Origin of the sequence: Pseudomonas sp. GL-R-26 (assembly GCF_019947365.1) — a bacterium.
GTDB lineage: Bacteria > Pseudomonadota > Gammaproteobacteria > Pseudomonadales > Pseudomonadaceae > Aquipseudomonas.
On sequence record NZ_JAGYGI010000009.1, the window covers coordinates 1 to 55,441 of the forward strand.

General features: G+C 60.3%; 54 protein-coding genes, 1 tRNA gene and 1 pseudogene (1 of these 56 cut by a window edge). 22 read left to right on the forward strand and 34 right to left on the reverse strand.

The genetic code is table 11. From position 1 onward, the window contains the following. Positions 1 to 395: 395 nt before the first annotated feature. The 6 genes and pseudogenes from chrA to KGA96_RS11235 all read right to left on the reverse strand — a co-directional run bounded on the left by chrA (position 396) and on the right by KGA96_RS11235 (position 4,338). Positions 396 to 1,754, reverse strand: coding sequence for a chromate efflux transporter (gene chrA, locus KGA96_RS11210; RefSeq protein ID WP_223466710.1), 1,359 nt, complete (start codon positions 1,752 to 1,754; stop codon positions 396 to 398). Positions 1,755 to 1,798: 44 nt separating this feature from the next. Beyond that, positions 1,799 to 2,287, reverse strand: coding sequence for a molybdopterin synthase catalytic subunit MoaE (gene moaE, locus KGA96_RS11215; protein ID WP_046044029.1), 489 nt, complete (start codon positions 2,285 to 2,287; stop codon positions 1,799 to 1,801). Between the two features lie 3 nt (positions 2,288 to 2,290). After that, positions 2,291 to 2,542, reverse strand: coding sequence for a molybdopterin converting factor subunit 1 (gene moaD, locus KGA96_RS11220; protein ID WP_046044028.1), 252 nt, complete (start codon positions 2,540 to 2,542; stop codon positions 2,291 to 2,293). Then, positions 2,539 to 3,045 carry a cyclic pyranopterin monophosphate synthase MoaC gene (moaC, locus tag KGA96_RS11225; protein ID WP_046044027.1) on the reverse strand — a complete coding sequence of 169 codons (507 nt, stop codon included), beginning with the start codon at positions 3,043 to 3,045 and terminating at the stop codon, positions 2,539 to 2,541. The genes moaD and moaC overlap by 4 nt, the downstream gene beginning before the upstream one ends. 43 nt (positions 3,046 to 3,088) lie before the next feature. Next, positions 3,089 to 3,199 (reverse strand): annotated as a pseudogene (locus KGA96_RS11230) (sulfurtransferase FdhD); the annotation flags it as partial. A 248-nt stretch (positions 3,200 to 3,447) separates the two neighbouring features. Continuing rightward, entirely contained in the window at positions 3,448 to 4,338 is an 891-nt protein-coding gene (locus tag KGA96_RS11235; RefSeq protein ID WP_046044025.1) for a LysR family transcriptional regulator, read from the reverse strand. Between the two features lie 286 nt (positions 4,339 to 4,624). On the opposite strand from KGA96_RS11235, the gene moaB reads away from it, so the two are divergent. Next, positions 4,625 to 5,164 carry a molybdenum cofactor biosynthesis protein B gene (gene moaB, locus KGA96_RS11240; protein ID WP_007976036.1) on the forward strand — a complete coding sequence of 180 codons (540 nt, stop codon included), beginning with the start codon at positions 4,625 to 4,627 and terminating at the stop codon, positions 5,162 to 5,164. Continuing rightward, the gene (gene glp, locus KGA96_RS11245; protein ID WP_223512821.1) at positions 5,161 to 6,366 is read left to right on the forward strand and encodes a gephyrin-like molybdotransferase Glp; all 1,206 of its coding nucleotides are present in this window, start codon (positions 5,161 to 5,163) and stop codon (positions 6,364 to 6,366) included. Before moaB ends, glp begins: the two co-directional genes overlap by 4 nt. 120 nt (positions 6,367 to 6,486) lie before the next feature. On the opposite strand, the gene KGA96_RS11250 is transcribed toward glp, so the two are convergent. Both KGA96_RS11250 and moaA read right to left on the reverse strand, forming a co-directional pair. Next, positions 6,487 to 7,386 (reverse strand): bestrophin family protein, encoded by a 900-nt coding sequence (locus KGA96_RS11250; protein ID WP_223512824.1) that lies wholly within the window; start codon positions 7,384 to 7,386, stop codon positions 6,487 to 6,489. 5 nt (positions 7,387 to 7,391) lie between these two features. Then, positions 7,392 to 8,390 (reverse strand): GTP 3',8-cyclase MoaA, encoded by a 999-nt coding sequence (gene moaA / locus KGA96_RS11255; protein ID WP_046037404.1) that lies wholly within the window; start codon positions 8,388 to 8,390, stop codon positions 7,392 to 7,394. A gap of 333 nt (positions 8,391 to 8,723) precedes the next feature. On the opposite strand from moaA, the gene KGA96_RS11260 reads away from it, so the two are divergent. The 4 genes from KGA96_RS11260 to KGA96_RS11275 all read left to right on the forward strand — a co-directional run bounded on the left by KGA96_RS11260 (position 8,724) and on the right by KGA96_RS11275 (position 13,767). Beyond that, positions 8,724 to 11,048 (forward strand): FdhF/YdeP family oxidoreductase, encoded by a 2,325-nt coding sequence (locus tag KGA96_RS11260; RefSeq protein ID WP_046037403.1) that lies wholly within the window; start codon positions 8,724 to 8,726, stop codon positions 11,046 to 11,048. A 121-nt stretch (positions 11,049 to 11,169) separates the two neighbouring features. Beyond that, entirely contained in the window at positions 11,170 to 12,591 is a 1,422-nt protein-coding gene (locus KGA96_RS11265; protein WP_223466702.1) for a cytochrome ubiquinol oxidase subunit I, read from the forward strand. 17 nt (positions 12,592 to 12,608) lie between these two features. Further along, positions 12,609 to 13,625 (forward strand): cytochrome d ubiquinol oxidase subunit II, encoded by a 1,017-nt coding sequence (cydB, locus tag KGA96_RS11270; RefSeq protein WP_046037400.1) that lies wholly within the window; start codon positions 12,609 to 12,611, stop codon positions 13,623 to 13,625. Then, positions 13,612 to 13,767 (forward strand): DUF2474 domain-containing protein, encoded by a 156-nt coding sequence (locus KGA96_RS11275; protein WP_223512827.1) that lies wholly within the window; start codon positions 13,612 to 13,614, stop codon positions 13,765 to 13,767. The genes cydB and KGA96_RS11275 overlap by 14 nt, the downstream gene beginning before the upstream one ends. A gap of 106 nt (positions 13,768 to 13,873) precedes the next feature. Here the strand turns inward: KGA96_RS11275 and KGA96_RS11280 are convergent, their stop codons facing one another. The 5 genes from KGA96_RS11280 to KGA96_RS11300 form a co-directional block, all read right to left on the reverse strand. Continuing rightward, complete coding sequence (locus KGA96_RS11280) at positions 13,874 to 14,254, reverse strand: hypothetical protein (RefSeq protein ID WP_046037398.1); 381 nt, start codon at positions 14,252 to 14,254, stop codon at positions 13,874 to 13,876. Then, positions 14,251 to 15,225, reverse strand: a complete 975-nt coding sequence (locus KGA96_RS11285; protein WP_046037396.1) for a hypothetical protein — start codon at positions 15,223 to 15,225, stop codon at positions 14,251 to 14,253. Before KGA96_RS11285 ends, KGA96_RS11280 begins: the two co-directional genes overlap by 4 nt. A gap of 9 nt (positions 15,226 to 15,234) precedes the next feature. After that, positions 15,235 to 15,723: an Hcp family type VI secretion system effector gene (locus KGA96_RS11290; RefSeq protein ID WP_046037395.1), complete on the reverse strand. Its 489-nt coding sequence runs from the start codon at positions 15,721 to 15,723 to the stop codon at positions 15,235 to 15,237. A gap of 255 nt (positions 15,724 to 15,978) precedes the next feature. Beyond that, a complete protein-coding gene (gene proS, locus KGA96_RS11295; protein WP_223512829.1) occupies positions 15,979 to 17,469 on the reverse strand; it encodes a proline--tRNA ligase in 1,491 nt (496 codons plus the stop codon). 218 nt (positions 17,470 to 17,687) lie between these two features. Further along, a complete protein-coding gene (locus KGA96_RS11300; protein ID WP_046037393.1) occupies positions 17,688 to 18,539 on the reverse strand; it encodes a CAP domain-containing protein in 852 nt (283 codons plus the stop codon). Between the two features lie 142 nt (positions 18,540 to 18,681). Between KGA96_RS11300 and KGA96_RS11305 the strand changes: the two genes are divergently transcribed. The 5 genes from KGA96_RS11305 (at position 18,682) to KGA96_RS11325 (ending at position 23,096) form a co-directional block, all read left to right on the forward strand. After that, entirely contained in the window at positions 18,682 to 19,302 is a 621-nt protein-coding gene (locus KGA96_RS11305) for a cell wall hydrolase (protein WP_046037392.1), read from the forward strand. A gap of 199 nt (positions 19,303 to 19,501) precedes the next feature. Further along, complete coding sequence (locus KGA96_RS11310) at positions 19,502 to 20,479, forward strand: NAD-dependent epimerase (RefSeq protein WP_223512838.1); 978 nt, start codon at positions 19,502 to 19,504, stop codon at positions 20,477 to 20,479. A 47-nt stretch (positions 20,480 to 20,526) separates the two neighbouring features. Next, a complete protein-coding gene (locus tag KGA96_RS11315; RefSeq protein ID WP_046037390.1) occupies positions 20,527 to 21,267 on the forward strand; it encodes a glycosyltransferase family 2 protein in 741 nt (246 codons plus the stop codon). Continuing rightward, positions 21,264 to 21,542, forward strand: coding sequence for a lipid-A-disaccharide synthase N-terminal domain-containing protein (locus KGA96_RS11320; RefSeq protein WP_008001918.1), 279 nt, complete (start codon positions 21,264 to 21,266; stop codon positions 21,540 to 21,542). The genes KGA96_RS11315 and KGA96_RS11320 overlap by 4 nt, the downstream gene beginning before the upstream one ends. A 3-nt stretch (positions 21,543 to 21,545) precedes the next feature. Next, positions 21,546 to 23,096 (forward strand): ArnT family glycosyltransferase, encoded by a 1,551-nt coding sequence (locus tag KGA96_RS11325; RefSeq protein ID WP_223512840.1) that lies wholly within the window; start codon positions 21,546 to 21,548, stop codon positions 23,094 to 23,096. A gap of 54 nt (positions 23,097 to 23,150) precedes the next feature. Here the strand turns inward: KGA96_RS11325 and ahr are convergent, their stop codons facing one another. The 8 genes from ahr to KGA96_RS11365 all read right to left on the reverse strand — a co-directional run bounded on the left by ahr (position 23,151) and on the right by KGA96_RS11365 (position 31,419). Next, positions 23,151 to 24,182, reverse strand: coding sequence for an NADPH-dependent aldehyde reductase Ahr (ahr, locus tag KGA96_RS11330; RefSeq protein WP_046037386.1), 1,032 nt, complete (start codon positions 24,180 to 24,182; stop codon positions 23,151 to 23,153). Positions 24,183 to 24,309: 127 nt separating this feature from the next. Then, positions 24,310 to 25,077, reverse strand: coding sequence for a metallophosphoesterase (locus KGA96_RS11335; protein WP_223467362.1), 768 nt, complete (start codon positions 25,075 to 25,077; stop codon positions 24,310 to 24,312). A gap of 449 nt (positions 25,078 to 25,526) precedes the next feature. Further along, a complete protein-coding gene (locus tag KGA96_RS11340; RefSeq protein WP_223512843.1) occupies positions 25,527 to 26,999 on the reverse strand; it encodes an aldehyde dehydrogenase family protein in 1,473 nt (490 codons plus the stop codon). Further along, positions 26,992 to 27,819, reverse strand: a complete 828-nt coding sequence (locus KGA96_RS11345) for an ABC transporter permease (RefSeq protein WP_046037380.1) — start codon at positions 27,817 to 27,819, stop codon at positions 26,992 to 26,994. The genes KGA96_RS11340 and KGA96_RS11345 overlap by 8 nt, the downstream gene beginning before the upstream one ends. Before the next feature lies 1 nt (position 27,820). Further along, the gene (locus KGA96_RS11350; protein ID WP_223512846.1) at positions 27,821 to 28,738 is read right to left on the reverse strand and encodes an ABC transporter permease; all 918 of its coding nucleotides are present in this window, start codon (positions 28,736 to 28,738) and stop codon (positions 27,821 to 27,823) included. A gap of 31 nt (positions 28,739 to 28,769) precedes the next feature. Then, the gene (locus KGA96_RS11355; protein WP_223512849.1) at positions 28,770 to 29,912 is read right to left on the reverse strand and encodes a PotD/PotF family extracellular solute-binding protein; all 1,143 of its coding nucleotides are present in this window, start codon (positions 29,910 to 29,912) and stop codon (positions 28,770 to 28,772) included. Between the two features lie 39 nt (positions 29,913 to 29,951). After that, positions 29,952 to 31,067, reverse strand: a complete 1,116-nt coding sequence (locus KGA96_RS11360; protein ID WP_223512851.1) for an ABC transporter ATP-binding protein — start codon at positions 31,065 to 31,067, stop codon at positions 29,952 to 29,954. 133 nt (positions 31,068 to 31,200) lie between these two features. Further along, positions 31,201 to 31,419, reverse strand: a complete 219-nt coding sequence (locus tag KGA96_RS11365) for an MbcA/ParS/Xre antitoxin family protein (RefSeq protein ID WP_223467356.1) — start codon at positions 31,417 to 31,419, stop codon at positions 31,201 to 31,203. Between the two features lie 508 nt (positions 31,420 to 31,927). On the opposite strand from KGA96_RS11365, the gene KGA96_RS11370 reads away from it, so the two are divergent. After that, entirely contained in the window at positions 31,928 to 32,287 is a 360-nt protein-coding gene (locus KGA96_RS11370) for a DUF6124 family protein (protein WP_046037373.1), read from the forward strand. A gap of 140 nt (positions 32,288 to 32,427) precedes the next feature. Here KGA96_RS11370 and KGA96_RS11375 read toward each other — a convergent pair whose 3' ends face one another. Together KGA96_RS11375 and KGA96_RS11380 are read right to left on the reverse strand one after the other, a co-directional pair. Continuing rightward, positions 32,428 to 33,252 (reverse strand): response regulator transcription factor, encoded by an 825-nt coding sequence (locus tag KGA96_RS11375; protein WP_223512854.1) that lies wholly within the window; start codon positions 33,250 to 33,252, stop codon positions 32,428 to 32,430. Positions 33,253 to 33,423: 171 nt separating this feature from the next. Continuing rightward, positions 33,424 to 34,644 carry an MFS transporter gene (locus KGA96_RS11380; protein ID WP_046037369.1) on the reverse strand — a complete coding sequence of 407 codons (1,221 nt, stop codon included), beginning with the start codon at positions 34,642 to 34,644 and terminating at the stop codon, positions 33,424 to 33,426. Positions 34,645 to 34,778: 134 nt separating this feature from the next. Between KGA96_RS11380 and KGA96_RS11385 the strand changes: the two genes are divergently transcribed. Next, the gene (locus tag KGA96_RS11385; RefSeq protein ID WP_223467354.1) at positions 34,779 to 35,552 is read left to right on the forward strand and encodes an AraC family transcriptional regulator; all 774 of its coding nucleotides are present in this window, start codon (positions 34,779 to 34,781) and stop codon (positions 35,550 to 35,552) included. 41 nt (positions 35,553 to 35,593) lie between these two features. On the opposite strand, the gene phnX is transcribed toward KGA96_RS11385, so the two are convergent. The 4 genes from phnX to psrA all read right to left on the reverse strand — a co-directional run bounded on the left by phnX (position 35,594) and on the right by psrA (position 39,952). Continuing rightward, positions 35,594 to 36,421, reverse strand: coding sequence for a phosphonoacetaldehyde hydrolase (phnX, locus tag KGA96_RS11390; RefSeq protein WP_223512857.1), 828 nt, complete (start codon positions 36,419 to 36,421; stop codon positions 35,594 to 35,596). Between the two features lie 86 nt (positions 36,422 to 36,507). Then, entirely contained in the window at positions 36,508 to 37,380 is an 873-nt protein-coding gene (locus tag KGA96_RS11395) for a LysR substrate-binding domain-containing protein (protein WP_046037368.1), read from the reverse strand. Positions 37,381 to 37,434: 54 nt separating this feature from the next. Then, positions 37,435 to 38,730, reverse strand: a complete 1,296-nt coding sequence (locus KGA96_RS11400) for an MFS transporter (RefSeq protein WP_046037367.1) — start codon at positions 38,728 to 38,730, stop codon at positions 37,435 to 37,437. A 130-nt stretch (positions 38,731 to 38,860) separates the two neighbouring features. After that, entirely contained in the window at positions 38,861 to 39,952 is a 1,092-nt protein-coding gene (gene psrA, locus KGA96_RS11405) for an iron-containing alcohol dehydrogenase PsrA (protein ID WP_046037366.1), read from the reverse strand. Between the two features lie 267 nt (positions 39,953 to 40,219). On the opposite strand from psrA, the gene KGA96_RS11410 reads away from it, so the two are divergent. After that, positions 40,220 to 40,843 (forward strand): NIPSNAP family protein, encoded by a 624-nt coding sequence (locus KGA96_RS11410; protein WP_046037365.1) that lies wholly within the window; start codon positions 40,220 to 40,222, stop codon positions 40,841 to 40,843. A gap of 54 nt (positions 40,844 to 40,897) precedes the next feature. Here KGA96_RS11410 and KGA96_RS11415 read toward each other — a convergent pair whose 3' ends face one another. Beyond that, on the reverse strand, positions 40,898 to 41,812 hold the full coding sequence (locus KGA96_RS11415; RefSeq protein WP_223467344.1) for a LysR family transcriptional regulator: 915 nt from the start codon (positions 41,810 to 41,812) through the stop codon (positions 40,898 to 40,900). Positions 41,813 to 41,919: 107 nt separating this feature from the next. Here KGA96_RS11415 and KGA96_RS11420 point away from each other — a divergent pair, with 107 nt between their 5' ends. From KGA96_RS11420 to KGA96_RS11435, 4 genes are all read left to right on the forward strand, one after another. Further along, entirely contained in the window at positions 41,920 to 43,659 is a 1,740-nt protein-coding gene (locus KGA96_RS11420; protein WP_046037363.1) for an amidohydrolase, read from the forward strand. 85 nt (positions 43,660 to 43,744) lie between these two features. Then, complete coding sequence (locus KGA96_RS11425; RefSeq protein ID WP_046037361.1) at positions 43,745 to 44,485, forward strand: TorF family putative porin; 741 nt, start codon at positions 43,745 to 43,747, stop codon at positions 44,483 to 44,485. 123 nt (positions 44,486 to 44,608) lie between these two features. After that, entirely contained in the window at positions 44,609 to 44,989 is a 381-nt protein-coding gene (locus KGA96_RS11430) for a RidA family protein (RefSeq protein WP_008021538.1), read from the forward strand. A gap of 254 nt (positions 44,990 to 45,243) precedes the next feature. Then, positions 45,244 to 47,232, forward strand: coding sequence for a peptidase U32 family protein (locus KGA96_RS11435; RefSeq protein ID WP_046037356.1), 1,989 nt, complete (start codon positions 45,244 to 45,246; stop codon positions 47,230 to 47,232). 104 nt (positions 47,233 to 47,336) lie between these two features. On the opposite strand, the gene KGA96_RS11440 is transcribed toward KGA96_RS11435, so the two are convergent. After that, positions 47,337 to 47,765, reverse strand: coding sequence for a hypothetical protein (locus tag KGA96_RS11440; protein WP_046037354.1), 429 nt, complete (start codon positions 47,763 to 47,765; stop codon positions 47,337 to 47,339). 321 nt (positions 47,766 to 48,086) lie between these two features. On the opposite strand from KGA96_RS11440, the gene KGA96_RS11445 reads away from it, so the two are divergent. Then, positions 48,087 to 48,161: transfer RNA gene (locus KGA96_RS11445), tRNA-Gln, on the forward strand. Between the two features lie 91 nt (positions 48,162 to 48,252). On the opposite strand, the gene KGA96_RS11450 is transcribed toward KGA96_RS11445, so the two are convergent. Continuing rightward, complete coding sequence (locus KGA96_RS11450; protein WP_046037353.1) at positions 48,253 to 48,915, reverse strand: glutathione S-transferase family protein; 663 nt, start codon at positions 48,913 to 48,915, stop codon at positions 48,253 to 48,255. Between the two features lie 157 nt (positions 48,916 to 49,072). On the opposite strand from KGA96_RS11450, the gene KGA96_RS11455 reads away from it, so the two are divergent. Beyond that, positions 49,073 to 50,005 carry a GlxA family transcriptional regulator gene (locus tag KGA96_RS11455; protein ID WP_046037351.1) on the forward strand — a complete coding sequence of 311 codons (933 nt, stop codon included), beginning with the start codon at positions 49,073 to 49,075 and terminating at the stop codon, positions 50,003 to 50,005. 101 nt (positions 50,006 to 50,106) lie between these two features. Then, on the forward strand, positions 50,107 to 51,081 hold the full coding sequence (locus KGA96_RS11460; protein WP_046037349.1) for a nitrilase-related carbon-nitrogen hydrolase: 975 nt from the start codon (positions 50,107 to 50,109) through the stop codon (positions 51,079 to 51,081). Between the two features lie 68 nt (positions 51,082 to 51,149). On the opposite strand, the gene KGA96_RS11465 is transcribed toward KGA96_RS11460, so the two are convergent. After that, entirely contained in the window at positions 51,150 to 51,656 is a 507-nt protein-coding gene (locus tag KGA96_RS11465) for a DoxX family protein (RefSeq protein WP_046037347.1), read from the reverse strand. A 351-nt stretch (positions 51,657 to 52,007) separates the two neighbouring features. Here KGA96_RS11465 and KGA96_RS11470 point away from each other — a divergent pair, with 351 nt between their 5' ends. Then, positions 52,008 to 53,510, forward strand: coding sequence for an aldehyde dehydrogenase family protein (locus tag KGA96_RS11470; protein WP_046037346.1), 1,503 nt, complete (start codon positions 52,008 to 52,010; stop codon positions 53,508 to 53,510). Positions 53,511 to 53,625: 115 nt separating this feature from the next. Here KGA96_RS11470 and KGA96_RS11475 read toward each other — a convergent pair whose 3' ends face one another. The 3 genes from KGA96_RS11475 to KGA96_RS11485 all read right to left on the reverse strand — a co-directional run. Beyond that, positions 53,626 to 53,955 carry a hypothetical protein gene (locus KGA96_RS11475; RefSeq protein ID WP_032829393.1) on the reverse strand — a complete coding sequence of 110 codons (330 nt, stop codon included), beginning with the start codon at positions 53,953 to 53,955 and terminating at the stop codon, positions 53,626 to 53,628. 522 nt (positions 53,956 to 54,477) lie between these two features. Then, a complete protein-coding gene (locus KGA96_RS11480) occupies positions 54,478 to 54,981 on the reverse strand; it encodes a GNAT family N-acetyltransferase (RefSeq protein ID WP_046037340.1) in 504 nt (167 codons plus the stop codon). 182 nt (positions 54,982 to 55,163) lie between these two features. Continuing rightward, on the reverse strand, positions 55,164 to 55,441 hold the 3' portion of the coding sequence (locus KGA96_RS11485) for a DNA topoisomerase III (RefSeq protein WP_263286960.1). The gene runs 1,669 nt beyond the window's last position; only the last 278 of its 1,947 coding nucleotides appear in the window; the start codon falls outside the window, past its right edge; it ends in the stop codon at positions 55,164 to 55,166.

The window sequence follows — 55,441 nt, forward strand, 5'->3', positions numbered from 1 at the left end:
CGATAGCGGAGTGTCATTCACCGTTGATGTCGAATGACACTCCGCTATCGCGAGCAAGCTCGCTCCCACAGGGATTGCATACGCTGAGCAAACGCTGGGATAGCGAAGGAGGGGGCTCGCCGATCAGGCGGGCAGGGCGCTATCCGGCGGACGTGCGGAGTGACGCAATTTGGAGCGGCGCAGGGCCATGGGCAGGTTGACGATGCGCTTCATGCAATGCCGTCCACGGCCAGCAGCGAGGTGGCCTGGATCGAAATGTTCAGCAGGTGCTGTTCTGACGGCAAAGTACGCATGGCGCAGGTTTCCAGCGGCGGAAATCGTCGGTGGCGAGTAGAACAAGCCATCCGGGGATGGCTGGATACTAGGGAGGATTGCGGCGCGTGTAAATGTTTGATTCAGAACATCAGGTGCACACCGAGGCCGATCAACCCGCAGCCGATCAAAACCTCGATCACTCCGCGTTTGAAACGAAGCAATGCAACGCCCGCCACCATCGCGATCAGCAGCGAAGGCCAGTCCAGTTGTCCTTCGAAGCCTTTGGGCCAAAGCACGTGGTAGCCAAAGAAACACGCCAGATTGAGAATCACGCCCACCACGGCGGCGGTAATGGCCGTCAGCGGCGCGGTGAACTTGAGTTCGTTGTGCGTCGATTCCACCAATGGCCCGCCAGCGAGGATGAACAGGAACGAAGGCAGGAAAGTGAACCAGGTCACCAGCGTGGCGGCCACGGCACCGGCGACAAACGCTTGATCCGGCCCGAAGATCTGTAGCACGTAGCCGCCGATGAACCCGACGAAGGCGACGACCATGATCAACGGGCCGGGCGTGGTTTCACCGAGCGCCAGGCCGTCGATCATCTGCGTCGGCGTCAGCCATGCGTAGTGACCGACCGCGCCCTGGTAGACATACGGCAGCACCGCGTAAGCGCCGCCAAAGGTCAGCAGCGCGGCCTTGGTGAAGAACCAGGCCATCTGCGTCAGCGTGCCTTCCCAGCCGAACAGTGCGGTGAGCATGGCCATGGGCAGCGTCCACAAGATCGCACCGATAATGGCCAGGCGCGCCAGTTTCCAGCCACTGAACCGGGCGTGTTCGGGGGTTGGGGTGTCATCGTCGATCACGGCCGGGCCGAAGGACTTTTTCGCCGCGCTGTGGCCACCGGCCCTGAATTTTTCCGGTGCCAGGCGTCCGCCGAAAAAGCCGATGACCGCTGCGCCGAGCACGATCAGCGGAAACGGCATATTGAGCACGAAGATGGCCACGAAGGACGCGGCGGCGATGCCCCATAACCAGCCGTTCTTCAACGCCCGCGAGCCGATCCGGTGAGCCGCCTGCACCACGATTGCCGTGACTGCGGGCTTGATCCCGTAGAACAATCCGGCGACCACGGGCACTTCGCCAAAGGCGATGTACACCCAGGACAGTGCAATCAGGATGAACAGCGACGGCAACACAAACAGCACGCCAGCGATCACACCGCCCCAGGTCCGGTGCATCAGCCAGCCGATGTAGGTTGCCAACTGCTGAGCCTCAGGCCCGGGCAGCAACATGCAATAGTTGAGGGCATGCAGAAAGCGCCGCTCGGAGATCCAGCGCCGGCGCTCGACCAGCTCCTGATGCATGATCGAAATCTGCCCCGCCGGCCCGCCGAAACTGATGAAGCCAAGCTTGAGCCAGAACAGGAAGGCTTCGTGCAGGCTGATGGACCGGGGCTGTGGCACATCCTGTTGGGTGATCGGGGAGGGTGTGGGGCTCAAGCGAAAGTTCCTTGTGCAGAAAAGCGTTGAGCCAATGACTGTAGCTACGCCGGTGCGCGTTGCATAGCCACCTGATGCTGCGTTTCTGCCCAGCGCTCGACGGCTGAGCGGTCGCTGTCACGGGCATCGACCCAGCGTGCGCCACTCGCCACGTCTTCGCGTTTCCAGAACGGCGCGTCGGTTTTCAGGTAATCCATGATGAACGCACAGGCCTCGAAAGCGGCTTGACGATGGGGGCTGCTGACGCCGACAAACACGATCGGCTCGCTGATCGACAAGGGGCCGATCCGGTGCACGATCTCCACGGCCCGGAGTGGCCATCGAGCCCTGGCGTTGTCGATGATTGTTTGCAGCGAACGTTCGGTCATGCCCGGGTAATGCTCCAGAAACATCCCGGTGACCGCCTCTCCCTGATTGATGTCGCGCACATAGCCGACGAAGTTGACCACGGCACCCACCCCCGGATTGTTCGCCTGCAGGCTGTCGATCAGCCGGCCGATGTCGAACAATTCACGCTGGACCCGAACTGTCATGCCTCAACCCCCAGTGACCGGTGGAAAAAAGGCGATCTCGTCATAGTCCTCGATCACCCGGTCCGGATGGCACAGCTCCTGGTTCAGTGCACACATCAGGTTGTTTTCACCGAGCACATGGCTCCACAGTTCACCGCGAGCCATCAGCAATCGACGCACGTCCTCGATGGTCTTGAGGCTGTCGGTCAGGGGCAGTTTTTCACCGCCCAGGTTGAGCTGTTCGCGGTAACGGGCGAAGTAATTGATCAGGATCATTGTGCGTCCTCGAACTTGAAATGACCGGAGCGGCCACCTTGTTTACTGAGCAGCCGGATGTCGTCGATGATCATGCCGCGGTCCACTGCCTTGCACATGTCGTAGAGGGTCAACGCCGCCACGCTGACGGCGGTCAGGGCCTCAAGTTCGACCCCGGTCTGGCCCTCTACGCGGCAGGTGCCGACGATTTTCACGCTGTCCGGCGTGCAGGCCTTGAGTTCGACGTGGATCGAACTGAGCAGAAGGGTGTGGCACAGCGGGATCAGCTCATGGGTTTTCTTCGCCGCCATGATTCCGGCGATCCGCGCCACGGCAAATACATCGCCCTTGGGGTGGCCGTCGCTTTGAATCAGTTTCAGGGTTTCCGGGCGCATCCGCACCCAGGCCTGGGCCTGTGCTTCGCGCTGCGTCGGGGCTTTTTCGCTGACATCGACCATGTTGGCGCGACCCTGGTTGTCCAGGTGGGTCAGGCCATCGGGGGATGCATCTGCAATGTCTGTCATGGGAGGTTCCTGCGCTTGCCAGCGCGGTGATCGGGTGAAGGCATCATGCCGGGCTGTAAATGCGTGGTGCGTTGCGGTGGGGGACGTGAATCAGGTTGAGGCGATGTTTGATTGCCCACAGCACGGTCAGGGCGGTGGGCGTCGCCTGACAAACTGACGCGGCATTGTCGTACTCGCGAAAGTTCACACTCAGCGGTTTTTGCGCAGGGGCGTTAGTGTCGCTTCGAACATTGGCTTGTTCAACTTGGCACAACATGAAAAGAACCTCGAAGCGCTGAATTAAGTTCAGGCTACGGGTAACTTTTCAGAACGTCCAATCGCTTGTTCCGATGTGCCGATTGGTGATGTCTATCAAGCCGGGCAAACATGTCCGGTTCGGTTTTATATAAAGCCGAAACTTGATCAGTGGGTCCGGCTGAGTAACGTTCGTGCTTCGGCGAAACACTTCTCGGCAATCGCCGAACGTGGCTCGGTCTTGCGCATCACCAGGCCCAGGGGCGCGAGCACGCTGGCATCCGGCAATTCGATGAACGACAGGTGTTCGATGGGCTCTTCCAGGCCACTGTCCAGCGGCATGATCGCGCAGCAGAAACCTTCGTGAATCGCCTGCAGCAACTGGTAGGTCGAATCGCTTTCGAGGATCGGCTGCGGGTCCAGTCCGCGGCTGCGAAAGCTCAGGTCGATGGATTTGCGGTAGTGCATGCCGTTGCTGAGCATCCCCAGCGGCAGTTCGGCGGCGTCCTCCCAGCTCATTTGCGTGCCGTCGAAATGGAAGTGACGGTTGTCGTACAGTAGGCCGACGCGGGTCTCGCCGATCTCGAAACACTCGAAATAGCTCGGGTTGACGTGATCGAGGTAGCACACGCCCAGGTCCAGCTGATTGTTGCCAAGGCCCTCGATGATCTGGTCGGAACTCAAGGACGACAGGCTGTACTTGAGCTCGGGAAAGCTGCGGGACAGGCCCTGGATGCAGGTGACCGGGTTGAAGCTGCTCAGCGGCACCAGCCCCAGGCGCAAGTTACCGACGAGCTGGCCCCGGCACGCGGCGGCCTCGGCGAAGAGCCCGTCGTGGGCGGCCAGCAGGGTCCTGGCCCACGCCAGTACTCGTTCGCCGGCCTCGGTAAAACCCTCGAAGCGCTGGCCCCTGGTGACCAGCACCAGGTCCAGTTCATCCTCCAGGTTGCGCAGGCGCATCGACAGCGTGGGCTGGGTGATGTGGCAGCGCGCGGCCGCCTGGCCGAAGTGGCGGGTCTGCTCCAGGGCGATCAGGAACTTGAGTTGTTTGATGTCCATGACGGCACCTGCTGGCGGGGGAGTGAAGGGGTAAGTATTGACTCAGGTGCGCAAGACACAAGGCGAGGCAGGAATCGTGAGGTGCGGACGATCTCATTGTCTTTGATGTGCGTCCAATCACTGCTATCTAAGGGGTTATCGACGGGCTCTATCATTGATGGTGTTTCTGCTATTTTTATATTGATAGATCGGCTCGATAGTCTGGTTGGTTAGAGTGATTAGACACGGCTTTATTTATCGAATTAGTCTTCGGAAGTCATTTAAATTATATCTGCCGGAGAACTCCATGAGCGTCAAACCGGATGCATTGTTTATACCCCTGAATATTGCCGTGCTGACCGTTAGCGATACCCGTGAATATGCCAATGACACCTCCGGCCAATTACTCGTCAGCCGTTTGCTGGAAGCCGGCCACACCCTCAGCGAGCGCAACCTGCTCAAGGACGACCTGTACAAGATCCGCGCGCAGGTGGCGAACTGGATTGCCGACGACGGCATCCAGGTGGTGCTGATCACCGGCGGCACCGGCTTCACCGGCCGCGACAGCACACCCGAGGCAGTGGCCTGTTTGCTGGATAAGCAGATCGATGGCTTCGGTGAGCTGTTCCGGGCGATTTCGATCCTCGACATCGGCACCTCCACGGTGCAGAGCCGGGCACTGGCCGGGCTGGCCAATGGCACGCTGGTCTGCTGCCTGCCGGGCTCCACGGGTGCCTGCCGCACCGCCTGGGAAGGCATCCTTGCCGAGCAACTCGACGCGCGCCACCGGCCGTGCAATTTCGTACCGCACCTCAAGCCGGTGCAAGCCTGCGGGACGCGGGGATGAGCACTTCACCGCTGATGTCGGTAGAGCAAGCCATCGACCGGCTGCTGACCATGGCCGAGGCGCAGTGGATTGAAGACAGTGAAGCGGTGCCTCTGAGTGCCGCCAGGCAACGGGTGATGGCCACTGACCTGGTGGCGAGCCTCGATCTGCCGCCGTGGCCGAACAGCGCCATGGACGGCTATGCCCTGAATGTCGACGGTTGGGTCGGGGTACCGCTGAGCGTGTCGCAGCAGGTATTTGCCGGTCACGCCCCCGAAGCCCTGGCACCCGGAACCTGCGCGCGGATTTTCACCGGCGCACCGGTTCCGCAGGGTGCCAACTGCGTGGAGATGCAGGAGAACACCGAGGTGCTGGATGACGGACGTATCCGCTTCATACAGCCCCTGAGCGCGGGCAGCAACATCCGCCCGCAAGGCCAGGAGAACCGCGTCGGCGATGTGCTGCTGCGCGCCGGCAAGCGCCTCGGCCCGTTCGAATTGGCGGTCGCGGCGGCGCAGGGCTGCACCCATGTGCAGGTCGTGCGGCGACCACGGGTGGCGTTGTTGTCCACCGGCGATGAACTGGTCGAGCCGGGCACGCCACTCAAGCCCGGCAGCATCTACAACAGCAACCGAACCTTGTTGAGCCATTGGTTGAGTGCGTTGGGTTGCGAGGTCATCGATGCCGGCATTCTCCCCGATGAGCCACGGCAGACTCGGCTCAAGCTCGAACAGCTGCAACACACGGCGGACCTGATGCTCAGCACGGGCGGCGTGTCCGCCGGTGACGCCGACTGCCTCGGCCAGGTGCTGCGCGAGTGCGGCAAGCCGTTGCTGTGGAAACTCTCGATCAAACCCGGCAAGCCATTGACCGTGGGCCACTTCGGCCGCGTGCCGGTGATTGGCCTGCCGGGCAATCCGACATCGGCGCTGGTCACTTTCGGCCTGTTGGCGCGGGTTTACCTGTTGCGGATTCAGGGTGTCGAAGACGTCGAGCCTTTGAGCTTTCCGGTGAGTGTCGGTTTTGCCTGGCCCAAACCCGGAAGCCGCCGCGAGTACCTGCGGGTGAAACTCGAAGCCGGTCACGCGGTGCTCTATCCGAACCAGAGCTCAGGCGTTTTGTTGGGGGCATCCTGGGCCGATGGGCTGGTTGAGGTGCCGGAAGGCTGCACCCTGGAAATGGGCGACATGGCGCGGTTCATACCCTTCAGCGAGCTGTTCTGACACCGCCCCTGTGGGAGCGAGCCTGCTCGCGAAAAGCCGGCACATTCAACAGAGATGTTGGCAGACAGACCGCTATCGCGAGCAGGCTCGCTCCTACAGGTTTTGCGTTTGTCCTGAAAATCAGTTCAACACAAAATCCACCGGCTCCAGCTGTGGCGGCAACTCCGTCACGCCCAGCGCCGCCAGCACATCGCGCTCGATGTTGCGCACGATGGCGTCGGTGGGCAGGTCGTTTTCGTCGCGGCCGAAGGGGTCTTCCAGTTCGTCGGCAATCGCATCCAGGCCGAAAAAGGTGTAGCTGACAATCGCAGTGAAAATCGGTGTCAGCCAGCCCAGGGGTTCGGCCATGGCAAACGGCAAGAGGATGCAGAACAGGTAGATGGTGCGGTGCAGCAACAGGGTGTAGGGGAAGGGGAGCGGGGTGTTCTTGATTCGTTCACAGACGGCCTGGGCATGGGTCAGGCTGGCCAGATGGTTGGCCATGAGCGTGTAGCGCCAGTCGTTGATCGCCCCGGACTCGTTGAGTGTCGAGCACTGCTGACCGACCTGCATCAGGATCTGCCCGCTGATGTCCGTGGAGTTGCCCTTGGGCATCGGGTGCAGCCAGTCGCCACTGGCGGCCATTTCGTTTTCCTGGCGCAGGCGCGCGTTGAGGGCATGGGCGAAGCCGCAGAGGTTGCTGAGGATCGTGTGGCGTTCAGCCGTGTCCTTGATCACCAGGGTTTCACGAATCATCGAGCGGACTTCCATAATCACATCGCCCCAGGCCTTGCGCGCTTCATACCAGCGGTCGTAGCAGGCGTTGTTGCGAAAGCTCATGAAGATCGACAACGACAAACCCAGCAGCGTGAAGGGCGTGGCACTGACCTTGGAAAAGTAACTGGGGTGCAGGGTTTCGATGAGTACGATGGCCGAGGCGAGCAGCGTCACCATCAGGCTGCGCCAGGCGATGCGTTTGGCAATCGAACCCTTGAGGGACGTCAGCACGCCGATCAGGTTGGGTTTGGGTCTCACGATCATGGGTTTCAGCCGCCCGTCATGTTCATGAAGCGAACAACCTGAACATCGTCGTTCACTTCGAAGTTGTGTCGATAAGGCTTGAGTTTCATCGCCTCGATAATGGCTTTTTCCAGGCGTTCGGGCTGTCCGGGATGGCTGCGCAAGACAGCCTTGAGATCCACTGAGTGCTCATTGCCCAGGCACAGCAGCAGACGTCCTTCCACGGTCAGCCGCACCCGATTACAGGTGCCGCAAAAGTTGTGGCTGTGGGGCGAGATGAACCCCAGGCGAATCTGCGGCGCCTCGGCCAGGCGCCAGTAGCGCGACGGACCCTGGGTCGACTCGGCGGAATCAATCAAAGTGTAGCGTTCGGCGATGCGTTCGCGGACCTGGCTGCTTGCGAAAAACGATTCGGCGCGGCTGTGTTCATCGATGGTGCCCAACGGCATTTCTTCGATGAAGGAGATGTCGAGGTTACGGTCGATGGCGAAGCTCACCAGATCATTGATCTCATGGTCGTTGCGGCCTTTCATCACCACGCAATTGAGCTTGGTGTTGCGAAATCCGGCCTGGTTGGCGGCGTCGATGCCCTTGATCACCTGCGCCAGGTCACCGGTGCGGGTCAGTTCGCGAAAACGTTGCGGGTCCAGGCAGTCGAGGCTGATGTTGAGGCGCTTGACCCCGGCATCGAACAACGGCTCGGCCAGTCTGGCCAGCTGCGAACCGTTGGTGGTCATGCACAGTTCACGCAGGCCGGGCAGGGCGGCGATCTTCTCGCACAGTTGCACCACGCCCGGACGGATCAACGGCTCGCCCCCGGTCAGGCGGATCTTGCGGGTGCCCAGCGCCACGAAGCTTTCGGCAATCTGGTAAATCTCTTCCAGAGTCAGCACCCGTTGGCGCGGCAGAAACTGCATGTCCTCGGCCATGCAATATACGCAACGGAAATCGCAGCGGTCGGTGACCGACATCCGCAGATAGTCCACGCGCCGGGAGAAGCCATCGATCAAGACTCGTTCTGACATGACACCCTCGCTTGGCGCTTTTTTGTATGAAGTTTCCGTCACTGACGGACTTGTTGAGCGCAGGCTAAGAGCAACTTCAACGGGCGTCCAATCACTATTGATGACCGGCTGATCGAGCGGATCTATGATGAACTTTTTTTCGTGATTAAAAGAACTTTGATTGATTTTAAGTCATTGAAAATAAAGGTAAAAAAGCCGTGATAGAGCGTTTCGATAATGTGGTCATAAATAGCGATTAGACAATAATTAAACGACATTCATATGCTTTCTCCGCAAATCGAACAATGACCTGAATCAGGTCGAAGCCTGTGTGCATTGTCACGGAGAAGTACCATGTCTCAAGTCGACCGCTACAAACCCTATAAAGGTGCCGCCGCTGGTTGGGGTGCGCTGATCGCTGTTACCAAAAACTGGCTGGGCAGTGAAAACGCGCTGAAGAACATTCGCGCCATGCTCAAGACCAACCAGAATGGCGGGTTCGACTGCCCCGGTTGCGCCTGGGGCGAGTCGCCGGAAAACGGCATGGTCAAGTTCTGCGAGAACGGCGCCAAGGCGGTTAACTGGGAAGCCACGGGGCGTTTGGTCGACCCGGCCTTCTTCAACAAATACAGCGTCTCGGCGCTGGCCGAGCAGAGCGATTACTGGCTGGAGTATCAGGGCCGCCTGACCCACCCGATGCGTTATGACGCGGCCACCGACCGTTACGTGGAAACCACCTGGGACGAAGCGTTCGCGACGATTGCCCGGCACCTCAATGCGCTGGAATCGCCGGATCAGGCCGAGTTCTACACCTCGGGCCGGGCCAGCAACGAGGCCGCCTATCTCTATCAACTGTTCGTCCGGGCCTACGGCACCAACAACTTCCCGGACTGCTCGAACATGTGCCACGAAGCCAGCGCGGTGAGCATGATCGAAAGCCTTGGCGTGGGCAAAGGCACCGTGGTGTTTGACGACCTGGAACATGCCGACGCGATCTTCGTCATCGGCCAGAACCCCGGCACCAACCACCCGCGGATGCTTGAACCCTTGCGCGAAGCGGTCAAGCGCGGTGCGCAGGTGATCTGCATCAACCCGCTCAAGGAGCGTGGTCTGGAGCGCTTCCAGCATCCACAGCACCCGATCGAAATGCTGCTGAACGGCTCCGAGCCCACCAACACCGCGTACTTCCGCCCGGCACTGGGCGGTGACATGGCGGTCATGCGCGGCATGGTCAAGTTCCTGTTGCAGTGGGAGCGCGAAGCTCAGGTCAGCGGCGGCGAGCCGGTGTTCGACCATGCGTTCATCGCCGAACACACCTCGGGAATGGGTACCTACCTGGGCGAAGTCGACGCCACCAGTTGGGAGCACATCGAGCAGCAGTCGGGCATGACTCTGGCTGACATCGAACTCGCCGCCCGCATGTACGCCCGGTCCAAGCGGGTGATCATGTGCTGGGCGATGGGCCTGACCCAGCACACGCATTCGGTGCCGACGCTGCAGGAAGTCATCAACCTGATGCTGCTGCGTGGCAACGTCGGCCGCCCCGGCGCGGGGCTGTCGCCGGTGCGGGGTCACAGTAACGTGCAGGGCGACCGCACCATGGGCATCAACGAACTGGCGCCTGCGGATTTGCTCGATGCCCTGGAAAAACGCTTCTCCTTCAAGCCGCCGCGCGAGCATGGTCACAACACCGTGATGGCGATCGGCGCGATGGAGCAGGGGCGTTCGAAAGTGTTTATCGCCCTGGGCGGCAACTTCGCCCAGGCCACCCCCGACACGCCGCGCACCCACGCCGCGTTGCGCAAATGCGACCTCACCGTGCACATCGCCACCAAGCTCAACCGCAGCCATCTGGTCACCGGCCGTGAAGCGCTGATCCTGCCGTGCCTGGGTCGCACCGACATCGACATTCAGGCCGAAGGGCCGCAAGGCGTCACCGTGGAAGACACCTTCAGCATGATCCATATCTCCCACGGGCAACTGAAGCCGAAGTCAAAACACCTGCGCTCGGAGCCTGCGATCATTGCCGGCATCGCCGCCGCGACCCTGGGCAAGCACCCGATCGACTGGAACTGGGCCATCGGCGACTACGGCCGCATCCGCAACATGATTGCCGACACCATTCCCGGCTTCGAGGACTTCAACCGGCGCTTGCTGCATCCGGGCGGTTTCCACATGCCCAATGATGCGGCCAAGCGCATCTGGAAAACCGCCAGCGGCAAGGCCCAGTTCACCCCGAGCGTGTTGCCGGAGCACCTGATCAGCGAGGGCGTGCGCAACCTGGCGGTCAAGCCGCACCTGATCCTGCAGACCATGCGCTCCCACGATCAGTACAACACCACGCTGTACGGCCTGGATGACCGCTATCGCGGGGTGTACGGCATGCGCGACGTAGTGTTCGCCAACGAGCAGGACATTCGCCGCCTGGGTTTCGAGCCGGGGCAGAAGGTCGACCTGGTGGCGCTGTGGGACGACGAACGCGAGCGTCGGGTCAGCGGTTTCACCCTGATCGCCTACGACATTCCTGCCGGTCAGGCGGCGGCGTACTACCCCGAGACCAACCCGCTGGTGCCGCTGGAAAGTTACGGTGACCGCACCTTCACCCCGACTTCCAAGTTCATCGCCATCCGGCTGGAACAGGCGAAGGCCAGCAACCTGATTTCGACTTCCGCCGCCTGACACCGGGGGCGGCCCGATGCCGCTCGCGTAACCCTTTCGACTTGTGTTGGCTGCAGGCCCCCCGGCCTGACGGTGGCCCGGCCGTGTGCCGCCGTTTTTCAGCCGCAATGAGGATATCGACATGTTTAACCTGGAGGCACTGGACCTGGCGCGCATGCAATTCGCGTTCACGGTTTCGTTCCACATCATCTTCCCTGCCATCACCATCGGACTGGCCAGTTTCCTGGCGGTGCTCGAAGGGCTTTGGCTGAAGACCCACAACGACACCTACCGCGATCTCTACCATTTCTGGTCGAAGATCTTCGCCGTCAACTTCGGCATGGGCGTGGTCTCGGGGCTGGTCATGGCCTACGAGTTCGGCACCAACTGGAGCCGCTTCTCCGATTTCGCCGGCAGCATCACCGGGCCCTTGCTGACCTATGAAGTGCTCACGGCGTTCTTCCTCGAGGCCGGTTTCCTCGGGGTCATGCTGTTCGGCTGGAACCGGGTAGGGCGCGGCTTGCACTTCTTCTCGACGGTCATGGTCGCTATCGGCACGCTTATTTCGACCTTCTGGATTCTCGCCTCCAACAGCTGGATGCAAACGCCCCAGGGCTTCGAGATCGTCGACGGTCGGGTGATGCCGCTGGACTGGCTGGCCATCGTGTTCAACCCGTCGTTCCCGTACCGCCTTGCGCACATGGCGATTGCCGCGTTCGTGGCCACCGCCTTCTTTGTCGGCTCGTCGGCGGCGTGGCACCTGCTGCGCGGCAACGACACCAAACAGGTGCGCAAGATGCTGTCGATGGCGTTGTGGATGGCCTTGATCGTCGCGCCGATCCAGGCGGTGGTCGGTGACGCCCACGGCTTGAACACCCTGGAACATCAACCGGCGAAGATCGCGGCCATCGAAGGGCACTGGGAAAACAACGGCAATGAAGCGACGCCGCTGGTGCTGTTCGGCATCCCCGACATGCAGGCCGAGAAGACCAAATATGCCATCGAGATTCCGTACCTCGGCAGCCTGATCCTGACCCACAGCCTCGACAAGCAGATCCCGGCGCTCAAAAGCTTCCCGAAAGAGGACCGGCCGAATGCGACGGTGGTCTTCTGGAGTTTCCGCGTCATGGCCGGGCTGGGCATGTTGATGGTGCTGGCTGGCGTGCTCGGCCTGGCCCTGCGCCGCAGCGGCGCCATCTACCGCAATCGCTGGTTCCTGCGCCTGATGTTGTGGATGGGGCCAAGTGGCCTGATCGCCATGCTGGCCGGGTGGATCACCACCGAAGTCGGGCGCCAGCCGTGGGTGGTGTATGGCCTGCTGCGCACCACCGATGCCGCGTCGAATCACAGTGTCGCGCAGTTGAGCATCTCGCTGGCGCTGTTCGTGGTGATCTATTTCTCGGTGTTCACGGTGGGCATCGGCTACATGATGAAACTGGTCGGCAAAGGGCCGCAGCCGCATCACGGGCATGCCGTCGACGGGCATTCCGATCAGGTCATCACACCGCGCCGGCCGCTGTCCGCCGACGCTGAAATCCTCGAAACCGACGCCCGCGTCAATTGAAGGAAGGGAGTTGAGTCATGGGTATTCAAGGTATCGATTTATCGCTGATCTGGGGCGTGATCATCGCCTTCGGCGTGATGATGTACGTGATCATGGACGGCTTCGACCTGGGGTTGGGCATTCTGTTTCCGCTGATCCCGGATGCGAAGGAGCGCGATGTGATGATGAACACCGTGGCACCGGTCTGGGACGGTAACGAGACCTGGCTGGTACTGGGCGGCGCGGCGTTGTATGGCGCATTCCCGCTGGCCTATTCGGTGATTCTGGAGGCGTTGTACCTGCCGCTGATCCTGATGTTGTGCGGCTTGATCTTCCGCGGTGTGGCGTTCGAGTTCCGTTTCAAGGCCAGCCCTGAAAAGCGGCATGTCTGGGACATGGCGTTCATCGGCGGTTCGCTGCTGGCGACCTTCTCCCAGGGCGTGGTGATTGGTACTTACATTGCCGGCATCCCGGTGGTCGACCGCCAGTTCGCCGGTGGTTCGCTGGACTGGCTGGCACCGTTTCCGTTGTTCTGCGGAGTCGGTCTGATCGTCGCTTATGCGCTGCTCGGCAGCACCTGGTTGCTGGTCAAGACCGAAGGCATGCTCGAATCGCGCATGCGCCTGTTCACCCGGCCCCTGGCCTGGCTGCTGTTGGCGGTAATCGGCGTGATCTGCGTGTGGACGCCGATCCTGCATCCGGAAATCGCCACCCGCTGGTTCGCCCATGCGCACCTGGCGGTGTTCGGTGGCCTGGCGATACTGGCCTTGCTGGCGATGTTCGGCTTGCTCAAGACCCTGCGCCAACGCCACACCCATTGGCCGTTCGCCTTCACCCTGATGCTGGTGTTCCTGGGCTACATCGGCCTGGCATTCAGCATCTGGCCGAACATCGTGCCGCCGTCGATCAGCCTGTGGGCAGCGGCGTCACCGCCGACCAGCCAGTTGTTCATCCTGATCGGGGCGCTGTTCATTCTGCCGATCATTCTGATGTACACGGTCTGGAGCTACTACGTGTTCCGCGGCAAAGTGAGGATTGGCGATGGCTACCATTGATACGAATCAAACGGCACCCGCGCGCTGGTGCAAGCGCCTGGGATGGCTGGTGGTAATCTGGCTGGGCAGCGTGGTTGCCTTGGGTGTGGCGGCGGGGGCATTGCGGATGTTGATGCATGCGGCCGGGATGAGTAGCCACTGAGGCTCACTGCGAAAAATGAAACCCGGAGCCCATGACAGGGCTTCGGGTTCTTTGTTGGATAAGCGGTGTGATTTTCTCCAAAACGGACTTGATTCTTTAGTCTTTTTCAATGGCTCTCTATGAAGTAGGCTGAAACCCTGAGTGCGATCAGGGAAAAAAACAAAACGAACAAAATAATCACCGGAATTATCAAAAGGTTCTTGTAGTGCCTTGGAAGGCCTTTCACTTCGCTGGCATCAATAACGCCCCTTCGAGCGCTGAGCGCGGGCATCATCAATACCATGGCAATAGCGCCACCGCGCATGACCTTGCCGACCAGGCCGCCAGCCGAAAATGCGTCTTTGGTGGTTTTTACAAAAGAGCAATTGGGTAGACGTTCTTCGATTGCGTCAACGTATTTGTGTGCGATGAAGGCGACAGCGAAACAAGTCAGTATCATCGGCACCAGTATCAATCCGGCAATCAAACCTATTGGGATGCTTGTCATTTTGTCACCTCGCCGTAAAGAAACTCGCCAAATTGCTCACCGGCCCATTTTCCTGTTTCCCCTCCTGCCCATCCACCAGCGGCACCTCCAACCACACCACAGACCAGCGCACCAGGGCCTGTTGTAATGCCTAATACCAATACGCAACCGCCAGTGACCGCAATGCCACCGAGATACCCGCCAGCACTCGCTCCACCCAAACTGCCCACTAACGAGCTTCCTTCAACATACTTTGCTTTCCTGCACTGTTCTTCGCGGCCCACCGTACAAGCTTTATGAATCGACAGCCCGGTAGAGCCTACTTCAAGCGCAGTACCAATATAGGTTCCTCTTTTGATCCATTTGGCCGCGTTTGCGACACCAGACACCTTGTCAGCGTAACCCGCGATTTCTCCGTTATGTATATAGCTGTTCGTTGAAAGACCGAGAAGTCTTTTGATTGAGCCTTCATTGCGCAGACCTGATCCGAATGACGCTATGTTGCCAAGCTGCTTCTCAAGCTTCATGAATAGCGTTGTTCTTTTTGTATAGAAGGCGTCACGGTTTGTCATCGTGCCAGAGCCCGCATGTTCCCGATAAAGCTTTTCAATGTCCTGAAGCGTAGCTTTAACGGATTCGAGATGTTTGCTCCAGCCATCACTCGTGGCGCCAATCCCCATAGATGTAAAGGAGATCATTTGTTGCAGGAGTTCGAAATTTTCCAGGAAAAAGTCGTCAGCCCCCGCGCCGTTGGCCAGTAAAGCAGTGTGCACCTCGCTGGCTTTGGCCATCAGGTAGGCTTCCTGGCTGGTACAGGATGGGGTGGAGGAGTCGCCAACGATGACAAGCTCACCCGCGAGGACAATGCTGCCTGCGATATGGGCGTTGAGGATATTGAACTTGGCCTTTGAGTTTCCAGAAAGCGCAGTATTCGCTTTAAGGGAGTCAAAAGTCTGTGTTCTGGAATTGATGAACGATCGAGCTTCGGCCATGTCCTTGCCTCACGAATATTTCTTATTGCCGATTCGGTCCCATCCTCCGGTCACGTTGCCGCCAGCTGCGCCATCGCTGCGTTTCTGCTGAATGTACGTGGTTTTTATGCGGCCGTAGTTGAGCTGTACTATTTCAATGGGCACCCCGGAGCTCGCACTTTGGGCGTAGTCAGCGATGATGACTTCTTCCAGCACAACTTCGTAATACTTGATTTTGTCTGTGCCTGCCCGGCAGAGCACGAGCTTCACTTCTTTGAGATGCTGGCCTGCACAACTGGCTTCCATCAGTTTGCAACTGGCGCTGTCCAGGTATTTTGTGAAGGTGAAATTGGTCAAGGTAGTGCGACCGGATGACGCGCCGCCTGATGAGCTGGCGGTTGCGGAGGTGCTTTGATTGACGCCGAAGTTATAGCCGATGATTTCAATCCACTTGCTGTATTTCTCATCCAGCGCTTCACCAGGAATCTCAGCGATCTGAATATAACCGTCAAAAGCCATGTGTACCTCTCCTTGGTAGTCAGTCGTACAGATGAAAAATCTGACGATGAGCGGATATGACAGCTATTTTTTGTGACGGTTCCGCAGGGTGGGAAGTAGGGATCAAACCTACTAACCGCATCAGATGATCCGGTCCAGGTACGTTCTTTTCCTGAGGGCCGATAAAGCACTGCTCATCATCGCCCTCCTCGAGTTCACGCCCGATACCGTACAATTTGAAAACTCCGCAATAGCGGGGCTGTAGGTGGCCAGGGATCAATATGACTTTGCATAAAGTGCCCACATGTTCGTTTTTCGGCCGGTGAATAAACAGGTCGCGAAGATTCCAGGTTGTTTTAGCGGAATACAGCGAACGGTTACTCCAAGCTCTCCGATGGCTTGTTCAACTTTATTGTCTTCGCTGAAGGGGGCGAGAACAAAGGCGCTAAGTTTTGTGTTCTGTTTGAAGCGCTTTTTGAATTCGTCCAGAGTAGTGATCGTTGTGGTGTTGTCGGACAATTTCTTTTGTGCCGCCTCTAACATGTCTTTTTGAAGGGTGGTCAGTGTTTTCGAGATGTTATTAACGAAATTTTCAGTGTCAAGTTTCAGAAGGTTTTTGCAGTTGTTTCGACAGGAATAGGACACCACATTTTGCTCCAGTTCCTTTATGCCAATCTCGATCCGGACAGGGACGCCACGCTTGATGTGGTACCACTTTTTTTCGCCACTGTTCATGTCCCGCCAATCAACACTGGCCCGAAGGTTTTGCCCTTTCAGTTTTTTCCGACAAATTTGCTTTTGCAGTTTTTTGCAGTAGTCATGAATGGCATCTGCATTCTGTTCGTTGCGCACGATCGGGATAATGACGACCTGCGTCGGTGCCACGAGGGGCGGGAGTACTAGTCCATCATCGTCACCATGGGCCATGATCATCGCGCCGATCAGTCGCGTGGATACTCCCCAAGACGTGGTCCATGCCAGTTCTTTTATCCCTTCTTTGTTCACGAAGCGGATGTCTGAACTCTGTGCGAAGTTCTGGCCTAAAAAATGAGAAGTACCTGCTTGCAGGGCCTTGCCGTCTTGCATCATCGCTTCAATGGTGTAGGTGCTGACGGCGCCCGGAAAACGTTCCCAAGAGCACTTTTCGCCCTTGATTACTGGTATGGCCAGGTGCTCGGTAGTAAAGCGCTCATAGATATCCAACATCTTTAGCGTTTCGACCAAGGCCTCATCATGAGTTGCGTGAACGGTGTGACCTTCCTGCCATAGGAACTCCGATGAGCGCAGGAAAATCCGGGGACGCATTTCCCAGCGCAGTACGTTCGCCCATTGATTGATAAGCAAAGGCAGATCCCGATAGCTTTGTACCCATCGTGAAAAGGATGCACCGATGACCGTTTCACTGGTGGGCCTGATGATCAACGGTTCTTCTAGTGTTCCAGCGGGAGTAAGCGCTCCATCCGTTGATTTTTCGAGGCGGTGATGAGTTACAACTGCGCACTCTTTGGCAAAGCCTTCAACATGCTCGGCTTCTTTTTGAAGAAAGGATAATGGAATCAAAAGTGGAAAATATGCGTTTGAATGTCCTGTGTCTTTGATTTTCTTATCAAGTTCTCGTTGAATTTGCTCCCATATGCCATACCCCCAAGGACGGATAACCATGCAACCTCGAACTGGAGAGTTCTCAGCCATTTCCGACTGGGTAATCACTTGTTGATACCAGTCAGAAAAGTTTTCATTTCTTGTAGGTGATATTGCGTTTTTCATAGGACCCTTGCTTTGAAGTCGAAATTGTTATTCGAAATGGTGTCGTAAGGGGTAGGTATATTTATTGAGCTTTGAAATTTCAAGACTTCATGTGTGGTTTTTCATATTTCAGAAATTTCCTTCAGAAGGATCTTTCTTTTTGTAAAGTTACTCCGCTCTTCGACGTGTTCGTCGACCACAAATAGCCCCCAATGCAATCGCTTCGGGGGCTATGGCACTCACTGAGCCCCAAACATCGCCGTCCAGTAAATCCCCGCATCGCTCTTCGGATCGGTCGCATACGCCGCGCCCAGTTCGCGGAACTGCGGGTTCATCAGGTTGGCGCAGTGGCCAGGGCTGACCAGCCAGCCTTCGACCACCTTGCGGACGCTGTCCTGCCCGGCGGCGATGTTTTCGCCGATCTGCTGGAAGTTGTAGCCGGCCAGTTCTGCGCGGTCGCCCGGGGTGCGGCCATCGCGGTCCTTGTGATCGAAGTAGTTGTTGTTGGCCATGGAGCGCGAGTTGCCTTCGGCGGCGGTGGCCAGCGTGGCGTTCCAGGCCAGCGGCGCGGTCGCATTGAAAGACTGGGTGCCGCATTGACGCGGCTTGGCCCGTGCGGCGTTGAGTTCGATGAGCAGCTTCTGGCCCTCGGTCTGCCAGTCGCCCAAGTGTGAACTCAGCAGTGGCCGCGCCACGACGATGCGCCACTGATTGTCCTGGCGGCTGACGCCGACATCGACGAATTGCGGGTCGAGGACGATCTGGCAAAAACTCTCCTGGATCGCCTTCATCGCCGAGGCGGCATCGCGAGGCCCGGACAGGCTGATGGCTTGCACATTCTTCATGGGATAACCCGCAGTGGCCATGGCCTGCTGCAGATTACCGATGCTCGAGGCGGTCAGCACCAGGCGTGGGTCGGCCGACAGCGGCGGAAGCTCCGATGAAACCTGGCCGGCGCAGCGCTGCAGTTGGCTGCGGTAGACGTTGATCGATTCGATCAATTGCGCTTCGTCGGCCGCCAAGGCGTTGGCGGCGAATACCAGGCCCAGTGACACACCGACCAAACGCATTGCGGATGAAATGAAACCCATGAAAATCCCCCTTGAGCAGATTGCGCCCATGATGCGCGAAGTTGGCCGATCTAAGACAACGGATTTATCCAGAGTGTAGTGGGGTGGGCGAAATCATTTCACTACTAGACTGAATCGAACCACTCACCGAGTGACACCGACCATGCGCCTCGACTGGATCGCCACCTGCCTCGCTCTCACGTTGCTTGCCGGCCCGGTGTCCGCTACGGATCAAGCGCAAAAGCAGCAAGCGGCCGAGAACAAGGCCGAGGTGCTGGAACAGAAAGCCGCCGAGAATAAAAGCCCCGCAGCGGCGCCCAAGGCCGAAGCCATTACCCCGTCCGAAGTCCAGGCCGTCGACCCGGCGGGTGCCGCGCCGCTGGACGATGCGATCACGTGCCTGGCCCGGTCCATTTACTGGGAAGCCAAGGGCAAGGACGCCGCTGACATGGAAGCGGTGGCCAATGTGGTCATGAATCGCCTGGGCCACGAAGGCTTTCCGGACACGGTGTGCAAAGTGGTCAAGCAGGGTTCGGAGACCAGGAGTTGCCAGTTTTCCTGGTGGTGCGACGGCAAATCCGATTCGGTCCAGGAAGAGGTGCCTTACGCGATGGCCAAGGAAATCGCGCGCAAGGCCCTGAACAAGGAACTGCCGGACCGCACCCAGGGTGCCCTTTATTTCCATGATCGTACCGTCAAGCCGGATTGGGCCAGGGAATACATCAGGACCGTGGATATCGGCTTGTTCCGTTTTTACAAACCTCATGACGGATCGGCCAGGTAATAGCGGCTTTTTCGGCCAAATATTTTTTTTTTGCTGTGGTTGTGCGAGGTGTTATCGAAACTGAAATGTTTCTGTTTTATAAGCTTCATAACGAAACCGTGCGCGAATGACGCGATAAGCAGGAACTACACATGAAGCTGACGAGGGTCTGGATCAGTAATCTCGCGCCGATCACGGCGCATTCGCTGGCGTACGCTCTATGACCGTCCTGGTCACCGGTGCGGCCGGTTTCATCGGTTTTCATACGGTCCAGCGCTTGTGCCGCGAGGGGCAGGAGGTCGTCGGTATCGACAACCTCAACGACTACTACGACGTGGAACTCAAGCAGGCACGCCTCAAGGTGCTGGAGACTTTGCCGGGTTTTCGCTTCCGGAAAATGGACATCGTCGATAAACCGGCCCTGATGAGCCTGTTTCGAGAACACGCTTTTACCGAGGTGGTGCACCTGGCTGCTCAGGCCGGGGTGCGTTACTCGCTGGACAACCCGGATGTCTATGGGCAATCGAACCTGGTGGGTTTCCTCAATGTGCTCGAAGCCTGTCGACACCATCGCCCCGAGCACCTGATCTACGCCTCGAGCAGCTCGGTGTACGGTACCAACAGCAAGATGCCGTTCAGTGTCGAGGATCCTGTCGAACATCCCGTTTCGTTGTACGCCGCCACCAAGCGCTCCAATGAACTGCTGGCCGAAAGTTATTGCCATTTGTATGGCTTGAAAGCCAGTGGCCTGCGCTTTTTTACCGTCTACGGTCCGTGGGGCCGCCCGGACATGGCGCTGTTCAAGTTCACCGACGCCATCCTCAAAGACCGGCCCATCGATATTTACAACCAGGGGCAGATGTCCCGCGACTTTACCTACGTCGACGACATTGTCGAAGGTATCGCACGACTACGCCCAAAGCCACCGGTGCCGGAAGGCTCCGCCGCCGGTGTAAACAGGCTCTTCAACATCGGGCGTGGCATGCCGGTGGCGTTGCTGGATTTCGTCGAGTGCCTGGAATCAGCCCTGGATCTGCAAGCCAGGCGCAATTATCTGCCGATGCAGGCCGGTGACGTGGTCAAGACCTGGGCCGATGTCTCGGCACTGGCCGAGTGGGTGGGCTTCAGCCCGCAGGTGACGCTCGAAACTGGTGTAAGAGAATTTGTGAAGTGGTATCGGCAGTTCTATCAGATTTGAAGCGTTCGCCTCTGATCTCGAAAAATCAAAAAGGGCGAGAGAGACCCATGAGCCAAGACATTTTTGTATCCGTACTGATTCCCGCCAAAAACGAAGCGAACAACCTCAAGCCGTTGCTTGAGGAAATCCGCGTCGCATTGGCCGCTGAATCGTACGAAATCATCGTGGTCGACGATGGCAGCACTGATTCGACCCTGCAGGAACTGCGGCAGATTCGCCAAAACGGCTTGAACACCTTGCGTATCCTGCATCACGAGCGATCGCTGGGGCAGAGCACCTCGCTGTACCACGCGGCCCGTGAGGCTCGCGGGCAGTGGCTGGCGACCCTCGATGGCGACGGCCAGAACGACCCGGCGGACATTCCCGGCATGCTGGCGCTGGTGCGCGGCGAACCGGGCAAGGTCGATGTGCAACTGGTCGCCGGGCACCGGGTCAATCGCCGCGACACCGCGAGCAAACGCTACGCCTCGCGGTTCGCCAACAACCTGCGCCGGCGCCTGCTCAAGGACGCCACCCCGGACACCGGTTGCGGCCTGAAGTTGATCGAGCGCGCGGCGTTCTTGCGCCTGCCGTACTTCGACCACATGCATCGCTACATTCCGGCGCTGATCCAGCGCCATAACGGGCGCATGATCGTGCACCCGGTCAACCACCGGCCGCGCACGGCCGGGGTCTCGAAATACGGCAACATCGACCGCGCGCTGGTCGGCATTCTCGATTTGATCGGTGTCTGGTGGCTGATCAAGCGCACGCGCCTGAATACTCACGCCCAGGAGCTCGAAGGATGATGTTGTCTCGTGAAACCCTGTGGCTGCTGGTCGGCTTTGCCGGGCAGGTTGCCTTTACCGGGCGGTTTGTCTTGCAGTGGTTGTACAGCGAGTACAAGAAACGCAGCGTGATCCCGACCAACTTCTGGTACCTGAGCATCGTCGGCAGCACCTTGTTGCTTGCCTACGCCATCTACCGCCAGGACCCGGTGTTCATCGCCGGGCAGGCCTTTGGCTCCATCGTCTATTTCCGCAACCTGCAATTGATTGCCAAAAGCAGAAGCGTAAAGGAATAAGTAATGCGTAGATCGTTGTCGCCCAGGGTCGAGTGCCTGGGCCTGATGCTGCTTGCCCTGTTGCTGATCGGCGCGGGCATGGGCCTGCGCCAGGCACAGAATGTGGACGAAGAGCGTTTCCTCGGCGTCGCACTGGAGATGCTGCAGAACGGCTCGTGGCTGATCCCGCACCGGGCCGCCGAAATCTATGGCGACAAGCCGCCGATTTTCATGTGGACGGTGGCGTTCTTCACCTGGTTGACCGGCAAGCCCAACATCGCCCTGTATATCCCGGGGCTGTTTTCGGCGGTGACGGTCACGGCGATGGTCTATGACCTGGGCCGTCGCCTGTGGACCCAGCGTACCGGGCGCAACGCCGCGTTGTTGTACCTGGCGACCTACCAGACCTACAGCATTTTGCGCACCGGGCAGATCGACAGCCTTTTGATTCTGTTCACCTCCCTGGGCCTGTACGGTCTGGCGCGGCACCTGCTGCTGGGACCTGCGTGGCGCTGGTTTTACGCGGGTTGTGCGGCCATGGGCATTGGCGTGATCACCAAAGGCGTGGGTTTCCTGCCGGCGCTGTTGCTGATTCCTTACGCCTATGCGGTGCGCAAAGGCTGGCCCGGCGTGGTGGCCATGCCCGGCGAGGCGCGCAAGTGGTTGCTCGGGTTTGCGCTGATGCTTGGCGCCATCGCGATCTGGCTGTTGCCCCTGGCCTTGTCCATCATCGTCAATGGCAGCGCCGACGAAGTGGCTTATGCGCGGGAGATCCTCCTGCACCAGACCGCAGGCCGCTATGCCGCTGCGTGGCATCACCGCGAACCGTTCTGGTATTTCTTCACCAACGTGATTCCGCAGTACTGGCTGCCGTTGGTGCTGGTGCTGCCATGGCTGGTGCCGGCCTGGCGCCGGCAGTTGCAAAAACGAGATGGCCGGGTGTTGGTCTTGCTCGGTTGGGTGGTGCTGGTGGTGCTGTTTTTCTGCATCAGCACGGGCAAGCGCAAGTTGTACATCTACCCGGCGCTGCCTGGTCTGGTGCTGGTCGCCGCGCCGTTGATCCCGTGGCTGCTCAAGCGCTGGTTCAAACGCCACCCGCGTTTGCGCCGGGTGTTCCCGGCACTGGTAGCGACCTGGTTCGCGCTGTGGTTCGCCCGTGGTTTCATCGAACCGCTCAAGGAAGGCACCAACATTGATCAGGTGCTCATGGCGCAGGCTGCGACCATGACCCAAGGCGCCGATCTGGTGCTGGTCAGTTGGGAGGAAGGGCACTGGTTGTTTGCCCGTCAACCGATCGTGCATTTCGGCATGGATTACTCCTCCATCGAGAAGGCTGCGCAGTATCTGCGCGAACACCCCAAGGCCTACGCTTTGGTGCCGGATGACGTACTGAACCAGTGCTTCAAACCCGAAACGGCCCGTGAACTGGGGGAAAACTCCCGGGCGAACTGGTCGATCGTGGGCGCGGATGCCGACAACGGCAAATGCCTGCCGCAAGAGGCCGGCAAAGCCTATCGGTTCACCTGGAATGACCCGCATATGCCAGCACCGCCGGCGCAGGTGGCTAATCCCTGAGGGCAAAAAAAGGGCCGCTTGAACAAGCGGCCCTTTCTCTTCGTTCGTCGCCTGTCACTGACTGGCATCCAGCACCACGCGGTAGCGTGCCTTGCCGCTGCGCAAATGATCGATGGCTTCATTGATCCGGCTCATGGGAAACATCTCGACCTGCGGCAGGATCTGATGGCGGGCGCAGAACTCCAGCATCATCGCGGTGTTGGCCGGTGAGCCGACCGGCGAGGCGGACAAGACTTTTTGCTGGGGAATCAGGTTGAATACGTGCACCGGTATGGCATCGGGCACGACGCCGACAAAGTGCAGGCGACCCTTGCCGCGCAGGGTGGCGAGCATGGCGGTCCAGTCGAGGTTGGCGTTGGCGGTGACCAGGAGAAAGTCCAGGGTGCCGGCAATGGCATTGAGCGCATCGGTATCGGTCGAGGCGACCACCTTGTGCGCGCCCAGGCGCTTGGCTTCGTCCTGCTTGCTCAGCGATGAGGTGAACGCCGTGACTTCGCAGCCCCAGGCGTTGAGGAAGCGTAGCGCCAGGTGACCGAGGCCGCCGATACCCACCACGCCGACCCGGTCGGTGGGCTTGATGCCGAATTCCACCAGCGGGTTGAACACGGTCGAACCGGCACAGAACAACGGCCCGGCCATCGCCGGATCGAGCCCGGTCGGGATCGGCAGGGCCCAGGCCCAGTGCGAACGAATGCGGTCGGCAAAACCTCCGTTGCTGCCGATGATGGTCGGTTGCACGGTGCGACACAGGTTATGCGAGCCTTCGATGCACGATGTGCAATGCATGCAGCTGCCCTTGTACCAACCGATGCCCACCCGTTGCCCCATTTCCAGGCCGCGAACCTGGTCGCCCAACCGCACGATACGGCCGACCACCTCGTGGCCGGGAATGAACGGGTAGTGGCTGATGCCCCAGTCGTTGTCGATCAGCGACTGGTCGGAGTGGCAGACGCCGCAATATTCCACGGCGACTTCCACCTCATCGCTTCCCAACGGGCCGGGATCGTAGCTAAAGGGTTCCAGTGGTGCGCCCGCTGCGGTGGCGGCCCAGCCGGTAAAGGTGGTGAGTTCGCTGCTGTCGCTCATGGGATACCTCCAGATCAGAAGTCAGGGGTCTTGGCCGCTTTGGTGCAGCGGCGGAGCGAGGAAAGTGTAGCGGGTCATGGGCGTTCCATTGGGTGCGCGCCTGGAGACTGTTGGTTTCGGTGTTACCTCAGATCTGCAGATCGATCACGAAGGCATCATCGAAATCAGGATTTTCATTGATGCCATTCTTGGCATAGCCCCGTGGGTTGCAGACCACGCGGGTGTTGCCCACCCGATAATCAAAGCTGCCATGGGTGTGGCCATGCAGCCACAGTGCCGGCTGCCAGTCTTTGATCCGCGCTTCGAGGTCCGAGACAAAACTTGAGTTGATTGGCGAACCGGCAAAGGTCGGGCTGATGCTCGACCGCGTCGGGGCGAAATGGGAGACCACCACCGTAGGCGTGCTGCTGTCGCGGGTGAAGCAGTCTTGCAGCCAGGCGACCGTCTGCAGAAACACCAGCTGGGAAATGGCCGGCGTGAACAGGTCAGGGAAATCGGGGGCGATTTTGATGTGGCTGAAGTCACGGATCAGCTGGGTCGCCAGATCGATGCCCAGCGCCCGATCATCCGGGCTGTCGAGCAGGCGATAGTCAGACCACAAGGTGCAACCGAGAAAGCGCACGCCGTCGTGGACGTACTCCGAACGTTCCAGAATGTGGATCTGCGTGCCTTGCGCCAGGCTGTTCAATTGCTCGTAGGTGGAGACCAGGTCACTGCCATAAAACTCGTGATTACCCGCCACGTACAACAACGGAACCGGGCAGGCTCTGGCCCACTCGATGGCCTTGGGCGGCCGGGCGATGTCCCCGGCGAGCACGACAATATCGGCATCCACGGCGGGAAAGGGGATCGCGTTGACGGACAGGTGCATGTCGGACAGCAAGGCGATGCGCATGGATCAACTCCGGCGTGTGTTGAAGGGCAAGTCATTCAAGTTACGCGTTGATAACCCGTTGCCACAAGCCTGCTGGTCAGCAAAACAAATGTGGGAACGGGTGTACGCCGATGCGGTGCTCACAGCCGGTACATATCCGTTTCTTCGGTAACGGCGGTTATTGGTTCCGCTCTTACAGCGGGTCACTTTGGAAGAGCGCCAAAGTAACCAAAACGCTTTGCCCCTGACGTTCGGTGCCTCGCTGTGGCTCGGCATGCCCTCGCTCCGGTCCTGCTCCGTGGGCCCGCCGCCATCGGCCATCCATGGCCGGGGGCGGCTAACCCGGCATCCATGCCGGGTTGCCCACTGCGCAGAACCTGCGCTCGGCCTCACGAGGGGGCGTACACCGCAAAAGCAAAAGCAAAAGCAAAAGCGAGGCGGCCGGCCTGCTCGCGATGAGGTTGACCTGTTTACTTCAAATACCACCCCCACGGCTGGTCGCTGACGTACTCGGTCACCTGCTTGACCTCAAGATAATTGTGCAACCCCCATTGCCCCAGCTCCCGGCCAATGCCGCTGTGTTTCATCCCGCCCCAGGGTGCTTCGACGAAGGTCGGTTGCGAGCAGTTGACCCAGACGATGCCGGCGCGCAGCTGGTTGGCGACCCGGGCGGTGCGCTGCAAGTCGGCGCTCATCACGGCGGCGGCGAGGCCAAAGCGGCTGGCGTTGGCCATTTGCACCGCTTGCTCTTCGGTCTTGAAACGCTTGATGCACAGCACCGGGCCGAACACTTCTTCGCGCCACAGAATGCTGCTGTGCCCCGGCTCGTCGAAGATCGCCGGTTCGACGAAATAACCCTCGGCCAGATGCGCCGGTCGCCGTCCGCCGGTGAGCAAACGGGCACCGCTGGCCAGGCCCTGGTCGATGAAACTGAGCACCTTGTCGTACTGGCCCTGGCTGACCAGCGGCCCGAGCAGCACGCCGGGCTGCATGCCCGGGCCAATGCTGATCTTGCGGGTTTCCTCCACCAGCCGTTCGATCAGGCGCGGGGCGATGCTTTCCTGCACCAGCAGGCGTGACGTGGCGCTGCACACCTGGCCCTGGTTCCAGAAGATCCCGAATAGAATCCACTCCACGGCGGCTTCGACATCGGCGTCGTCGAACACGATGAACGCAGACTTGCCGCCCAGTTCCAGGCTGATGTTCTTGATGTCCCGTGCCGCCGCCGACATGATTTTTGCGCCGGTGGGCACGCTGCCGGTGAAGGCCAGTTTGTCCACGCCCGGGTGTTCGGTGAGGGGGCTGCCGGCGTCGGCGCCGAGGCCGGTGACCAGGTTCAACACCCCGGCGGGCAAACCGATACGATCCGCGGCGGCCGCCAGTTCCAGGGCGGTCAGCGGCGTCAATTCGGACGGTTTCAACACCACCGTGGCCCCGGCGGCCAAGGCTGGCGCGACCTTCCACGCGGCCATCAGCAGCGGGTAGTTCCAGGGGATGATCTGCCCGGCCACGCCAATCGGTTCGTGGCGGATGCGGCAGCGGAAACGCGCGTCCGGCAAGGCCAGAGGCTGATCCTGTTGCTGGTCCAGTTCACGGGCCAAACCGGCGTAGTAACGGAAGCAACCAATCGCATCGCCAATGTCCCACTGCGCTTCGGGCAAGGGTTTGCCGTTGTCGCGCACTTCCAGTTCCGCCAGCGCCTGCTGGCCACTTTCCAGTTCATCGGCCAGCGCCTCCAGCCATTGCCCGCGCTCGGCGCCGCTGGTCTGGCCCCAGCCATTGTCGAAGGCGCGACGGGCCGCACGCACGGCATGGTCGACATCCTCTTCAGTGCCTGCCGCGACCCGGTGGAAGACTTGCTCGGTGGCAGGGTCGATCACGTCCAGATAGCCGCCCAGGTCCGGGCTGACCCATTCGCCGTTGATGTAGAGCTGATCACGCATGGTGCGACTCCTGGACGCCGGTACGGCGGTTTTGCAGATGGCGGGAAGTGAACAGCAGGGCCAGCGACACGCAGATGATCACCGTGGAAATCGCGTTGATCTCTGGCGTCACGCCGCGGCGGATGGAGGAAAAGATGTAGATTGGCAGCGTCGTTTCGGAACCGGCGACGAAGAACGCGATGATGAAATCGTCGAAGCTGAAGGTGAACGCCAGCAGGAACCCGGCCATGATTGCCGGGCTGATCTGCGGCAGGGTTACCCGCCAGAAGGTGTCCATCGGTGGCGCGTACAGGTCCGCCGAGGCTTCGAGCAAGGCCTTGTCCAGCGAGTCGACACGGCTGCGCACGATCACCATCACCAGGGCCATGGTGAACAACGAATGCGCGGCGATAACCGTAAAGAAGCCCATGTTCAACTTCGGCACTGTCGGCAACCAACTCGCCAGCAGCGGGTTGATCAGGTCGAACAGGCTGATGAACGCAATCAGCGTCGAGATGCCGATGACGATGCCCGGCACGATGATCGCGCAATAGGTCAGGGCATCGAACAGCAGGCGCACTTTGGCGCCGCAGCGCTGCAAGCCGAACACCGCCAGGGTGCCGAACAGCGTGGCAATCACTGCCGAACTGAAAGCGATCAGCGCGCTGTTGCCCAGGGCTTCCATGATGAACGGGTTACCGAACGCGGTGCCGAACCACTGCACCGAGCAGCACTGGAACGTAAGGCCACTGCGCCCGGCGTTGAAGCTGAACAGCACGATCAAGGCAATCGGCGCGTAGAGAAACAGGTACAGCGAGGTTGAATAGCTGCGCAGCCACATGTCACAGGCCTCCGTCGGCAGGGCGGCCGCCGTAGCGCGCCACCAGTTTCAAGTACACGCCGATGATCAGCAGCATCATCGCCACCAACGTCATGGCCAGCGCACTGCCGAACGGCCAGTTGCGCGATTGCAGGAACAGGTCGACCAGCGCGTTGCCGACAAAGAACACCTTGCCGCCGCCGAGAATGGCCGGGATCAGGAACTCGCCCATCAACAGGATGAACACCAGCATCACCCCGGTGATGATCCCCGGCGCGGACAGTGGCAGGGTGATCCGGCGAAAGCTTTCGAAGGCACTGGCGCCCAGGTCCGCCGAGGCTTCGAGCAGGCGCTTGTCGAGTTTTTCCAGGCTGACGTAGATCGGGAACACCATCAGCGGCAGGTAGCCGTAGACAATGCCGATCAGCACCGCCCACGGCGTGTTGATCAGCCGCACATCTTCAAGACCGAGGCTGGCCAGCAGCGCCGGAATACCCTTGCCGCTGAGGATGAAGATCCAGGCGTAGGTGCGAATCAGGAAACTGGTCCAGAACGGCACGATCACCAGGGTCAGCAACAGCGAGCGGTTCCTCGTGACCTTGACCGCAAGGAAGTACGCCAATGGATAAGCCGCCATCAGGCACACCAGGGTGCCCAGCGGCGCCAGCATCAGCGTATTGCTGAACGCCGCTCCGCGAGAACCGAGGTTCAGGTAGTTGGCCAGGGTGAAGCCACCGGCGTACCCGCCCACGGCGCTGCGCTCGCCGAAACTGAAGACCAGGATGATCACCAGCGGCATCAACAACAGCAGCAGGAACCACAGGGTCGAAGGCAAGAGCATCAGCAGGGTGATGCGCCGGCCGAGGCTGCGCCGTTGGCGAACCTCGACCGACAGGGCATGGCCCGGCTGCACCGTTTGCGGGTGGGCGGCGGCATTCATGGGTGACTCCTCATTGGCCATGGTCAAGCGATCAGGCGGACTTGAAACGCGCCATCAGTTCGGCGCGCGCCGGGCTGGTCAGCGTCGCGGCGACACCGAACTCCAGCGGGCTCAGGGCCTCGGCGGCGGGGTACATGATCGGATCGTCGAGCATCGCCACCGGCAGCAGCGCGTCGACACGCTTGTCGCCGCTCGGGTAGCCGTGGCTCAGCACTTCCAGCTTGTTGTGCTGCGGGTCGAGCAGGTAGTTGATGAAGGCGTAGGCGGCGTCCTTGTGCTCTGAGCTTTTGGGAATCGCGAAGAAGTCGCTCCACAGTTCGCCACCTTCCTTGCCCAGTTCGAACTGCATTTGCGCGTTGTCGCGGTGCAGTTGCGAGGCGTCGCCGGTCCAGGACATCGCCAGCCAGGCATCGCCGCTGCGCATCGACGGTTGGATGTCGGAGTTGATCGCGAACAGGTGCGGCTTGACCTCGATCAGCAGCTTTTCCGCGTCGGCCAGTTCTTTCGGGTCCAGGGAGTTGAAGCTGTAGCCGAAGCTTTTCAGCGCGTTGCCGATGGCGGTCAACTGGTAGTCGTGAACCATCGTGCGGCCGCTGGCCGGGCCTTGGGCGGCGGCCCAGAATTCCTTCCAGCTGGCGGGGCCGTTCTTCAGCTTGCCGGCGTCGTAGAGCATGCCGGTGGTGCCCCAGTTTTTCGGCACCGCGTAGACCTTGCCGTCCACTGTGCCCTGGGCCATGAACTTCTGCTGGAACGCCGAGGCATCGAAGTTGGGGATGCGCGACAGGTCCAGCGGCTCGATCAGCTCCAGGCCGACGTAGGTGCTGATGGTGTAGTTGGTCGGCACCAGCACGTCCCAGCCACTGCCGCCGGCCTGCAATTTGGCGAGCATTTCTTCGTTGGAACCGAACACGCTCATCGACACCCGGGCGCCGGTGGTCTTGCCGAAGGTGTCGAGGTTTTCCTGGCTGTGGTAGTTGGGCCAGGTCGCCAGCGACAGGCGATCACCCAGCTTGGCCTGTTCGGCGGCCTCGGCGGAGGAGGTCAGCAGGCCGGGCATGTTGGTCGCGACCACGGCGGCAGCGATCCCAAGGCCCGTGCGGCCAAGGAACTCGCGGCGGCTGATCGAGCCGTTCTGCCAGCTGCGCAGGGTTTTTATAAAAGTCTTCTGGTCCATAGCACGCTCCACATCCGGTTGATGAAACGAATCGATGATTTACAACGCCATGGCCAGGCCATTGGCGTGATCCCAGCCGACGCGCACTGGCGCGCCGTGTTCGAATGCATTGGCGCCGTGATCCTGCTGGCGCGGCACCCGCACGCAGACCACGCCGAAGGCCTGGGTGCGCACGCGGTACTCGGTGGAATTGCCCAGGTAGATGCGGTCCTCGACGCAGCCTTGCAGCTTCACTTCCCGGGTCATCTCGGCGTTGGCGCTGGCGATGCTGATCAGCTCCGGCCGCACCGCAATGCAACCAGCGGCGTTGGCACTCAGGCCTTTGCCGGTCGGTGTCAGCGGGCTGGTCAGCTCCAGCCCTTGCTCGGTACGCAGCACCACCGAGTTGCCGGTGAGCTGGCGCACGGTGCCGTCGAACAGGTTGGACTCGCCGATAAAGTCAGCCACGTAACGGCTGGCCGGGGCTTCGTAGAGTTGTTCCGGGGTGGCGGTCTGGATGATCGAACCGTTGTGCATCACGCTGATGCTGTCGCTCATCGACAGGGCTTCTTCCTGGTCATGGGTGACCAGTACGAAGGTGATACCGACCTCCCGTTGCAAACGCAGCAGTTCCGACTGCATCTCCTTGCGCAGCTTGCGGTCCAGCGCCGCCAGCGGTTCGTCGAGCAGCAACACGGTCGGCTTGTTGACCAAGGCGCGGGCGAGGGCGACACGCTGTTGCTGGCCGCCGGACAATTCACTCGGCTTGCGTTGGCCAAAGCCGCTCAGGCGCACCATCTCCAGCGCCTCATCGGCCATGCGCAGTTGCTGTTTTTTGTCCGGGCGTGGATTGCGATAACGCAGGCCGTAGGCAATGTTCTGCGCCACGGTCAGATGCGGGAACAACGCGTAATGCTGGAACACCATGTTCACCGGCCGCTCGAAGGCCGGCACACCGGCAACGCTCTTGCCGGCCAGACGAACCTCGCCGCTGGTGGGCTGCTCGAAGCCGGCGATCATGCGCAGGGTGGTGGTCTTGCCACAGCCCGAACCGCCGAGAAAGGAATGAAACGAGCCACGCCGCACCGCGAAATCCAGACCGCTAACGGCCTGCACCTCGCCATAGCGTTTGACCACATTGCAGAATTCGATATCGCTTGGCGGGGTGTTGTTCACGAGACGGGCTCCCTTGCAGTGATGAATCAGTGCGTCGGGGGCCAAACTAGCAATCGGGGTTTTGCGGTGTATATATCCCTTGGGGGATAGGAGGGGGTGGAGAAAGTTTTTCAGTAGACGTATGGCGTAACGATCATTGATAAACCCCGTGTTCAATCCGGGCCAGATAATTCTCAACCTTCTGGAAGCCATGCGAGTTGCGGATCAGTTCCAGCGGGATGTTGCCTTCCAGACCCTTGCAAGGTCTCTTTAGCCAGTCCTTAGCCAACCGCTGATTGCCAAGCACATTGATGGCGTATTTCAGGATTTTTACATACCGGACTGTATTTTTTTGCTGGTTTAGAGGTGCCAATTTAGTCTCCTTCGCCATCTCTTGTATTTGCCTGGAGCTGCCAAATTAAACCTCGCACTTCCGACGGCCAACCCTAAAAGCGCGTGGGATATTTCCTGAATCTATAGAAAGATTTCAACGCTGGCAGGTCGATTGAATCCAGTCATTCAGCATGGTTTAAACATGCGTGTTTAATAGCTGTAAGCGTTACTTCATGAAAGCTACAACGCCTTGCGTCGTTGCCTACAGGTACGCCAGAATCCGCCGGCTTGTGCGCCTTGGGGCTGGGTTTTATCGTTTGTCGGTCGCTGAATAACAACAGTGATCGGGTTTGGTAGCCCGGCTATGTGAGGTGCAAAGCGTCATCATCTGCAGCGTTTTTTTACTCTGCTTTATGGTGGCCATGCACAGGGCGCCTTTGGGCGCGCCGGTCTCCTTGCATCCCGGTCTACCAACCTGCGTATGGCCACCACCCTTCGTTTGGTAGCGTGAGAGTGATGGCTCCTTTTACGATGTAAGGAGTTTCACTATGTTCAAAGTCACACCCAACCCGCCGGAAACCGATCCCGCATCCCCGTACGAAAGCCTCGATTCAAACAAGCTCCACGAAGCCGCCGAGCGCGCCCTCGATCATTACCTAAACCCCGGCCCTGCAATCATGGCCACCCCGCGCAAACCCGGCACGATGTTCATCGTCAATCCCGAACTCAGTGCCGAAACCTTGCTGGTGCACGCGTGTGAGTCGCTGGCGTCGGCCAATGTCATGGCCAACGATCTGGTGGATCATCTGGAGGGGACGAGCCGCAATGCGCTGTTGGGGATTGCGCAGGTGATCATGCTGGGTGAACTGGCGGTGAACCGGGCGCTGGATCAGCTTGATCCGCCCTGACCACAATCTTCAGATCACCAGTAGACCTGTGGGAGCGGGCTTGCCCGCGATGGCGGTATGTCAGACACATCAATGTTGAATGGGTTGCCGCTATCGCGGGCAAGTCCGCTCCCACAGGGATTTGCGTATACCGACAGGCCTCAGGCTTGCAGCTTGAGGCCGGAAGCCTGCAACGGATCTTCCGTCAACTCCCGAATAAACAACCCCAGCAACTCCGACTGGCTCCCAATCCCCAGCTTGGCGTAGATGTTCTTGCGGTGAATCTTCACCGTGCCGGGGCTGATGTTCAGTTGTTCGGCCACCGAGGCGCTGGAGTGGCCGCGCAGTAACAGTTGAACGATTTCCTGCTCGCGGCCGGTGAGGATGTGCGCGCCGAAATGGTCGAAGGCTTCGCGGATCTTGAAGTCCAGGTCCTTCGCCGGTCGCGGCTCCTGAGCCTGACGCAAACGCCAGGCCTCATTGATGACCTGCTCGACCACCGCTTGCGCGCACTCGACCAATTGCATTTCATCCCGGCTGAACGCACAGCTGGCGCTCGATCGCATCAACGACAACACCGCCATGGCACCACCGCCGAGGTCGACGAAGAACGCCACTTCCTCGGCCAGTCCGGTCTGCTGGTAATAGGTCAGGAAGTACTCGCCGAGGTAGAAGTGGTCGGGGGCGAACTGGCGCAGACGCCACAGCCCCGGCGCCTGCCCGCGTGTGCACGCCAGGTAGAACGGGTCGAGCAGGTAAGGCCCGCACTGATAGTCATCGACATACACCGCCCGCTTGTCCGCCGAGAACGTATCGAACAACGCCAGTGGCCGGTGATTGCCTTCGTAGACAAACAACACGAAATGATCGACCGGGCAGATTTGCCGAAGCCAATGGCTCAACCCCGACAGCCGCCCATGCCCGGCAGGCAGGTCGAGCAGGTGGGCGACACCGGTGGTCCAGAGTTTCAGTTCCTTGGGGCGCATGGCGGCTACAGGCAGAAGAGGATGGCCATTGGATGCACAAAGTACGCCATGGCGGTTTTGCCCGTGTGGAGCGGGCGGGGTGGCGGTGCGTCGCCAACAAGACGCACCGCAACAGGGCCGGGTGTTACCGAGTGCTACAAGGCTGGTAGCAAAAGTTATCGGCTGAGTCCTTCAGCGAGCACTCCGGGTCGAAGGCAACAGGATCGTCAAAACTCCCAGCAGCGGCAGGTACGAGCACAAGGTGTACACGTATTCGATGCCATGGATATCCGCCAGGTGCCCCAGCAGCGCGGCACCAATCCCGCCGAAACCGAACATCAACCCGAAGAACACCCCGGCGATCATGCCGACGTTACCGGGCACCAGTTCCTGGGCGAAGACCACGATGGCCGAGAACGCCGAGGCGAGGATGAAGCCGATGATCATGCTCAGCACGCCTGTCCAGAACAGGTCGACGTAGGGCAGGGCGAGGGTGAAGGGTGCGGCGCCGAGGATCGAGAACCAGATCACCTGCTTGCGGCCGATCCGGTCGCCGATCGGACCGCCAAAGAACGTGCCCGCCGCGACGGCGCCAAGAAACAGGAACAGGTACAGCTGCGAACTGGCCACCGACAGGTCGAACTTCTCGATCAGGTAGAAGGTGAAGTAACTGGTGAAGCTGGCCATGTAGAAGTATTTGGAGAACACCAGCAACGCCAGCACCACCAGGGCGAAGGTCACCCGCCGTTTCGACAGGCCGTGGGTGGCCTTGCTGCCTTGCTTGAGCTTGAACAGGTTCAGGTGATTGCGGTACCAGCGGCTCAGGCCGTATTGCACGAGGATGGCGAACACCGCGAACAGGCCGAACCAGGCGACGTTGCCCTGGCCATAGGGAATGATGATCGCGGCGGCCAGCAAAGGGCCGAAGGCACTACCTGCATTGCCACCGACCTGAAAGGTCGACTGCGCCAGGCCGTAGCGACCGCCCGAGGCCAGCCGCGCCACCCGCGAGGTCTCCGGGTGAAAGGTCGACGAACCGACGCCCACCAGTGCCGAGGCCACGAGAATCGCCGGGAAGCTGCCGACCATCGACAGCATCAGAATACCGATGAGGGTGCAGACCATGCCGGCCGGTAACAGCCACGGTTTGGGATGACGGTCGGTGTAGAAACCGATCCACGGTTGCAGCAATGAAGCCGTGAGCTGGAAGGTCAGGGTGATCAGCCCGACCTGGGTGAAGCTCAGGCCATAACTGGCCTTGAGCATCGGGTAGATCGACGGCAGCACGGCCTGGATCAGGTCGTTGATCAGGTGCGCCAGCGCGCAGGCGCCGATGACGCGCATGACCAGAGGGCTGGCCTGGCTGGCCACCGAAGCGGTGGGTGAGGGTGAACTGAGGGTGGTGGTCGACATGGGCGATCTTCCGGATAAATAACGCGAACTGCGAACGCAAGGCGCAGCCAATTTCAGGGTTCGGCGTTATCCTAGGGGCCTCAAAGGCGCCCGTCTCGCGCAACTCGGGCATGGACCATCGCAAAAAGGGCGTCATGATCAAACCATTGCAGGCATTTCTTGCGGAAATCGACCAGGGCGGCTGGAGCGTACGCAGCAGTGCGACCGACTACCCGGAAAACTGGTTCATCGCGCCGCACTCCCATGAAAAGCATCAACTGATCTATGCCATCGAAGGCGTAATGGTGGTGCACACCGCCACCAGCCAATGGACGGTGCCGCCGAGCCGTGGCATCTGGATGCCCAGTGGAGAAGTACACTCGATTCGCTGTGTGGGGGCGATCAAGATGCGCAGCGTTTTCGTGCGCCCTGACCCGAGCCTGGACCTGCCCGCCGAAACCCGGGCAGTGAGTGTTTCCGCGTTGCTGAGTGAGCTGATCAAGGTCTCGGTCGATTTCGACTTTGCCTGTGAGCCGGACTCGCGGGAAGCCCGGGTGCTGCTGCTGATTCTGGACGAACTGACGATCCTGCCGACCTTGCCGTTGAACCTGCCGCAGCCCGCCGATCAACGTATCAACCTGATTTGCACCGCGTTGCAACGTGATCCGGGGGATGGCTCGACACTGTCGGACTGGAGCGCCCGCTTGAGCCTCGACGCCAAAACCATCCAGCGCAGGTTCCGCAAGGAAACCGGCATGACCTTCGGCCAATGGCGCCAGCAAGCACGATTGCTGCTGGCACTGGAACGAATAGCCGTCGGGGAGAAGATCATCGACATCGCCGGGGAGCTGGGGTACGACAGCCCGAGTGCGTTCACGACGATGTTCAAGAAACAGTTCGGCAAGACGCCGAGTGATTTTTTCAAGTGAGGCGGCCGCCCGTGGGACGGCCGCTTGACGCCTGAATCAGGTCAGGATCCTTGCGGCGTTTCACCTCGCGCCAGTCGCGCATTGATGTCTTCGATGACCGCCGGCAGATCGACGATGGTGTCGATCAGGTAGTGCGGGCGCGAGCCTTCGAACATCTTGACGATACGGGCCCGCTCACTGTCCAGCCTGTCGGAGGGCAGGGCCTTGTATTGCTCGTAGGTCAAGCCCAGGGCATTGCCGGAACAGGTCAGCGCCACCGTCCACATCCCGGCGGCACGGCCTTCGAGAATGCCGGGCCAGGTGTCGTCGACCTTGACGCAGGCGGCGACGTCGCTGATCCCCAGGGCAATCACGTTGGCCAAGGCCTGGGCCGGGTAGGGGCGGCCGTTCGGTACCTCGTCGGTGGCCACCACATGGTCCGCGACGTAGCCATTGTGCCGCGCCAGCTCGACCACTTTTTCCATGACGACGGCCGGGTAACCGGAGCAGGAACCGATTTTCAGACCCTTGTCGCGCAAGGCATCGATGGTGTTCAGTGCGCCGGGAATCAGGGCCGAGTGCAGGGCGATTTTCTCGATCTGCAGCGGCATGAACCGTTCGTACAGTGCGGTGACATCGTCATCGCTCGGCAGGCGATCAAACACTGCACGGTAGCGTTCGGCGATCTGCGGTTGATTGCACAGGGTACGGATGTGATCCCACTTGCCCATGCCCATCGGGCCCCGCGCTTCTTCCAGAGAAACGGCGACGCCGAACTCGGCGAAGGCCTCGACGAAAATCTGCGTGGGGGCGAAGGAACCGAAATCGACGACGGTGCCGGCCCAGTCCAGGACCACGGCTTGCAGTTGGGTCGGTTGTTGGTAGTTCATGGTATTTCTCCATTTTTTGTTGTGGGCAGGCCGTCCCTCCTGTTGCCAGGAAGTAGGCCTATGGATTGCTCAAGGGTGAGGCGAAATCAGATGGCCGGCGTTGGGCTCGAGTCGAACAGCTCCGCGATCATTGGCCGGTTTCGGCGAATGCCCAGGCAGCACAGGTGGTAGTCGATGGAAAACGGGTGGTTGACGAAGGTGATCGGTTTGGTGCCAGGGGTTTCGGCGTACTCGACCGCCGAGACGAAACCGATGCCGATGCCCTTGGCGATGGCATGCACGATGGCCTCGCGGCTGTTCAACTGCATGACGCAATTCAGCTCAACGCCCAGGCGCTTGCAGCTTTCCTCCACCAGTTGACGAGTACGGGAGCTTTTTTCCCGCAGCACCCATTTCTCCTCGCTGATCTGCTCGACATGTACTTCTTTCTGCCGGGCCCAGGGATGGTCGTCACGCACCACGGCAATGATCGGGTAGCGCCGGTAAAGCTGCGTGTCAAAACGCTGGTCGAATTCGGACAGGGCCAGGATCGCCACATCGATATCGAAGTTGAACAGGCGATCCAGGGTCTCTTTTTCCGGGGAGAACGAGGTTTCCAGCTCGATGTCCGGGTGCCTTTGCATCAGTTCGTAGGTCAGGTTCATCGCAATGGGTGGGGACACCGCGCCCAGGCGCAGCATGCCGGTCTTGCGTTGCTTGAAACTTTGCAGCAATTGCACGGCTTCATCCTCCTGGCCGAACAGGCCCTGGGTAATCGCATAGAGCTGGTGCCCGGCGGCACTCATTTCGATAAAGCGGCCGCGGCGATGGAACAGTTCCACGGAAAACTTCTTCTCCAGGGCATTGACCTGCTCACTGACCGTGGGCTGGCCGACGCTCAAATACTCGGCGGCGAGGGTGAAGCTGCCGGTCTTGGCCACCGCATGAAATGAACGTAGCCACTTGTGGTACTGGTACATAGACGATCCTGTTCCTGAGCCGCTGCCATTGATTCAATCTGTCCAGCCGGGCCATCAACGCCTGATGAACAGCGCCACCGACGCGCTGCAGAGACAGGCAGCGGTGACCACGATGAAGATCAGTGAGGTGTTGCCGGTACTGTCGAGCATACTGCCGATCAGCGGTTCCGCCAGGCCAGCGAACAGGTAGGACGAGAAGTTCATCACCCCGGTCGCGGTGCCGGCGCGCTTGGCGCCCACCAGGTCCGGGCACAGCGCCCAGAAGCTGGAAGCGGGGCCGTACACGAAGAAACCGCAGAGGAACAACGCCACAAGGCCGGTTGCGCTGTGGGGGGCAAGGGTCCACATCCACAAACTGGTCGCCGCGCCGAGGAACATGTAGAGCATGATCGCCAGGTAGCGTTTGGAGCCGAACAGCTTGTCCGAGATCCAGCCGTTGCTCAGCGCGCCGATGGCCATGCCGACCGGAAGGGCCACGGTGATCCATTTCGGATCGATCATGCTGTCGCCGGTCTTCCAGTTGGCACCCAGGAAGTGCACCGGCACCCAGACGATCAAACCGTAGCGGGCGGCGTTCTGGAACCCCAGGGACACGGCGGCGATGATCAGGCGAACGTTTTTCAGAACCGCCTTGTAACGCTGCGCGGAAGTTTCGACTTCGCCATGGGCCACTTCATGGCTTTTGTCCTCGGCGTTGGCCACACCGGTGTCGGCAGGCGGTTCGAAACCCAGGTCTTGCGGACGCTCGCGGGCCACCAGATAGAAGATGATGCCGCCCGCCAGCATGAGCAATACCGGCAGGCGGAAGATCCAGCGCCACTCCAGATGCATCACTTCCAGCACGACGATCGAAGTCACGTAGGAAAGCACCGACGCGCAGCCGGCCGCGAACACATAGAAGCCGTAGACCTTGCCGCGTTCGCCCGCGCTCCACCAGTTGGAGATCAGCCGACTGCCCGGTGCCCAGCCCAATGCCTGGAAGTAGCCATTGATGCCCCAGGGCAGGATCAGCCCGGCAAAACCGCTGGCGAAACTGGTCACCCAGTTGGCGCCGCAGGACAGCACGGCGCCCATGGTCATGATGCGTCGGCCACCGAATTTGTCGGCGAGGTTGCCGTTGATGGCCTGGCCAATGGCGTAGGCCCAGAGCATGGCGGCCGATGCCCAGCCAAGGTGCTCTTTGGTAAAGCCGAACTCGGCCTGGATACCGGGAATGGCGAAACCGAACGTTTGTCGCCCGGTATAGAAAAACAGATAGCAAAACATGGCTGCCAGCAGCATGCGCCACTGGGCGACGCGAAACGATGCGGTGTGTACGGCGAGACCTGGCATGGTTTGGGCACGATTCATGATCTTTTCCTTATTCTTGTTCGTTCCCTGCGAGTTGCATCGCAGGGTGCACTCTTTTTCAGGTGCGGCAGGAAATCGTCGCGGCTCGTTACGCCGCTGGCAGTGTAGTGTCTTTGGGGGCTGGCGAGCCCTAGGCCGCTCGTGAGCCGATGAAGTTCTTGCCGCGTGCGCCTTGCAGGGCGAAATCGATCATGGTTTGGGCCTCTTCGGCCGTCACGCCGTAGTCGGCGAACTCGGTTTTCACATCCAGGCTGTGCAGGAAGGCGCGCAATCGGGCCTGGGCTTTATCCAGGTCTGGCCCGAAAACCCGTTGCAGGGTCTTGTCGCGCGTCTCGTCGTGGCCCCAGGCAAGGCCCAACACCAGTGGCAGGGTGAAGGAGCAGGCAATGCCGTGGGGCAAGCCGTAGTGCAAGGTCATCTCATAGGAAATGGAGTGGGCCAGTGCGGTCTTGGTGTTGGAGAACGCCATGCCGGCCTTGAGTGCGGCGAGGGCCATCCGTGAGCGCAGTTCCTGGTTGGACAGGTCACGCCGCAGCAAGGGCAGGCATTCGAGGATGTCCTCGATGGCAGAGATGGCGAAGGTGTCGGAAAGCGGGTTGGCGTTGATGTTCCAGATCGACTCCAGCGCGTGGGACAGTGCATCCAGCCCGGTGGAAACGGTGACGCTGGCCGGCACCGTGAGCATCAGTTGCGGATCGATGATCGCAACCTTTGGCCAGGTACAGTCCAGGTGCAGGGAGTACTTCTTGTGGTTGGCTGCGTCCCAGATCGTCGCCCAGGGCGTGACCTCACTGCCGGTGCCTGCCGTAGTCGGGGCCGCGATCAGCTGTTTACTGCGAACCGGAACGAAGGGTTTGCCGCTTGCCAGCAATGCCAGCAGCTCATCGAAGCGGCCGGACTCGGTGCCGACAATCAGCGCCTTGGCGGTGTCGATGGCACTGCCGCCGCCGACGGCAATCACCGCATGGCAATCGCCGGCCTCTTGCCAGAAGCGTTCATAGGTTGCGCGAAGTTGCGCGACATCGGGATTGGGCTGGACATCTTCGATCACGTAGACCAAGCGTTCGCCCAGCAACGCTTGAAGGCGATCCACCAGCCCCAGGCCACGGGCTTCGGGAAAGGTCACGACGGCAACGTTCTGATGTTCGGTGATGGCGGCAAGCTCTTGCAAGCTCCCCCAGCCGAAGCGGGTATCCACTGGATTGTGAAATCGGGCGGTCATGGCGGGTCCTTGGTTTTTGTTGTTGGAAGTGACGCCATGCTCGCGGTCCACGGACTGCTGCACAAATCGATAATTCACAGGTTTGAATCGGCTGGGCCGATAACGGCCGATTGGAAGGACGTGGCTGATGCTTCGCCTTCATCCCAATAAAGAAACTACCTAGAACACTGCGGCAAATGCCGTTGCCGATGGGGTTCGTCTCAATATCCCGCCAACGGGGGCTGTCATAGGCTGTGTGCTTTTGGCAAACCGGTGGGCGGAGTCGCTATGCGTTTATTTGAACTGATCACTTTTACCGTGCGCGTGCGCACAGTGGCCGATGCGCTGGTAAGCATCGAGGCTGAGTTGGCGAAGCCGGAAGTCGGCGGGGTGTTGATGGGCTGCTGGGCCTCGGAAATCGGCCAGTTGAACCAGATCGCCGTGCTGCGCGGTTACGCCGACGAGCACTCAAGACAAGTGGAGCGCGAGCGTTTCCTGCTGGGGGGCGGGGCGTTTGGCGTCAACGAGTTCATCACCGATCTGCGCGTCGAAAACTACACGCTGTTTCCCTTCCTCGAACCCTTGAGCGCGGGGTCGCACGGTCCATTCTACGAACTGCGCGTCTACGACCTGGTCAGCAGCGGGTTGCAGCCCACCCTCGACGGCTGGAGCAATGCCATCGAAGCGCGAACCGCCGAACAGTATTCGCCGGTGTACGCGGCGTTCTACGCCACCGACGGCGCGCTGCCACGCTATCTGCACATCTGGCCCTGGACCACCCTGGAACAGCGCCTGCAAGTGCGCACCCAAGCGGTCGCCGACGGCGTCTGGCCGCCGGAAAACTCCGGCCCGCAGCTGCGCGACATGCGCTCGACCATCTACCTGCCCGCGAAGTTCTCGCCCTTGCAATGACCCGGGCGCAGTTCGGCTGACCGGGTGTGATTTCAAGGGCAGCGGATGCCTGCCTCAATGCAACGCCTGCTCGTCCAGGTACTCGGTCAGGCACTCGATAAACGCCTGATGCTTGCGGGTATGGCGGCGGTGCGCCGGGTAAATCACGTGGATTTTCCGGCCGAACTGCTCGGGGTCGAGGTCGGCGTCCGGCAGCAGTTGCACCAGTTCACCGCGCCGGATGTACGGGGCGGCGCTCCACTGCGGGCAGAACTGCAAACCCCGGCCGGCCAGCAGGGCGCCGAACAGGAAGTCATAGTTGTCGCTGCTCAGCCGCGGTATCGGCTGGGTGATTCGTTTGCGTTCACCCTCCTGTTCGAGCCACCAGTAATGCGGGTTCAGGGCCGGGTGACGAAACAGCAGCCAATCGTGTTGATTGAACGTGTGCGGTTGCACCTCGAGCGGGTTGCGTTGCAAGTAGCGGGGGCTGGCGCACAAGAGGATGCGGTTGGCGGTCAGCGGGCGGGTGATCAGGTCGGGCAATTCCACCGGGCCGTCCCGCACCGCGAGGTCGAACCGGCCTTCGACCAGGTCGACGAACTCATCGGTGAGCACCACGTCCAGGCGCATCTGCGGGTAGCGCTCGAGAAAACGACAGCACACCTCATTGAGAAAGGCCGGCGCAAACGAGGGTGGGGCGGTCACGCGCAGCAGGCCATACATTTCCCGCTGCAACTGGCCGATGTCTTCCCGGGCTTGCTCCAGTTGCGTGAGCACTTGCCGCGAACTGGCGAGGAAAATTTCCCCGGCCTCGGTCAGCGCGATGCGTCGCGTGGAACGCTCGAACAGGCGCGTGCCCAATTCCTCTTCCAGGTGGGTGATGGCCCGTGTCAGGGCCGAGGTGGTTTTGCCCAATTGCGAAGCGGCACGGGTGAAACTGCCCTGGTCGGCGGTTTCGACAAACATCGCGATGGCGCTGAGCTGGTCCATTCAGTGTTTCCTGTTTGGAAAGTATGTGTTACGTGGGCCGAGTATTCTTTACCGCCGCCCGGTTCGCTAGTCTCACGGCATTCCTACAAGAAAAAAGGTGCGGGACGATGAAGCGGATTATCCAGTCGGCATTGGCCATGGCTATTGGTCTTTCCTCTATGGAAAGCATGGCGGCCGCCGATCTGATTTTGCATAACGGCAAAGTCTTTACCGCCGAGCAGGGCAAGGCGCTGCAACAGGCCGTGGCCGTGGAGGACGGGAAAGTCGTCAAGGTCGGCAGCGACGCCGAGGTGCTGGCCCTCAAGGACCCCGGCACGCAGGTCATTGACTTGCAGGGCAAGGTGTTGATGCCCGGTTTCATCGACACCCACAGCCACGCGGTGTTTGGCGGGGTGAAGCTCAAGTCCGCGGACCTTGAGACGCAAATGCTGCCGTTCGACGAACTGGAGCAGCGCTTGCGCGAGTGGCGCGACAACGGCAAGGCCCGGCATGGCGACATTCTGGTCGTCGGTGGAACGCCCTCGACCTACTGGAGCCAGGTGGCGGAGTTTGAAAAGCGCTTCAACCAGGGTGAATGGACGGACACGCCGATCCTGTTCGTCGGGTGGGATTACCACACCGGTTGGGCCAACAAGACCCTGCTCAAGCGCGCCGGTATCGATGCCGAGCGGGTCAAGGCACTCACGGGCGAAGCGGTGGCGACCATCGGCCACCATGACGACAACACCCCCAACGGTTTCGTCGCCGATGCCGGCTTGTCGGCGGTGATGTCGCAGCTGCCGCCGGCCAGTCTTGAGCAATTGATCAGCGCCGCCGAAGCGGCCCGCGACCTTTATCACAGCCTGGGCGTGACGGCGCTGATGGACCCGGCGGCCAACGCGGTGCCCGGGGATGCGTTGTTCGACTTCAAGCCCACGGTGAAAAACGTCGGGGTGCTGCCGGCCTACAAGGCATTGGCGGACAAGGGTGAACTGCGCCTGCACGTGGCCGCCCTGATGGTCGTCAACCCCAAGAGCAAACCCGCCGACCTTGAGGTGGTGGAGCAGGTGCGCGAGCAATTCGCTGGTGTCGACAATCTGAGCCTGCCGGGCATCAAGGTGTTCGCCGATGGCGTCGCCGAATTTCCGGCACAAACCGCATCGTTGCTGTCGCCCTACAAGAACTCGCTCAAGGGCGGCGAACTGCTGATCGACCCGGCGCACTTCGGTGAACTGGTGGGGGCCGCCGATGCCCGCGGCTGGCTGGTGCATGTGCATGCCATCGGTGATCGAGCGGTGCGTGAAAGCCTCAATGGCATCGAGCAGGCGCGTCGCGAAGGGCACAACAACGTGGCCCACTCCATCACCCACTTGCAGATGGTCAACCCCAAGGAATTCACCCGGTTCAAGCCGCTCAACGTCATCGCATCGATGCAGCTTTACTGGGCCTCGGCAGACGAGCTGAGCATCGATCTGCTGCAGCCTTACATCAATGCCATGCAGTTCCAGTTCATGTACCCGGCGCGTTCGTTGCTCAAGAACGGCGCGACGATCTCCGGGGCCAGCGACTGGCCGGTGTCGACACCGGATCCGTGGAAAGCGATCGGGCAAGCCATCAGCCGTAAAGGCCCCAAGGGTGTGCTGAACCAGGCAGAAGCCATCGACCGCGAAACCATGTTCTACGCCTACACCCGCAACGCCGCGAAAACCATTGGCCTGGAACAGCAGATCGGCTCGCTGACCCCAGGCAAGCAGGCCGACATGATCGTTGTCGACCGCGATGTGTTCAGCGCGCCTGAAACGCAACTGGCCGACACCCAAGTGTTGAAGACTTACTTCGCCGGCCGCGAAGTCTACAGCCGCCCGTAACTCCCCCCTGTTCGCCCACCCTTTGCCCTGCCGGCAAGGGGAGGGCGAAGCCTTGCCGACTCAATAATAAGAAAGGACCTGAAACATGCATCGCCCTGCATTGACCCTGTTTGTCGCCTGCACTTTTTTGCCGCTGGCCGCCCACGCCATTACGCTGAACGATGACTTTCAACTGATGCTCAAGCCGGCGGTGGTCAGCGACTACCGCAGCCGTGGCTTGTCACTGACCCTGGGCGACCCTGCGGCGCAACTGGACGCCACATTGCTGCACAGCAGCGGCGCCTACGCCGGGGTCTGGACCTCCAATGTCGATTTCGGCCTGAACTATAAAACCCGCTTGGAGCAGGATTTCTACGCGGGCTTCTACAAGCAGATCACCGATGACGTCAGCCTCGACGTTGGCTACCTCAAGTACACCTACGCCAGGCAATCGGACTTCAACCAGAGCGAGGTCTACGCCATCGTCAAAGCCTATGGCTTCAAGTTCGCCACTTACTATTCCAACGATTTGCAGACTTATGTGGGCAAGGACCAGGACACGCTCTACACCTATCTGGGCTACAGCTACGCGCTACCAGCGGACACGGGGCTGGAGGTGCGCTATGGCCGATTCGATTTCAAGGATGACGTGTTCATTGCCGGCGACGGCGCTACCCGTGGCGACTATCACGAGTGGGAAGCCCGGCTGACCCACAGCTCCGTGGGCGTCGACTGGGCGCTGGCCTACGTCGACACCGACCTGTCCACGCATGAGTGCACGAGCTACTACGGCTATGGCGACGTGTGCACCGCAACCGTCGTGGTCAGCGCCAGCAAGACCTTCTGATCAGGGCTCGGTGTTGATTGCTTGTTGATCTGCCAGGGCCTGCCGTCGCACACCCGGGCATGGCCCTGTAAACTGGTGGGCCAAAAGGCACCTGCCTCACCCCCATCCAACAAGAGAGTCCCCATGGCAAACCACGACCTGACCTTTACCCCCGATCCCGATGCGGATTCGATTTCCTCCGACGTCGTCGGTTTCGGCGGTGTGCTGGTCTCCACCCAGATCCCCACTCGCGCCGACGGCAGCCTGGAACTGGGCGACATCACCCTGCAAAGCGAATGCACCCTGCAAGCGCTGAAGGTCGCGCTGGAGCGTGCCGGCAGCTCCATGGATCGCGTGATGCACCTGACCATCTACCTCACCGACATGGCCGACCGCGCCGCGTTCAACGAAGTCTACAAGCGCTACTTCGCCAAGCCATGGCCAGTGCGCGCCGCTGTCGGGGTTGCCTCGTTGGCGGTTGAAGGCATGCGCGTGGAAGTGACCGCGATGGCGGCCAAGGCCTGATCGAAGCAACACACACACAATACTGTAGGAGCGAGCTTGCTCCGGGCGGCGTTCCGACGATGAACATAAGGGCGACGCGTGCATACAGAATGCCCGCGTCATCGTTAACGTCCATCGCGAGCAAGCTCGCTCCTACAAGGATTCAGGCAGGGCAGATCTGCCCAAGGCCACCACCTGGCAGCATACGGGTGCCGGTCAGGCGTTTCGCCGCTACAATGCACGCCTCGACCGTGACAAGCCTGACTAAAAAAACTATGTCTTTGCCCAAACATCACCTGGAATTGCTCAGCCCTGCCCGCGATGTGGCCATCGCCCGCGAGGCCATTCTGCATGGCGCCGATGCCATCTACATCGGTGGCCCGAGCTTCGGCGCCCGCCACAACGCCTGCAACGAAGTGAGCGATATCGCCGAACTGGTGGAGTTCGCCCGTCGCTACCACGCCCGGGTGTTCACCACCATCAATACCATCCTGCACGACAACGAACTGGAGCCGGCCCGCAAGCTGATCCACCAGTTGTACGACGCCGGCGTCGATGCGCTGATCGTCCAGGACCTGGGGGTGATGGAGCTGGACATTCCGCCGATCGAGCTGCATGCCAGTACCCAGACCGACATCCGCACCCTGGAACGGGCGAAGTTCCTCGATCAGGCCGGTTTCTCGCAACTGGTGCTGGCCCGCGAGCTGAATCTCCAGGAGATCCGCGCCATCGCCGATGAAACCGACGCGGCCATCGAGTTCTTTATCCATGGCGCGTTGTGCGTGGCGTTTTCCGGTCAGTGCAACATTTCCCACGCGCAAACCGGGCGCAGCGCCAACCGTGGCGACTGCTCCCAGGCCTGCCGTCTGCCGTACACCCTCAAGGACGAGAAGGGTGGGGTGATCGCTTACGAAAAGCACCTGCTGTCGATGAAGGACAACAACCAGAGCGCCAACATCCGCGCCCTGGTCGAGGCCGGCGTGCGCTCGTTCAAGATCGAAGGCCGCTACAAGGACATGGGCTATGTGAAAAACATCACCGCCTACTACCGCCAGCGCCTCGACGCCGTGCTCGAAGACCGCCCGGACCTGGCCCGCGCCTCCAGCGGCCGCACCGCGCACTTCTTCCTGCCCGACCCGGAAAAAACCTTCCACCGTGGCAGCACCGATTACTTCGTCACTGACCGCAAGATCGATATCGGCGCCTTTGACTCGCCGACCTTCACCGGTCTTCCGGTGGGTATAGTCGAGAAAGTCGCCAAGCGTGACATGCAGGTCGTGACGCACGAGCCACTGTCCAACGGCGACGGCCTCAACGTGCTGGTCAAGCGTGAAGTGGTGGGTTTTCGCGCCAACATCGCCGAACCCAAAGGCGAATTCGAGGAGGACGGCGAGAAGCGTTATCGCTATCGCGTCGAGCCCAACGAGATGCCGGAGGGGATGTACAAGCTGCGCCCCAACCACCCGCTGAATCGCAACCTCGATCACAACTGGCAACAGGCGCTGCAAAAGACCTCCGCCGAGCGTCGCATTGCCCTGAACTGGGTCGCTCGCCTGCGTGAAGACCAGCTGGAACTGACCGCTACCAGCGAAGAGGGCATCAGCGCCAGCGTCACCCTGGCTGGCCCGTTCGGCGCAGCCAACAAGCCGGAACAGGCGCTGGAGCAATTGCAGGATTTGCTCGGCCAACTGGGTACCACGCAGTACCACGCCATCGACATCAAGCTGGACGCGCCGCAGGCGTACTTCATCCCGAACTCGCAGCTCAAGGCATTGCGCCGCGAAGTGATTGAAGCCTTGACCGAGGCGCGGATCGCGGCTCACCCGCGGGGCAGCCGCAAGGCCGAAACCACGCCGCCGCCGGTGTACCCGGATTCGCACCTGTCGTTCCTGGCCAACGTCTACAACCAGAAGGCCCGGGACTTCTATCACCGCCATGGCGTCAAGCTGATCGACGCGGCCTACGAGGCCCACGAGGAAACCGGCGAGGTGCCGGTGATGATCACCAAGCACTGCCTGCGTTTCTCCTTCAACCTGTGCCCGAAACAGGCCAAAGGTGTAACTGGCGTGCGCACCAAGGTTGCGCCGATGCAACTGATCCACGGCGATGAAGTGCTGACGTTGAAGTTCGACTGCAAGCCTTGCGAGATGCACATCATCGGCAAGATGAAAGGCCACATCCTCAACCTGCCGCAACCGGGCAGCGTGGTCGGTCACATCAGCCCCGAAGACCTGCTCAAGACCATCCCGCGCGCGCCGCACTGAGTGACCGGCGAGTGCGTCGCAACGGCGCACTCGCCTGTTCCAGCTTGAAACCGCTTTTGCTGAAGTCTGGACGCTGGCGACAAGCCTGGAGCTGGCGGGCGACACTATCCGCAGGTGTCGGCGACGGCTTTCTCAGCTCGTTTGAATTCCTGTTTGACGTCGGTGGGGATGCGTTGCTTTTTCATTTCCTGACCGAGGAAGGGTTGTTCGCCTCGGGATTGAACCTCAGCGTTCTCGGCGGATATCTGCGCCTCGATGGCAGCGGCGTGCCTGTCGATGACGGCATCGACTTCGGCTTCATTCTTGGCGGTATCGAGCGCCAGAACCAACTGGCCGGCCTCGGCTTTTTCGGCTTCGGCATAGGCTTCGACCGTCAACCCGGAGGCAAAGGCTCGTGCCTGGGTTTCCAGTCCATTGAGATGCTCCCGGGCGGCCTTGCAGACCGCTTCCTGCCGCTGGTCCTGGATGTGTTCCCAAGTGTTCAACCCATAAATCGCGGTCCCGAGAACCAGAAGGGTTGCAGCGGCCCCCATTAATTTGCCTTTCACTTTTGGCGCCCTCAAATGGCAAGGGAAGGGTGTTGCGTAAACGATTCCCGATTCAATTCGAGTTAGGAAAAGCGTAGCAGAGCTGTTCGGGGTGAAAGTGCGCCGATAGCACCCCGAGATTCGGCTCGACACTAAGCGTCTGTTTTAATGAACAATTTTTTTTGTTTGGGCTTCCCATATGAGGAAAATGTTGGTAAATTTGCGCCCACTCTTGCAGCGGCCCTCAGGGAGCCAGTCGCGAGAGCAGGCAACAGGTCTTGTTGCCACTCAAGAAAGCGAGTGCCAGGCACTCATCGCAACAGATACAGGGGCGTCGCCAAGCGGTAAGGCAGCAGGTTTTGATCCTGCCATGCGTTGGTTCGAATCCAGCCGCCCCTGCCATTTTTTATTCCCACATAATCAGATAACACTCGACCGACGGTTATTATTCGTCGATTCGTTGTTTTTTTGCCTCCCGTTCGCCCATCTACCGCTACCGAAAGCGCTCCGGGATAGCCTCGGCAAACGGATACAAGGAAAAATACGGTCTTGCCTCGTCGATCACCCGCTTGACCGAGGGCCTTTGGATCAACCTGTCGAAATAAGCACTCAAGTGGCGATGATCGTCAGGAAAGGGTACGAGGGTGCTGGCGTAGAATAGCGCCGGAGCAGCGGCGCAATCGGCCATGCTGAAGGCGGGGCTGGCTGCCCAGGTGTTTGCGGCCAACTGGCGTTCAAGCATGCCGTACGCCGTCATCAGCGCAGCACGTTCGCGGGTCAGGTCGCCGTTTGCGGCATAGATTCGGTCAGCGACGATCTTCTGCATCGGCACCTGGACATGCAGGTCGAAAAAACGGTCCCACAGGCGCACCTCCAACGCGGCTTGCCAATCATCCGGAATCAGGCGTGCCTGGCCGGGATGAAGCCGGTCCAGGTACTCAATGATCACGCTCGACTCGGGTACGTCCCGTTGGCGGTCGTGATCGCGGATCACCGGGAATTTGCAGAGTGGCCAAAGTGCTTGTAGCTCGGCCCGGTCAGCCTCGTTGCCCAGGTCGATGATCCTTTTTTCAAACTCGATTTCCAGTTCATACAGAGCGATCAGCGCTTTGTGGCAGAACGACGAGAGCGGATGGAAATAAAGAGTCAGTGACATCCTTCAATTCCTCGGTGGGATGGAAACCAGTTGATTATCCGTCGCCATCCGCCAATGCGCGAGGTGCTCCAGCCTGATGTCCGGCGCCTGCTGTTCGGGTTAGAGTACAAGTCTCTGGCCTGAACTTCAGGCATGCCACGTTTATGGTCATATTGCCATGCACCAGATCGGACTCATTGTTTACCCCGGTTTCCAGGTTCTGGGCCTGGCCATGTGTGCCGCCTTCGAGTTGGCCAACAGTGCCGGTGACGAGCCGTTGTACCGCATTGCCTTGCTGTCCGAGCCGGGCGGCCTGGTGCAAACGTCCGCCGGTTTTGCTGTGCAGACCGAAGCGTTCGACCAGCGCGGGTTCGATACGCTGCTGGTGCTGGGCGACAACCTGATCCGCCCGACCACGCCAGGCATGCTGGAGTTTTTGCGCCGTGCCAGTCATGGCACCCGGCGTCTGGGTTCGATTTGCACGGGGGCGATTGCCTTGGCGGAGGCGGGGTTGCTCGATGGTCGGCGGGCGACCACCCATTGGGCGCATGTGCCGGCCTTTCGCAAGGCGTACCCGAACGTGAAGGTCGAGGAAGACCGGATCTTCATCAATGACGGCCACCTGTGGACGGCTGCCGGCATGAGCGCATGCGTGGATCTGGCTTTGGCGCTGGTGGAGAACGATCTGGGCGCCGACGTGGCACGCAAGGTAGCGCGGCAATTGGTGGTGTATCACCGGCGTTCGGGCGGGCAGTCGCAGTTTTCGGTGATGCTGGAACTGGCCCCCAAGACCGATCGCATACAGGCCGCGCTGAACTACGCCAAGCAGAATCTCAAGTCCGCGCTGTCAGTCGAAGAACTGGCCAGCGCGGCCAATCTCAGCCCTCGGCAATTCAGCCGGGTGTTTCATGCCGAAACCGGCCAGTCTCCGGCCAAGGCCATCGAAAGCCTGCGGGTCGAGTCGGCGCGGTTGATGATGGAAACCGGGCGGCACTCCATCGATGTGGTGGCGACGGACACCGGCTTTGGTGACCGGGAACGTATGCGCCGCGCATTTATTCGGGCGTTCGGGCAGCCGCCGCAGGTGATCCAGCGTGCCAATCGGGGCTGAATCATGATGTCCTGAAAGGTGGTGTATACGACATTCAAGCCTTTTTATTATATGCGTAATCTTGATCTTGTTGAAACGTATCCCTCAATGAGATCACCGCCATGACCCTCGTCAAAGCCGCCGCCGTACAAATCAGCCCTGTTCTTTACAGCCGTGAAGGCACCGTCGACAAAGTGGTGCAGAAGATTCTCGAACTCGGCGAACAGGGTGTGCAATTCGCCGTGTTCCCGGAAACCGTCGTGCCGTACTACCCGTACTTTTCCTACGTGCAGTCACCGTTCGAAATGGCCGCCGAACACCTCAAGCTGCTGGACCAGGCGGTCACCGTGCCTTCGGCCGCCACCGATGCCATCGGCGCTGCGGCCAGGCAAGCGGGCATGGTCGTGTCCATCGGCGTCAACGAGCGCGATGGCGGCACGCTGTACAACACGCAGTTGCTGTTCGATGCCGACGGCTCGCTGATCCAGCGTCGCCGCAAGATTTCCCCGACCTACCACGAGCGCATGATCTGGGGCATGGGCGACGGCTCCGGCCTGCGGGCCGTCGACAGCGCGGTCGGGCGCATCGGGCAACTGGCCTGCTGGGAGCATTTCAACCCGCTGGCCCGTTATGCCTTGATGGCCGATGGCGAACAGATCCATGCGGCGATGTACCCGGGGTCGTTTGCCGGTCCCCAGTTCGCCGCGCAAATGGAAGTCAGCATTCGCCAGCATGCCCTGGAGGCCGCGTGCTTTGTGGTCAACTCGACGGCGTGGCTGTACCCCGAACAACAGGCGCAGATCATGGCCGACACCGGTTGCGCCATCGGCCCGATCTCCGGCGGTTGCTATACCGCGATCATCAGCCCGGATGGCACGGTCCTGGGTTCGTTGCAGGAAGGTGAGGGCGAGGTGATCGCCGACCTCGACATGGGCCTGATCGACAAGCGCAAGCGCATGATGGATTCCCGCGGCCACTACAGCCGCCCGGAACTGCTGAGCCTGCTGATCGACCGCACCCCGCAATCCCAAGTGCATGAACGCAGCGCGCATCCGAAACTGGCCGTACAGATCGGGCTGGAAGAAGTGATGGGTTAGTTCCGGGCAAAAAAACAGGGGACTTTATGGAAGTCCCCTTTTTGTTTGTCTGCGTTGCAACTTTCGTTTCAGCGCCGCCAGATGAAACGCGCCAGCAACGCATCGATGCTGAACTTACCGGCACCCGACAGTAGCAGCGGCGTGAGGGCCACAAGGTAGATCAAAGGCAGCTTGAAGTTGCCGTAACCCTTGTTGCTGATGGCATAGCCTTGGGCGAGTTCACTGAGGCTGTGCCAGTCGGCGGGCCAATGCACGGCGGCGGTTGCGACGAGGGTCACCACCATCAGGCTCAACGCCGAAAAACGTGTGCCCAGGCCCACCAGCAAGGTCACGGCGAAGATCAGTTCGGCCCACATCGACAGCTCCCAATTCAGCGTCGCTGGAAGGTGGTCGAACGGAAACGGGAAGCGCGCCTGGATATCGGTGAACCAGTTCTGGCCGTTGAATTTCTCCAGGCCGGATTCGAGGAATTCCCAGGAGAGGAACACCCGCAGCGCCAGGGGGGCAACCCAGTCGCCGGCACGGTCGAGGTTCAGGTGCAGGCCTTTGACGGCCGAAGAAATGGAGGTGCTCATGGACGTTGCTCTCTTTCAGGTCAGGGAGGCGGGGCAACGGCATGCCCCGTGAGTTGAGCGCTTTGATCGGCGTGGCCAATCGACAGGCGTATTTCATCAATGGGGTGTATCTGCGGTGTGTCGTTGTGGCGGGGTTTTGAGTGCGGGGTGTGTCTGGGGCGGGGCTGTATACATTGAGATACGTAACCGGTACCCCTGTGGGAGCGAGCCTGCTCCGGGCGGCGATTCGACGATGGTGGAGTGTCAGACGCTATTGATGTTGGATGGAATGGCCTCTTCGCGAGCAGGCTCGCTCCCACAGGGAAATTGCTATACATTTTCCGACCGCCCACAGCATGGTGATACCGCTTCATGTCCCTCGCGCTCGAACGTCTAGTCGCTGGCACGCCAATCCCTTTCGCCGGTAATCGTGTCACTGTCGTCAGCCCCGAACTGGCGCAACGCTTCCAGCCCGGTGACCACCTGCTGGTGGAGCAGGTCAGTGGTGAGTTGCTGCTGATCCCCGTGGCGGACCAGCAAGCGGCCAACGTCGCGATCGAGCGCGCCCAGGCGGCATTCACCGCGCTGTCGGCGGTGTCCGATCAAGCCATCAGCGCCTTCTTCGACCTGTTCGCCCAACGCCTGGAAACCCCGGAATGCTGGGCCTTGATCGAAGCCGCCAACCTGGCCGACATCGAACGGGCCAAGGCGCGCGGTCGCTCGACCACCCGGTTGCTGGCCGATGAGCGCATGCGTCGCGACATGATCGCCGGCCTGCGCGCGTGGCGTGATGCAGCGGCCAGCCGTGGCAAAGTGATCAGTTGCGTCGAGCACGATGGCTGGAAAGTCGAGCAAGTGGTCTCGCCGCTGGGCATCGTCGCGTTCGTCTTCGAAGGCCGGCCGAATGTGTTTGCCGACGCGGCCGGTGTATTGCGCACCGGCAACACCGCCGTGCTGCGCATCGGCAGTGATGCGTTGGGCACGGCCCAGGCGATCGTCACCCATGCACTGAACCCTGCACTGAGCGACGCCGGCTTGCCGGCCGGTGCCGTGTCGCTGGTGGAAAGTGTCAACCACGCCGCCGGTTGGGCGATGTTCGCTGACCGGCGCCTGTCATTGGCGGTGGCCCGTGGTTCGGGTCGCGCCGTCAGCCAGTTGGGCAGCATCGCCCAGCAGGCCGGCACGGCGGTCAGCCTGCACGGCACCGGTGGCGCGTGGCTGATCGCTAACGCCGATGCCGACGCCAAGCGTTTTGCCGCCGTGGTGCGCAACTCCCTGGACCGCAAGGTCTGCAACACACTGAACGTCTGCCTGATTCACCGCGACCGTGCCGCTGAACTGGTGCCGCTGTTCCTCGACGCACTCAAACAGGCCGGTACCGCACGGGGGCAGGGTTGCAAGCTGCACATCGTCGAAGGCAGCGAGCCGCACCTGCCGCAAGACTGGCTGGCTGCAACGGTCCAGGTGTACCGCGCCGAAGGCTATCAGAGCGAGGCGCAGGCCGAGCCGTTGCCGGAAGACCAATTGGGCCGTGAATGGGAGTGGGAAGAAACCCCGGAAGTCAGCCTGAAGATCGTCGACGACCTGGACGATGCCATTGCCTTGTTCAATCGCTACAGCCCGCAATTCACGGTGTCCTTGATCAGTGAAAGTGCCGAGGCTCAGGAGCGTTTCTACAACGCGGTCAACGCGCCTTTTGTCGGCAATGGCATCACCCGTTGGGTCGACGGCCAGTACGCGTTGAACAAGCCGGAACTGGGGCTTTCGAACTGGGAGAGCGGGCGCCTGTTTGCTCGCAGTGCGATTCTCTCCGGTGATGGCGTGTTCACCATCCGTAGCCGCATGACCCAGGTCGATCTGGGCGTCAAACGCTGAACCCTGCGGGAGCTGGCTCGCTCCCACATCTGGTTTTCGCTCCAACATAAAAAAGGCCTGCTCCTTATCGGGAGCAGGCCTTGTTTATCAATAAGTCAGTAATGACTCATTTCAATTAGTAGAACCGGTCAATCACCCGAACTTCGTTCTGGTTCTGCATCGAGGCCCAGGCCTGTTTCAGGGTTTGCAGAACATTACCGATGAAGTCCTTGTCGGCTGCGGCTTTTTTGCCGACATAGCCCTGGCCGCGACGGTACATCTTCAGTCGGGCCAGCAGGTTCTGGTTGTTCTGGTCGAACTCTGCTTCATGGGCGTGCGGCGACAGGCAGTCGATATGAACCTGGCCACACTTGCTGATCCAGAGAATATGGTTGTCGTGGCTGTCTTTCTTTGCAGCGAAGATACGAGCCAGTTCATCGATAGTTGGTTGATTGTTCAGATTCATCATAAACCCCTTGACCAATTGGTGATCTTTCAAAGTTGATTCGCTAATACAGGTAGCCCATCGGTTAGTTGATCCCTGGCACCGAAACCAGGACGTCAGCGTTCGACCGCCTTATTGGGCGGGGTCCTGCGTCTGTTGCATGTAGTCGTGTTGAATAACTGCTACGCAATAGCGTCACAACGAAGAGAAGCGGCGAAAACCTTAAGGCCACTGCCGACGTTTTCAGGGTCGGCCACAAGCTTCATGAGGATTGCTCGCCAAGTCTTCTCGCCCTTGTACTGGACGTTCAGGCCAGGTCAGCTTCTTCAATCTGCCTTGTGGGCAGCGTGTATCCGGGAAAAACAGCTCGGCGGTCAGACGAGCTTGCTCAAACGTGTTGCCTGTACTCCCGATCGGGGAGACGTCTGCATCATGCAAGGGCAAATCGGAGGCGTCAACGGTTTTGTAGTGAATATTTTCAGTCACTACATATTGTCGGACAAAGCTGTTGGGAATTAGCAGGCGGAGTCGAAGGTGTGTCGGTCAGGACGACAAGGACGGACACTCAAAGCGGTAAAAAGTGCAGGGATAACGGTCAACCACCTGCTGATGCAAGGTGAAACCGTCAACGTTGAGCCCCGGCATTACGGCGGCCCAGAACAGGCGTGCCGGCTGGTTCGCCTCGATGTGGAAAATCTGCCATTGACCGGGGAATCGGCTCAAGAGGGTGGAAACGACAAATCGCGCGACGCCCCGGCCACGGAAGCGTCGACTGACAAACAGATAGCCGATGTTGTAGTCGGCACCGGGTAGATGGACCTGGTTATCCACGCTCACGAAGCCGGCCAGTTCACTGTCGACCTTGATCAGGAATGGCCGGGTGGCCGGGTTTCGCCAGTAGTCGGGCATGGGCAGGATGTTGAACAAACCGTATTCGCCCAGTTTCAGCGGCAACCATTCGCTGAAGTCGTAGGTGTAGAACTGCATCAGGTTCTCGATGGTTTCCAGTTCATCGCGTTGGGCGGCGTGCAGTTCTATCGAAGGCATACGAAGTGGCTCCTGATCGGCCAAGGGACACCATTGATTATGGCCGGCGTCGCACGACCCTGTGGCAAGGGAGCTTGCTCCCGTTGAGTCGCGAAGCGGCTCTCGCTTTCAAACAAAATCATTGGGCCTGCTGCGCAGTCCAGCGGGAGCAAGCTCCCTCGCCACAGGGTTCGGTGGCGGGTTTAAGTATTGCTTGCCGGCTTTGCCCTGCGCTTGGTGCCGCTTGCTGGTTTGCGTGGGGTGCTCTTGCGTTTCTTCTTCCATGGGGCTGCGGCGGAGCCGCCGGGCGGTGGGCCGCTGATGGTCAGGCTCAGGCCGGAACAGCGACTGACCTGCTTGCTCATCCACGCCGCCTGTTTGGTGACGAACTCTTCCAGGCTCATTTCGCCGCTTTGCACCATGTCCAGGGCTTGCTCCCAGATCGCCGTAGTGCCCGGATCGGCGATGGCCCGCGGTACGG

What these genes read in the sequence shown, in the direction of transcription:
- moaE (WP_046044029.1), bottom strand. Translation starts at nt 2,287, where the DNA reads ATGACAGTTCGGGTCCAGCGTGAATTGTTCGACATCGGCCGGCTGATC.
- moaD (WP_046044028.1), bottom strand. Translation starts at nt 2,542, where the DNA reads ATGATCCTGATCAATTACTTCGCCCGTTACCGCGAACAGCTCAACCTG.
- moaC (WP_046044027.1), bottom strand. Translation starts at nt 3,045, where the DNA reads ATGACAGACATTGCAGATGCATCCCCCGATGGCCTGACCCACCTGGAC.
- KGA96_RS11235 (WP_046044025.1), bottom strand. Translation starts at nt 4,338, where the DNA reads ATGGACATCAAACAACTCAAGTTCCTGATCGCCCTGGAGCAGACCCGC.
- moaB (WP_007976036.1), top strand. Translation starts at nt 4,625, where the DNA reads ATGAGCGTCAAACCGGATGCATTGTTTATACCCCTGAATATTGCCGTG.
- glp (WP_223512821.1), top strand. Translation starts at nt 5,161, where the DNA reads ATGAGCACTTCACCGCTGATGTCGGTAGAGCAAGCCATCGACCGGCTG.
- KGA96_RS11250 (WP_223512824.1), bottom strand. Translation starts at nt 7,386, where the DNA reads ATGATCGTGAGACCCAAACCCAACCTGATCGGCGTGCTGACGTCCCTC.
- moaA (WP_046037404.1), bottom strand. Translation starts at nt 8,390, where the DNA reads ATGTCAGAACGAGTCTTGATCGATGGCTTCTCCCGGCGCGTGGACTAT.
- KGA96_RS11260 (WP_046037403.1), top strand. Translation starts at nt 8,724, where the DNA reads ATGTCTCAAGTCGACCGCTACAAACCCTATAAAGGTGCCGCCGCTGGT.
- KGA96_RS11265 (WP_223466702.1), top strand. Translation starts at nt 11,170, where the DNA reads ATGTTTAACCTGGAGGCACTGGACCTGGCGCGCATGCAATTCGCGTTC.
- cydB (WP_046037400.1), top strand. Translation starts at nt 12,609, where the DNA reads ATGGGTATTCAAGGTATCGATTTATCGCTGATCTGGGGCGTGATCATC.
- KGA96_RS11275 (WP_223512827.1), top strand. Translation starts at nt 13,612, where the DNA reads ATGGCTACCATTGATACGAATCAAACGGCACCCGCGCGCTGGTGCAAG.
- KGA96_RS11280 (WP_046037398.1), bottom strand. Translation starts at nt 14,254, where the DNA reads ATGACAAGCATCCCAATAGGTTTGATTGCCGGATTGATACTGGTGCCG.
- KGA96_RS11285 (WP_046037396.1), bottom strand. Translation starts at nt 15,225, where the DNA reads ATGGCCGAAGCTCGATCGTTCATCAATTCCAGAACACAGACTTTTGAC.
- KGA96_RS11290 (WP_046037395.1), bottom strand. Translation starts at nt 15,723, where the DNA reads ATGGCTTTTGACGGTTATATTCAGATCGCTGAGATTCCTGGTGAAGCG.
- proS (WP_223512829.1), bottom strand. Translation starts at nt 17,469, where the DNA reads ATGAAAAACGCAATATCACCTACAAGAAATGAAAACTTTTCTGACTGG.
- KGA96_RS11300 (WP_046037393.1), bottom strand. Translation starts at nt 18,539, where the DNA reads ATGGGTTTCATTTCATCCGCAATGCGTTTGGTCGGTGTGTCACTGGGC.
- KGA96_RS11305 (WP_046037392.1), top strand. Translation starts at nt 18,682, where the DNA reads ATGCGCCTCGACTGGATCGCCACCTGCCTCGCTCTCACGTTGCTTGCC.
- KGA96_RS11310 (WP_223512838.1), top strand. Translation starts at nt 19,502, where the DNA reads ATGACCGTCCTGGTCACCGGTGCGGCCGGTTTCATCGGTTTTCATACG.
- KGA96_RS11315 (WP_046037390.1), top strand. Translation starts at nt 20,527, where the DNA reads ATGAGCCAAGACATTTTTGTATCCGTACTGATTCCCGCCAAAAACGAA.
- KGA96_RS11320 (WP_008001918.1), top strand. Translation starts at nt 21,264, where the DNA reads ATGATGTTGTCTCGTGAAACCCTGTGGCTGCTGGTCGGCTTTGCCGGG.
- KGA96_RS11325 (WP_223512840.1), top strand. Translation starts at nt 21,546, where the DNA reads ATGCGTAGATCGTTGTCGCCCAGGGTCGAGTGCCTGGGCCTGATGCTG.
- ahr (WP_046037386.1), bottom strand. Translation starts at nt 24,182, where the DNA reads ATGAGCGACAGCAGCGAACTCACCACCTTTACCGGCTGGGCCGCCACC.
- KGA96_RS11335 (WP_223467362.1), bottom strand. Translation starts at nt 25,077, where the DNA reads ATGCGCATCGCCTTGCTGTCCGACATGCACCTGTCCGTCAACGCGATC.
- KGA96_RS11340 (WP_223512843.1), bottom strand. Translation starts at nt 26,999, where the DNA reads ATGCGTGATCAGCTCTACATCAACGGCGAATGGGTCAGCCCGGACCTG.
- KGA96_RS11345 (WP_046037380.1), bottom strand. Translation starts at nt 27,819, where the DNA reads ATGTGGCTGCGCAGCTATTCAACCTCGCTGTACCTGTTTCTCTACGCG.
- KGA96_RS11350 (WP_223512846.1), bottom strand. Translation starts at nt 28,738, where the DNA reads ATGAATGCCGCCGCCCACCCGCAAACGGTGCAGCCGGGCCATGCCCTG.
- KGA96_RS11355 (WP_223512849.1), bottom strand. Translation starts at nt 29,912, where the DNA reads ATGGACCAGAAGACTTTTATAAAAACCCTGCGCAGCTGGCAGAACGGC.
- KGA96_RS11370 (WP_046037373.1), top strand. Translation starts at nt 31,928, where the DNA reads ATGTTCAAAGTCACACCCAACCCGCCGGAAACCGATCCCGCATCCCCG.
- KGA96_RS11375 (WP_223512854.1), bottom strand. Translation starts at nt 33,252, where the DNA reads ATGCGCCCCAAGGAACTGAAACTCTGGACCACCGGTGTCGCCCACCTG.
- KGA96_RS11380 (WP_046037369.1), bottom strand. Translation starts at nt 34,644, where the DNA reads ATGTCGACCACCACCCTCAGTTCACCCTCACCCACCGCTTCGGTGGCC.
- KGA96_RS11385 (WP_223467354.1), top strand. Translation starts at nt 34,779, where the DNA reads ATGATCAAACCATTGCAGGCATTTCTTGCGGAAATCGACCAGGGCGGC.
- phnX (WP_223512857.1), bottom strand. Translation starts at nt 36,421, where the DNA reads ATGAACTACCAACAACCGACCCAACTGCAAGCCGTGGTCCTGGACTGG.
- KGA96_RS11395 (WP_046037368.1), bottom strand. Translation starts at nt 37,380, where the DNA reads ATGTACCAGTACCACAAGTGGCTACGTTCATTTCATGCGGTGGCCAAG.
- KGA96_RS11400 (WP_046037367.1), bottom strand. Translation starts at nt 38,730, where the DNA reads ATGAATCGTGCCCAAACCATGCCAGGTCTCGCCGTACACACCGCATCG.
- psrA (WP_046037366.1), bottom strand. Translation starts at nt 39,952, where the DNA reads ATGACCGCCCGATTTCACAATCCAGTGGATACCCGCTTCGGCTGGGGG.
- KGA96_RS11410 (WP_046037365.1), top strand. Translation starts at nt 40,220, where the DNA reads ATGCGTTTATTTGAACTGATCACTTTTACCGTGCGCGTGCGCACAGTG.
- KGA96_RS11415 (WP_223467344.1), bottom strand. Translation starts at nt 41,812, where the DNA reads ATGGACCAGCTCAGCGCCATCGCGATGTTTGTCGAAACCGCCGACCAG.
- KGA96_RS11420 (WP_046037363.1), top strand. Translation starts at nt 41,920, where the DNA reads ATGAAGCGGATTATCCAGTCGGCATTGGCCATGGCTATTGGTCTTTCC.
- KGA96_RS11425 (WP_046037361.1), top strand. Translation starts at nt 43,745, where the DNA reads ATGCATCGCCCTGCATTGACCCTGTTTGTCGCCTGCACTTTTTTGCCG.
- KGA96_RS11430 (WP_008021538.1), top strand. Translation starts at nt 44,609, where the DNA reads ATGGCAAACCACGACCTGACCTTTACCCCCGATCCCGATGCGGATTCG.
- KGA96_RS11435 (WP_046037356.1), top strand. Translation starts at nt 45,244, where the DNA reads ATGTCTTTGCCCAAACATCACCTGGAATTGCTCAGCCCTGCCCGCGAT.
- KGA96_RS11440 (WP_046037354.1), bottom strand. Translation starts at nt 47,765, where the DNA reads ATGGGGGCCGCTGCAACCCTTCTGGTTCTCGGGACCGCGATTTATGGG.
- KGA96_RS11450 (WP_046037353.1), bottom strand. Translation starts at nt 48,915, where the DNA reads ATGTCACTGACTCTTTATTTCCATCCGCTCTCGTCGTTCTGCCACAAA.
- KGA96_RS11455 (WP_046037351.1), top strand. Translation starts at nt 49,073, where the DNA reads ATGCACCAGATCGGACTCATTGTTTACCCCGGTTTCCAGGTTCTGGGC.
- KGA96_RS11460 (WP_046037349.1), top strand. Translation starts at nt 50,107, where the DNA reads ATGACCCTCGTCAAAGCCGCCGCCGTACAAATCAGCCCTGTTCTTTAC.
- KGA96_RS11465 (WP_046037347.1), bottom strand. Translation starts at nt 51,656, where the DNA reads ATGAGCACCTCCATTTCTTCGGCCGTCAAAGGCCTGCACCTGAACCTC.
- KGA96_RS11470 (WP_046037346.1), top strand. Translation starts at nt 52,008, where the DNA reads ATGTCCCTCGCGCTCGAACGTCTAGTCGCTGGCACGCCAATCCCTTTC.
- KGA96_RS11475 (WP_032829393.1), bottom strand. Translation starts at nt 53,955, where the DNA reads ATGAATCTGAACAATCAACCAACTATCGATGAACTGGCTCGTATCTTC.
- KGA96_RS11480 (WP_046037340.1), bottom strand. Translation starts at nt 54,981, where the DNA reads ATGCCTTCGATAGAACTGCACGCCGCCCAACGCGATGAACTGGAAACC.